Genomic DNA, 55,584 nt, shown 5'->3' with positions numbered 1-55,584 from the left:
TCCTGATATATTAAATACAATTCTATTGTTATTAATTATGCTACAGCTTGGAAACAATAATTTTATTTCGTTTGGAGTTGTAAAATTTTCTTTTTTAAAAATTTGATACCAAACTTTTAAAGGTTGTTCGGAATTAGCGTATCCCTGTTCCCAAAAATCTTTAAGTTTTTTAATTGAAATAATTCTCATGAAAAATAATCATATCATGATCCCAAAAGGGGAGCAAGTGAAATTTAATTTTAAACTACACATAAGGATTTTTAGTTTTCACATAAGTGAATCTAATAGGAACGCCCGGCATGTCAAAAGCCTCACGCATATTATTTACTAGATAGCGAGTATAGCTATCGGTAATTTTTTCCGGATTATTAGAGAATAATTTGAAAGTAGGCGGGCGAGTTTTGGTTTGAGTCATATATTTTACACGCACTCGTCTACCGCCTTTTTGTAGAGGCAAGGGATGTGCTTCCGTAGTAAAATTAAGCCATTCATTTAATTTGCTAGTAGTTATTTTCTTATTCCAAATTTTATAAATTTTTAGGCAAGCATCTAGCACTTGTTCAATATTTTGTTTATTTATCGCTGAAATGAATAGAACGGGGACACCTTTAACCTGAGGCAGATGAGTATTTATCTGATAATAAAATTCTTCCTGAAATGCTTCTTTTTCGGATTCTTTAACTAAATCCCATTTATTCACTACTATAACTATACTTCTTCCCTCATTTACCACATGGCTTGCAATATTTAAATCTTGCTGTTTTAAAGGGGCTAAAGCATCAATCATTAAGATTACGGTATTAGCAAATTTAATACTGTTAATAGCATCTGATGCCGATAATTTTTCTAAAGACTCTGTAATAGTAGATTTTTTACGGAGTCCTGCTGTATCGATTAATTTAATATGATTATTTTTATATTGCCAATCAATTTCAATTGATTCACGAGTAATACCTGCTTCAGGACCGGTTAATAATCTTTCATCATTAATAAGAGCGTTTATAAAAGTAGATTTTCCGGCATTAGGTCTGCCGCTAACTACTATCTGCAAACAATCTCCTTTAATTGGATCGGCTATATTTGTCTCGATTGATTCTTCTTCAGGTAACTTGGCAATAATCTCGTCATATAAATCAATTAAGCCTGTGCCATGCTCGGCAGAGATAGCCACCATACTATCAAACCCTAATTTATAGTACTCTTTATCAAAATCAAAAGCTTTCTCACATTTATTAACTACCAATATAGCAGGCTTATTATATTTTCTAACAAAGCTACCAAGTAGCTTATCATCAGGTAATATTCCGCTTCTACCGTCAACCATAAAGCAAATTAAATCTGCCTCTAAAATTGCTTTAGTAGTCTGTGCCATTAACCTCTCTCCCATACTATCAGGATTCTCTTCAAGTCCTGGGGTATCAATTAACAAAAATTCAAAAGAGCTGATTTTGCCATCTGTATATTTTCTATCCCTAGTGACACCTGGCAAATCGTGAACGATAGCTTTTTTACGTATGCTTAATCTATTGAAAAGCGTTGATTTACCTACATTCGGACGACCAACTAAAGTAATGATTTTCTTAGTCATTATTAATATATTATTATGGTTAAGAGAACTAATAATGCCCCGATAAAACCTACTATATTTGCTATTATAATAGGTGTATTTTTTATTAATATGCCGTATATAAGCCAACTACAAAGAGCAATAGCACTTATAGTAAAGGCGGGCATAGAAACGGAAGCCGAAGATTTGCAGGTGAACATCTTATGAGCCTGTACATAAAACATAAAGTTGCCGATTGTACCGACAATCGTCATATATTTTTCGTAAAATTTCATGAATTTTGGAGACATATATTTATTTTTGTTCTTAAAAAGCGGTTTAGGGCATTTTCGTAGGTATTGTTCGCATGGATCAAAAAACGCGTTCGGTGTCATACCGTGGCTTGATCACAGTATCCAGAAAAACAACTTAAAACACTAATAATTTTAGTATTTGTACTGGACCCCATGATCAAGTCACGGGGTGACAGAGGTTAGCAATTACCGGTATATGATCCGAAGGTTTTTCTCGAGTCCTTAAATTATAATCCATATAGCAATTTTCTAAATAGTCAATAGTATTATTACAACCAAGGATCATATCAATCCTCATACCTTTATTTTGTTCAAAACATCCGGCTCTATAATCCCACCATGAAAATTCTTGTTTACTCGGATGCATCAATCTGTATAAATCCTCAAATCCGGAATTTAAGATAGTTCGTAATTTTTTTTGTTCAACCTCAGTAAAACAAGTAGTCTCAGCTAATGCTTTAGGCGAATATACGTCGATATCAAACGGTGCAATATTGAAATCACCGCCGATAATAGTTTTTTCGTCAAAAGATTTTTTAGTTGATAGATAATTGATAAAGCTATCATAAAATGCTAGTTTTATAGCAAATTTATCGCTACCGACAAATGAACCGTTAGGAGCATAGAGCGAGATTATATTACAAAACCCGATAGGTAACGATAATTTTATTTCTAAGAATCTCGCTTGATCGCTACAGTAATTATTTGGAAAATCCTTAATTATTTCATCAACGGGAAATTTTGAAATTATAGCCACGCCGTTATATGATTTTTGTCCGTGGACATAAAAATTATAAGGTAGATCGGATAATTCATCAAAAGGAAATTTATCGGTTTCGCATTTTATTTCTTGCAATAATAAAATATCCGGATTTTCGTTAGATAAAAAATTACGCAATAAATTAAGTCTTGTTTTTATGGAATTAATGTTCCAAGTAGCTATCTTCATGTTTGTTTTTCTATGTTTGTGTTTTCATTACGGAATCGCCATTCAAGAAAACCAAAATGATAAACCAAGAGATTAGTGATGAATGCTCCGGAAATTACTATAATCATCGAATATTTTATTGTGTTATAATCCGGATTAGCACCGTACATATCTAATAATACGCTAAAGGCTACGCCCCATAATATAGTTATTTCTATACTAAGCCCTCTCGGTATTCTTTTAATTGAATTTTCTTTCACAATAAAATCTCTAACTATTGCTCCGCCGTTAGCCGTAATAAAAGCAAAAAACGGGCCCCAAAAACCTAGAGGTTCAATTTTATGAATAATAACCATTGCAACTCCTATGATTATAAAAGTTGCCTGTCCGAATGAATCACAAATTGCTACTATATTATTTAATGATTGTTCTAAATAATTATCTTCGGCACTCTGTTTATTATAATAGCTGAATAATTTAATAACGGTAAAACTAAGCAAAACTACTATAAATACGTAATAGAAATAAGAAGGAGTAAAATTAAAGTTTAAATGTCCGGTATCATGGTTTACTATTAAGTCGAGTATTATACAGCTACTGACGGACGGTAATATCGCAAATAAAAATGTACCGAATAAAGTACTGTTTTTTCTGCTACTCAAAATAATTCCCGAAAAAGCAAAAGCAAGGCAACCAAGTAAGCCTATAGTATGACACCAACGAGAATCTATAGATTTAGGTAATAGAATATGATATATATATGTCTTAATAATTTTTTTATATTCGTTACTTGCAAGAAAATCATCTATCGCAAAATTGAATTGTTCAACTATGTTTAAAGATACGGTTTTTTTGCTGAACATCAAATGTATAGAAGTTTTGATATTTAAAGGAACTTCTACTATTCTTCTGTCTATTGCTCTTCCGAGTATATTAACGGAACCGACTATTCTATTACTAATAAAACCGTCAATTTCTTTCTTGACTATTCCGTTTACTAATTCCATATCATTTTGATATATTTTAATTATATCCTCATTTTTCTCATTATATAAAAACGCCGTAAATTTAGGATCTCCGTATACGGTACCTTTCACTATCCCTAATTGAAGATTCAATAGACGTATTTGTGCCATTAGTTCGTTAACATTTTGAAAATTTAATTTCTTAGCAAGCGGTTCAATAATAAATAATGATAGTTCTTCTAGACGATACGGTTTTGAAAAGTGAGCATAGTTACTTCTCTCAGCGGTATAAGTAGCTCCTGCTGCCATATCGGCAGTACCGTTTTGAATATCTAATTGATCGTGATACCAACTATCTTGATTGTACTCAATATTGATACCTATTTTTTTAGCAATAGCATTAATGAATTCTATATCCATACCGGAAACGTTAGTATGATTATTTGAAGTAGTAACTAAATATTGATAAGGTTCATTTGTATACCATGCATTTGTTAAAGTCTTTTTATCAGCTACTCCTTCACATTCTAAAGTTGTTTGTTGCTTGTTTATATCTATGCTTAAAGCATAAAAATTTTTAAAAATGAGGAGTATAAAAATAAAAAGTTTTACAATTTTCATGGTCTGTATTTTTTTAGAATTAAAATGTCATTCCGTGGCAATATTTTATCGTCATTGCAAGAAGACGTTGTTACGTGGATACCACCCCGTCATTGCAAGCAGTCGTAGACTGCATGGCAATCTCATGAAATAATAATAAACTCCTGAGATTGCTTCGTCAATTGCTATGTAATTTCCTCGCAATGACGAAAAAACCGAACCACGCAACAAAGCCCCTAATCACGCACTACTTTAATTTCGCCGTCAGAAAATTTAATATTAAAAATTTTTTCATTTGCAGCAGCAATTTTAGAAGATAAAAAATTACCCGTTTCTCCTTTAACTATAGCAAAACCTCGTTTTAATACGTTATGATAATCAAGGCTTGCAAGTAACGTGCTATTTAATTCTAATTTATACTCAAAGTTTTTCAAAGTATTATTTGCCGATTTTGATAGATAAGCTGTTTGATGTGTTAATTCTAATGTTTTGTAATTGATTATTTTAGCAGGGTTAACTCTTTCTTTAGAAAAAGATTTAAGCTTTGTTTCTTGTAGTTCAATAAAGCACGGTAAAGCATCTAATAAATTAAAACCGGTTTCGTCCAGTAATTGCTGCCTATTATTTATATAGTGAGAGAGATATCTGTGTATTTTATCGTAATTTACTATATTTTGTTTGTGATACTTAATTAACCGGCTAGTATTATTCAATAATACTTTCTCATAAGATTGTAGAGTATTATTTAAAATAGATCGTACCGGTACGGCAAATTCTGCGGCAGCAGTAGGTGTTGGAGCCCTTTTATCGGCTGCTAAATCTATTAAAGTATAATCCACTTCATGACCTACTGCGGAAATAATAGGAATTTTTGAGTTATAAGCGGCATGTACTAATATCTCATCGTTAAATGACCAAAGATCTTCTATAGAACCGCCGCCTCTAGCAACAATTATGACATTTGGTTTATTTGCCTCTTCTAAATTATTAAATCCTTCAATTGCTTCAGCAATTTCATTGCCGGAATTTTCGCCTTGTACGCTAACCGGCCATATTATTATCCGAGTCGGAAAACGTTCGCGAATACGATGAATAATATCTTTAATAACAGCACCGGTTATTGAAGTGATAACGCCTATTTTATCAGGTAAAAAAGGTATAGGAATACGTATTTTATTAAATAAGCCTTCTTTTTCTAAACGAGCTTTACGCTCGTTTAGAATTTGCAGCATAGCTCCAAGCCCTGCGGGCTGTAAATTATCTACCGATAATTGATAACGTGAATTACCTGCATAACTTGAGAGTTTACCGCTAATTACTACTTCCATGCCTTCATTTAAAGGAAATTTGATTTTAGCAAGAATAGGACGCCAGCAAGTACAAGCTAAAATAGCAGTATTTTCTTTTAAGTTAAAATAAGCATGACCTGAGCTTGCTATTTTTAAACCTGAAATTTCTCCTTTTACCTTAATATAGCCAAAAGTATTTTCTAATAATTCTTTAATTTTATTAGAAATCTCACTAACTGAAAACTCTTTGATTGCTTGATTCACAATGAAATTGTCTAGCATTTTATTAGTACTTGGTTTTTTAAGCTGAGAGTAGCACATTATTTGTCATTGCGAGGAGAAACTATAAGTTTCGATGAAGCAATCTCAGGAGTTTATCCTACTTCATGAGATTGCCATGTCGATGCTATGCATCTCCTCGCAATGACGATTATCATCTCCATAGAATAACCTTGCACTGCAAAAGAGCAAGCAAAATTTTTTATTATTTGATATATTATTAATAGCTTGCTATTATTTTTTACTATTGAATTTTAGATAACATAATAAATGCGACTAATATACCTAATTATTATCGTAATATTTCCTCTAGCTAGTTTTACTCAACCGTTTAAACAAAATCAAAGCGTTAAAATAAATAATCTAATTGCTGATTTTGTAGAGTATAACGAAAGTCAGGATTTGATATATGCTAAAGGTAATATAAAAATTATCACGGATGAGTATTTATTAACGGCAGATAATTTACTTTATGATATAGAAAACGATATTTTATGGGCAGAAGGTAATATCCGAATTAAGGATAAACAAAACAGAATAATAGAGGGTGATAAAACAGTTTTAAAAGACGAATTTAAGAAAGGGATCATATCGGAATTCATTTTACTTTCCGGTGATAATAATCTTTTAATTGCTAAACTTGCCGAAAGAATAGATGAAAATAATCTTAAGCTGCACCATGCTGAATTTACCCCTTGCGATGTTACTTGTAATAGAAACCCTATTTGGCAAATTGCTGCTAAGGATACTTATATTCATTCCGAAGAGCATAGAGTAGTTTATAAAAACGTGTTTTTTGAAGTATATGGCATACCGATTTTTTACTTACCGTATTTTTTCCATCCGACTCCTACGGCTCCTGCAACTTCCGGATTATTAGTGCCGGACGTAAAAAACAAAGGGTTTGGTATACCTCTATATTTACGTGCAAAACCTAATATGGATTTTACTCTCACTCCAAGAATTTTTAGTAAATATCAAACTTATAAGCTAGAAGCACGTTATCGCCCGAATGATACCGATAATATGAATTTTCAAGGTAGTGACGGTAAATTACCGTATTTTCTAGAAAAAGACGGAAGTATAGTGAAAAATAAAAAAGTTTCTTCTTATCATTATATAGCAAGCGGTAATTTTATTAGTACCAATAAAGTTTATGATTACGGTTTCAGGGTGGAACGTACATCGGATAAAGCTTATTTAAAAAATTATTATAATAACTATGCTTCATATTTAACTTCTAAAATATTCTTAAATAAAATTCATGAGGCTGATTATTTTTCGGCGGAAGGATTAAGTTTTCAAGGCTTAGGTAGTAATGATAGTAAGTATACCGATCCGTTAGTATTACCGAAAATCAATACAAAAAATGTGATAAATTTGAATGATAACGACAACAGCCATATCGTTGTTGAAAATAATACGTTAATGTACAAAGAAAGAATAGGAAAACAACTTGCTAGAACCTCTTTGCAATTATCCTTTATGCATAATGTGCTGACTTCTTCAGGGCAAATTTTTGATTTTGTAGCAAAAGATAGAGGCGATTTTTATCTTGCTAGACGGGCTTATTTAGATAAGCCGAAAGAAAGTAAATCATTTCAAAGGAATATACCGGAATTGCAAACTTTATGGCGTTATCCGTTAGTAGGTAATATAACAAAAACGATAAATTTACTTATTGAGCCGGTAGTTTCTTTTACTATGGGACGTAAACTATCTAAGAAAGATAAAAAATTTGTTATAATTGATCCTGCTAAATATGAATTATCCGAAAAAAATATCTTTTTATCAAATCGTTATAGCGGTATTGATTGCCATGATTTCGGTAATAGATTAAGTTACGGCTTAAATACTAGTATTGCTAAAGAAGAAAATTATTTAAAATTATTTTTAGGACAGTCGCGTAATACAAGATATAGTACAGATTTGCCGGCTGATGATACGGAAAATGTAGGGCAGATCCTAGGTAATCTTTCTAATAATTTAGAAGTGTTTTATAGCTTTCGAAAAGATAGATATTTCAGACCTATTAGAGATGAAGTAGGAGGAAATTTTAACTATGATAAAATTAACTTTTTAGGTAGTTTTATTCAGCTTACCAATCTTAAAAAATATTATTCCGTAGAAAGTATAAAGGTTTCAAATAATAGAGTGCGACAATTTTATGGAGACATAAATTATCAGCTAGCGGAAAATTGGACTATAGGTTTTGGTGCACGCATTGATCTCTCTAGACGATCTCCAAATTTACTTACTCGAACTATTAGGGTGACATATGCTAAAGATTGTGTTAGAATTACTGCAAAGATTTATTCCGATTATCTAGCCGACGGAAGTAGAGGAATCAAAAAAACTGCTTCTTCACCGACTATTTCTATTGGTTTAAAAGTTTTAAACATGTGAGTATACTCGTTTAATTTGAAAAATTGGCTACGTCGTCTTATAAGATCTGCGGTGCTCACGTACTAAATGTACGCTTCGCTCCTCGCCTTATAGACCGATGACTCTTTTCCAAATTAAACTTCATCTACTTACTGTTCACTTATTCAGAGTATCATATGAGAAAATTATTATTAATCATTACCGTTTTTTTTACTTTTAATGTAGCACAAGCATCATTACCGAATATAGTAGCATCCGTAAATGATGAACCTATTACTCTTAATGAGTTTCGTGCTAGAAAAAAAATGATTATGGCACTAAATAATGTTGAAAGTCTAACGCCTGCTCAAGATAAGCAGCTAAGTGACTTAGCAATCAAGAGCTTAATTGACGAATCTTTGCTTTTTCAATATGCCGGAGATAGAGAAATTCCACAAGAAGAGATAGATAACGCCATTAAATCTATTGAAGATCGTAATAAAATGCCTCACGGTTCTCTTCTTCAGTATCTGAAAAGCAGATCAGTTAATCCTGATAGTTTTATTTCCCAAATTAAATCCGAGTTGATTAAAATGAATATTTTATCAAGTCTATCAAGATCGGTACAAGTAAGTAATAAAGAAATAGATGTCGCAATTTTATCTAGCGATCAAAAAGACGTAGAAATTTCAATGCAAGTATTTACATCTAAAGATAGTGGCAATAAAGCGTTTACGCAGATGAATAATTTGAAAAATCGATTAAAAAAATGCACCGACGTCAAAAAATCGCTTTATGGTAATTTTGCTACTATGCAAATTATTACCGATAAGCTTAGCAAGATAGAAGGTGTAAAACAAACTATTGTAAAGGACTTAACTCCTGATAAAGCAAGTAATGTATTTGAAGTAAATAACAAATTTGAAATAATATTAGTGTGCAGCAAAAAAATCTTAAATGTTAATGAAGATGAAAATAATTATATAGTAAACTTCCTAACTAATAAAAAGATTTCGCAAAAAGCACAAAAAATGTTTGAAAATATGCGTAAAAAGGCAGCTATAAAGATAATGTTGCCATCTTAATTGTAAGGTCTGTCATACCGTGGCTTGACCACGGTATCCAGCAAAAAATTAAAAAGGACTGGATCCTGTGATCAAGTTGCGGGATGACAATCGGCTTTTACCAATATCAAAGCTTAAAACCCCATATTCTCATGCTCCCTTCAATTGCAAAACATGCAGCATCTCATCAAATTAATCCTCTTAAAAAGCACGGACAAAATTTTATTTTTGACAGTAGTTTATGTGATAAAATTGTGCGTGCGAGTAATCTTGCAGAAAATAGCCGAGTATTAGAAATAGGACCCGGCACAGGAGGGTTAACTAGGTCAATATTGCAAAAAAAACCTGAATCCTTAACTGTTATAGAAACAGATGAGAGATGTATTCCATTACTTAATGATATTAAAGAATATTATCCTAATCTAAATATTATTAAACAAGATGCTCTTAAAATAAATTTAACCGATTTAAGCTATGATATAGTCACTTCAGTTGGATTTGCACACAAGAAACGAGGAGCGAAGAAGCCTAATAGGAGAGCGACGAGTAACGATATAGGCGAGTCCAAATCAATTGACTACAAAGTAACTATAATTTCTAATTTACCGTATCATATAGGTACTGAGTTAGTGATTAGATGGCTGAAAGAAGCACGACTAATTACTAATATGACGCTAATGTTACAAAAGGAAGTAGTAGAACGTATTTGTGCTATGCCGTCAACTAAAGCATATGGCAGGTTATCAGTAATATGTCAGTTAATAGCTAAAGTGGAAAAATGCTTTGACGTAGCACCGACTGCTTTCTATCCACCTCCTAAAGTATATTCTGCGATAGTTAAACTAATACCTTTAGAAAATCCGCCATCTATTACTCTGATAAATAAAGTTGAGCAAATAACAAAGCTTGCTTTTGCAGGACGACGGAAAATGATCACATCATCACTGAAAAACCTTGTACCTAATCTACATGAAGTATTGACTCAGTTGAAAATCAATGATAATTATCGTGCTGAAAATCTTACTCCTCAAGATTATTTGAGAATTGCTGAAATATTATAAGCTTGCATCATTCAGCTTTATCTAACTTTTTTGCTTCTGCTTCGTGCTGTAGTGTATATTCTATTGCTTTTTCTTCTATATAGTTAAAAAAGAAATAACAAAATGTCAAAAAGCTAGTTAAAATGATTGCAAACGTTATTAATATTAACTTAAGTTCTTTTTTAGAGTTTTCAGCTTTGAATCGCTTTTCCTCTTCTTCATCAATTATAAACTCAGGTAATATATTTGATGCTTCTTCTTTATTTTCCATGCGTTACCATATCTTAAATTTATTAAAAATTAATGATAGAATTTAAATATCATTTAAGTAAATTATGAAAAGATACTTAAAATAAGTCAACAATTTTTAATCATTAGTTGTGATTTAATATAAATGACTAGTGCTTTTTAAAATAATTTTCTAATAGACAGTTTTAAAATTCAAAATTTTTAACTAAGATATTATTTATAAATTCTGAAATTAGTTATTCTTCTTTCTTGAGTTTCTGATTTTGTTTTTGGGAAATCTACATTATCTTAGCCAAGTGTATGAAAGTGTTTAAGCTTTCTTCATCGTCTTTGGTCATTATATAAGGCACTTTAACATATATAAGCATTTGATGTGTTTTGTCCGATATTTTATTTTTCTCTAAAAACGCATATAATTTATGAGTATTGTTATGTTCATCTTGTATACTAAACGCTTTATTTACTGCAACTGATTTATCGGATTTTGACATAAAATCATCAATAAAATAGTTTAAAGAATCTCTAAATAATTCGCTTAATTGCTCATCATTTTCAAGTTCTTCATGTGATAACGATCTTGCGGTTTTCAACTTAAAATATGATTTAATCATTTCAAGAGCAGAATATCTATCGCAGTTATTATTAGGAATTTTATATAACATTTTTTTATCAAAATATGCAGGTATTATTTTTAAATCCTTATTAATAATTTGCTGTTTGTAATAAGATAACTGGCGGATAACAGTAGCTGTAAGGCCTGCAACTAAGATAGAGTATAAGTTTAGTGATTGAAAAAGCATATTTTTAATATATTTAATTATAACTACCAACGATAGTATAATATTTTTTGCTTTTTAATCTAAAAAATGAACCATTGTTGTATATTACTTATTTTTTTCTTTCAATTAGTTTATTTATCACATATTTATTGTGCCACTAATAGAACATGAGATTTATATAAATTAACTTTCAACTCAACTAATCGATTTTCATATCTATGACAAGAAAGTTATTAAAAAATAAATTTTTAAAATCTTATTAATTTTTGCTTAAAAATATATTAAAATATAAGAAAATAAAGAAGTTGAACATCCATTAATACAAATAAATAAGCAGCAAGAAAAGGGACCATTTGATATTATTGGTGATGTACATGGTTGTTTTGATGAGTTAAAAAACTTATTAGAAAAGCTCGGTTATAGAATTAAAAAAGGTAATAAATATATTATTACTCATCCTCAAGGAAGACAAATTATTTTCGTAGGGGATTTAGTAGATCGAGGTCCAAACTCACCGGAGGTATTACGCTTAGTAATGGATAGTGTTTCCTCATCTATTGCCTTTTGTGTTAACGGTAACCATGATGACAAACTAAAACGAAAACTTCAGGGATGAAATGTTGTTATTGCTCATGGACTTCAGGAAACACTTGAGCAATTAGAAAACGAGCCGGCAGAATTTAAAGCATCTGTTCTTGAATTTTTAGAAAGTTGAGGTAGCTATTACATATTAGACGATAAAAAATTAGCAGTAGCACATGCCGGCATTAAAGAAAAAGATCTAGGGCGTAGTTTTGAGCGAATAAGTAAATTTTGTATGTATGGTGCAACCACCGGTGAAATTGATGAGTTTAGTTTACCGCTTCGTTATCCGTGGGACCAAGAATATCAAGGAAATACGCTGATTGTTTATGGGCATACCCCTGTTTGTGAAGCACAGTGGCTTAATAACACTATAAATATTGATACAGGATGTGTATTTGGAGGTAAACTTACCGCACTTCGTTATCCGGAAAAAGAATTAGTCTCTGTAGATGCTGCAAAAATTTATTGTAAACCAATCAAACCATTTAAGAAATAATTAGATTATGGATTCACAAATAGTATATAAGCAGCTACAGAGAAATTAAAAGAAATCAATATAAAACCACCAAATCAAGTAAGCTATGCATGGAATGATCTACCAAATATTATAAAGATAATAAAGAAAAAATAAATATGTATAAGATAGTTCAAATAAAATTTGGCTATCATTATAATTGTAAATATTTTTCATAAGTCCGAGTACAACCGACTAAATCATAACTACCATTAACAGGTGAGGGTAATATATCACTCTTAACTAATTGCTGAATCCTGTGAGTAGTTAAGCCTTACGCCTGTTATTTTATGGCAGATATAGTTCACTTTGAATTAGATTTTTGCATATCTAATATTTCTTGCTTTTTTTCTTTTGCTTCTAAGTCATCAGGATTTAATTCTAATACCTTATTGTATGAACTCAATGCTAAATCGAATTTACCTAATTTTTCTAATATAGTAGCGTAATTAAAATATATATTAGGGTATGTAGGATTCAATTTTATAGCTTTCAAAAAAGCTTCTAAAGCTAAATTATATTCTCCTAATTCTAATAGAAGATTACCTTTTTATCATAAAAAGCTCCAAATAATTAGAGTTTGACTCTATTGCTTTATCGTATGCTTTCAGTGTTAACTCATATTTCCCAAGCTTTTTTAACATTGCTCCTTGATTAATATAACCTCCAAATTCATTTGGATTTAATTCAATTTCCTTATTAAATGCTTTAAGAGCAAGTTCGTATTCTTCTAAAGATATTAGTATAGTACCGTAATTATTATAAATTTCGGAATCGTCAATATCTCCGTCAAGTACTTTATTAAATAATTCAACCGCTAACGTATGGTAGCCTAGTACATAAAAAATAACTCCCTTATAAAAATACGCAGTAAAATAATCAGGGTTTAGTTTTATAGCTATATTATATGCTTCAAGTGCTGATTCATATTTGTTAAGTGCCTAAAATGACATCCCTTGATTAATATAAAATTCAAAATTTTTTGGATCTAATTCTATAGCTTTCTCGTAAGAAAGGAGTGATAACTCATATTTTCCTAACTGATATAATATTATACCTCGAGCAAAATATGCTAATGCATCGTTAGGGTTTAATTTTATTGCTTCATCATATTTTGCAAGCTCTTTTTCGTAATTATTGATATTACTCTCAAGAGTTTGAGGTTTATTATTAAAAAATGATATTTTAGGTAAATAATTACGAAAGCATATAACTAGAACAATAAGAATAAGCAAACTAATCAGTAGCTTATAATACATATTAACATTTACAATTTATTAAAATGTTAATTATACTATATAAACTAATTATTAAAAAGAAAGTATTATGGAACTACTAATACGAAATGTGAAACTATTATATTTCGCTTTTTATTGCTACTGGTTAACTTCAAATCCCTATAGCTAGGGATGGTGTGATAGCAAGAGGAGGGGTAGCCAAAATATCTAAAGAAGCCCATATAAACAGACAACATATATATAAAATGCTATCTAGTAAAGGTATCTGTACTAGTTAGGAGTTGATCTGACAGTATTGAGTAATCAGGCAGCTTGATAAGTTAAGGTCAAGTTGTCTGATATTGTCTCTATATTATCAATATTTTTATTAATTGCAATATAAAGAGAATCTTTAAAAGTTTGCATTGGCGTTTTACCGTAACAATGTTTACCTGAATGAGTTCTTTCATTATTATAACCTACAAGCCAGTTATCTATATCAGTTTGTAGCTCTTCTAATGTAGAATAAAACTTTTTGCGGAATAAAATGTGATAACATTCTTCTTGCATAGTTGTGTGGAATCGTTCACATATCCCATTAGTTTGAGGACTATAGGCTTTAGTTTTAGAATGATCTATATTTTCAATACCAAGATATAACTGATAAGCATGATGCTCAGGCTTGCCACAATACTCCGTTCCTCTATCTGTTAATATCCGAACCAGAGGAATATTATAGCTTTCAAAAAATGGTATAACCCTATCGTTAAGATGGTCTGCACTCGTTATAGCTGTTTTTTCTGTATAAAGTTTACAAATAGCAATAGAATAAGTATCAACGAAAGTTTGCTGATAAATACGTCCTATACCTTTTATATTCCCTACATAATAGGTATCTTGAGAACCAAGATAACCGGGATGTAAACTCTCAATCTCACCGCTTGCTTCACGTTTGTTTTTTACTTTTTCAAGAGCTGTTAACTGTATATCATTTAGAATAATACCGTCGCTTGCTACCTTATTTTCTAAAGCTTTTAAGCGTTTCTTAAAATTTTCTAAATCATGACGAAGCCAAACTGATCTTACGCCTCCTCCTGAAATAATTATTCCTTTCTTGCGTAGCTCATTAGCTGTACGTTCTTGACCATAAGCGGGATATTCAACTGTAATATTAACTATAGCATCTTCAACACTTGCTGGTACTCGGTTCTTTAAACAAGGCTTTCTTCTGCTCATCTCATATAGCGCTTCTTCTCCACCTTGTTCATGAAGCTCTTTATAGCGGTAAAATGTATCTCGGCTATAACCCATTACTTTACATGCTTGCGATACGTTACCTAGTTGTTCTGCTAGTTGTAATAAACCAATTCTTGGCTTTATTATTTTTTGTTGGTATATTGTCATCTGACAGTCTCCTTTTTTTAGAGGTTGTTAAATTTTTGCCGGGTACGAGTATATCTTTTTTTTCATACCCAACAACTTCTTACTGTCAGATCAACTCCTAACTAGTACAGGTAATCCAAGTTTCGACAATATCGGTTCTTTATTAAATACTCTAGGGCTGCAGTTGAAAGTCGAGACTTATGCGTTTTAATTTTAATGGTACTCCCTAGCAGATGATTTTAGACAAAATTATAAAATGCGTGTTATTATTATCTGCTTAGCAAATTATAATTTAAAACCTTGAAAGGTTAATGTACGATTTGCTAACCGCAACAAGCCATAGAACACAAATAAGCAATACTTTTATTATGCAATAAAATTTATCAGAATTAGCTAATTGTTTTGAATAGCATGGAATATAATACAGAGAACCTTAGACTCTGCTTTATCCTAATTTTTTAAGCTGTGTATTTTTCAAGGATTGTTGTTGTAAAATATCCTTTTTATTTGTTAATCTAGTACTTACCATTCCTACTGGAATTGTTTTTGCAATAGCTGAAGCTTTTTGTAATGTTTCTTTGAGTAGGTTGCTAAAGCCAGTATTTTCTTTTTGATTGTTTTTTGAAAGTTTTTGCTGTATCACTCAGGTATATGGCTAAATCCTGCCTCGTGTTTCTGCTGGTTTTCTAAAGCTTTCTCTAAGTTAACCTTGTGGCTAGAGCCAACGGTTGCAATTACATTATATCCTTTTACTGCGAACTTCATTAATCACGTCAGTCATATATTGTTTACGATTTTCATTATATAAAGCAGAATCTTTTGTATGCTCTAAATTCCTACCTTCTAAACTAATCACTTTAATTCCATTTTCTTTGGCGGCTTTATATAAAAGTGCATCTTGAAATGTCAGGGTATTTTCTAGCTTTTCAGGAAGTTTTAAAGGATTATCAGGATTTTTCTCGTTATGCTCTAATATATTTGCTATCTTAATTATATCTTTCATCCCCTGATTTTCACCATACTGCTTACACTCAATAGCTATTACTGTATTTTTGTCAATCTTTCCTGCTTGAATTTCTGTAATCAAAGTCTGATTATTGCTTCCATGTTCTGTTGAATGATCGTGCTCCGCTCTAACCTTTACAGTACCGATTTTTTCAGCTTCTACAGATTTTTTAGCATCGATTGCTTTGATATCTATATTTGCTGTAATCGCTGCTTCTCTATTTGCTGAGCAGCTCTTGGTTATCGTTTACAGCAGCAAGACGATCATTTAAATTGTATTTTCCCTTTTCGTTTAGCTCTTCTTGAGGCACAAAATGTGTGATGTTTTCTTTTTCGGTACGAGTGAGATGTTGATTACCAAGATCAGAAGATGGTTGTTCAGAAGCTTTTTAAAGATTAGTGGCTTCTTGCTGTTTTTTAATAAACTCAATCGCCGCTGCTTGCCGTTCTAGGCTAAATTTGGAGAATTAAGCTAGAAATTCATCAAAAGATGGTTCTTTTAGCTTTTGTGCCTCTGCAAGATCTTTCTTAAGTTGAACATTTTCTAATTGGAGTACCTCAATTTTTTGTGTAGCATCCTCTAACATTTTATTTTTTCTAGAGATTGAGTAAGCTTATCGCCGAGGTCGCTGTATTTAGCACCAAGATCGGTGTATTTATCGCCAAGCTTATTGTGTGTAGCGATAAGTTTGTGATGTTCACCGACGAGGCTGTTATATTTATTGATGAGCTCTTCGTGTTTAGTGTCGAGTGCATTGTATTTATCGACGAGTCCGTCGTATTTATCAGCAAACCCATTGTGTTTAGCACCAAGTTCGTTATGTTTAGCAAGAAGTCCCTTGTACCTATCCAAAAGTCCGTTGTATTTTTATTGTAGCTCTGTATTGCTTTGTTCTAGACTTGCAGCAGTTTTTCTTTCTTTTAAAAGGTCAATGCTTAACTGCTCTTTTTCCTGTCTTAGGTCTTTGTTCTCATTTTGCAGTAAATCTTTTGCATTACTTAGTTGTGTTTTTTCAGCTTGTAGTCCGTTTTCCTTTTTTAGTTTTCTGTTAGCACTATCGCTTTCCTCAAGCTGTTTTTATAGGTTAACATTCTTAGTTTTTTCTTTCTCAATTTCGGTTTTAAGACTTTCTTTCTCAGTTTGTTCATGAGTAACGTTGCTTTCAAGCTTACTAACCTGATTTTGAAGCTCTTTGCTTTTATCAACAACACCCTGCTTTTCCTTGGTTAGAGTATTAACTTGAGATTGTAAACCTTTGTTTTTTTGTTCTAGGGCTTCTATGTTATTGCTTAACATATGCCCGATTTTAATATTGCTTGCCAGAAGATCGCGTGGTAAAAATCCAGGCTGATTATTTTCAAATGTATGAGGTTCAAAAAAACTATCCTTCTCTTCTTGAGTTAAACTTGGAGAAGGGCTATATTTTTTTTAGGAAAGTTTTTAGGATAATCAGCAGTTCTATGTACAACCACCCTTTGTGCCGGCTCAGTTCTGCTAGCCAAGACCTCAAACTTTATAGTACAGCCGGTACAACACCCTACCTTCCTGGTACTATTACTCTTTGCTAAACCTATGTCAAATTCTTGCCTCCCCTTCTCTCTGGTACCCTAGTTACATAACTTACTCCTTTTGCTTCAACATGCCTAGCCTTATAATCATCTATATAAGCCACTTTCCTTAATGTTTTATCTTTAATGCTGGACTTTGCTAAAAGCTTTAGCTCATCTGTACTAAGGAAATCCTCGAAACGCCTAGTAACAAGATTATCCAGGAAAGCTTCTGCTTCGTTATCATCTTTAAATATACTATTAAGATAATCAATATTTTTGCGTTCACCAACATGCTGTGCTTCTTCAATCTCTACCATCTTGTTAAGGTACTTACGCTTTTGTACTTTGTCATCATGGTCTTCGGACGGGGTTTATGCCTTTGCCAATTCTTCAGCTATAATATTTTTTAAAATGTGATTCCCCTTTGCATAGGCATTTAGAAACAGTGTTTTCTTTGCAGCTTTAAGAACCACTTCATCGCGCGAGTCTCCACTACTTTTTGAAGATCAGTTTTTAACTCTCTACATTGATCTTCAGGTATAGAATTAAGTTTATCGTTCTTCTTATGCTCAGGGAAACTAACATATAAATTATTACTACCTATTGGTTGGACAATTGCTGTATATGGGTCTTTAGCAAATACTTTTGCGAAAACGTCTAATGGTTTTGTACGTGCAGTAATTTCTGCCTCATATGTTACTCTAAGACCTCGTTTTGTATCAGTATAATCATAACTTTTACTCATATGGTTTCCTCTCAATTTTTTAAAAAGCTATATTATGGAGTCGGAATTCTCTTCAGTATCGTTCACTCCTATTAAATCTGCCAAATCTTTCAACGATTCTTCTGTATATAAGGGAGCTAAAAACTTCTTATAACACTCGACCTGAGTCATACCACTAGGAGGAGTGTAAGTTGCTAAACATATATACTTAATAACTATCTCCTACTAAATTAACTTTTTCGTTAGTTTCAGGCATACTTTGTATATATTGTTCAACTAAGTCTAAAATTTGTTCATTTTTCTTAAGGAGAGCAGCAGAAATAGGACTAAAATTTTCTCGATTAACATTAACTAGTATATTACTTTCATGAAATAAGCTTAAAATATGTTTTATTAAATCAATATTTTCTAATAATATAGCATTGGTAAGTAACATATTGTAAAAACCATCTTCAGAGGTAACATTATCCTGCGTATGTGCTTTTATATAATTAGATACAAACTGTTCTTCTAACTCGCTTCCTTTAATATGCTCTTCTTTAAACTTATCTAAATCATTTGTAGTGAGTAGAGTATCAAATTTTTTTAGTTCCATTGTTCTATGTCCTTTTTTGTTTAATTGTATTTATAGTAATATCTTGATTTGGATTCTAAATTTTTGCTGTTAAAAAACACTAAAAGTTAATAAGTCTTATATTAATTTTTGTTTTCTAATTTAAAATTGTTAATGAATTACTACATTTTTAATAAATTTTCAAGTTATGTTTATTTTTACAGCATTATTATTGCTAATAATAACTAGTTTTAAATTTTTTTGCTTTTTTAAAATAGAAATGATTGAATAAAAATTTTTCATGTAAAAGTTCTAATAAAGCAAAATATATTTAACAAAATATGAACACCTAAATGCGTTGGTGGTCTGCTGTTTTGCTACTTAACTTTACTTACTTGGGAGCTTAAACCAAGATGAGTATATTTATAGGGATATTTTTTAATGATAACTTTTAGATTGGTAATATTCACTATTTTAGTAATTTTTTAACTTTTTTGTTTTTAGGTAATAAGTAGTTTTCGGTAGAAATGACTTTTTTACCGATTTCGCTTTCCAACGCCACTCTAGCTTTTTTAGCTATTCCTCCTCCTATTTTACCGGCAATTTTATTTTCTTCTATTCCTGTTGCATTATTAGTTTCTGCTACTTGACGAGTAGATAATTCAGCAAGAGCAGTGAATATCAATTCTGCTTCATTCATGTGATCACGTAAATTTTGATTTTTCAAACCTTTTATATTTTTATGCTCTTTAATGCTTAACCCCCCTGCCCACTCTTGATGAATAATATTAGTTAATATGGCAAAGTCATTCTCTTTTGTTACTTCATGATTTTTCCAATAGTCAGTTAGCTTATTTCGTGTTTCTTGTCCCATCATACGTTGTTGAATCCATTTCTCGCTACGACCGTGTCGTTTCCAGTTTTCTCATGCTCTATCAATGGATTTTTCCGGGTCAGAAACTTCCTTGATTCTCTCATAACCGACTTCAGCAAGCCATTGTTTAAACGGTTCTGCTTTCAGGGAAGGGACAGACTGAATAATACGAAGTAAGGATTCCGTATTTGCACAGTCTGTTTGATAACGCTTGCCATCGCTACTTAGAAGTTTCAGCTGTACGATTTTTTCGTACAACTCAATAAATCCTTCATTTTCTGATAATTATCTCTTTAAATCCGACCAATATCGACGTGGGGTAGTACTATCAGTTAACGCTCCTACTACATCAACTACTGAAAACCACCATTCGTTATTATGAAAAATTCTTCTGATATCTTTATCTTTAAAAGTTACTAGTTTATTTAGTTCGTGGCTATTATTCATTATAATTACGGTCTTATATTAATTTTTATGAATTATATATATTCTAAATAAATTTTACAACTAACATTAGAAATAAAAATATCTATAGTAAAAAGTAACTAATGATTTATGAAATGGCAAGATGTCATATTTCGTTTTCTACTCTTATTGATCAACTCAAAACTCCTATATTTATAAGCTTTTTATGCTTTCAATTCTCAAAACGAAGAGAAATGCATTAAAAATTCCTATCGCTAGGGGAGGTATGGGGTAGGCGTTACCCGCTGTTAAAAGGCTAGGCAAGTACCTTTTATGTTATTTAGCCGTGTCTAATGCATGGTTAAAACTCTCTGTAAATAGAATAAGGTCTTTTTGTGCCTCCTTCTTCTTGAATACTTGCAAAGTGAGCTTTGCTATAAACAGCAGAGCTATGTTTATATTTATCAGCAAACTCTACTTTAATGTTTGTTCTTTATCTTCTATCCTACCAATTTCTGCTATTATTAAAGATGTGTGGAATGGCTTTGTAAATTTGTGAACATCACCAAATATCTTATCACGGTGTAAGCTATTAACAAAATATTATTGGCAGTACTTGGTGCATTTGAAGCATCCGAGTTTATTAAAATTAGTACTTATTCGGTGATAAAAAACGGCATAGTACTAGGGCATTTAAATAATGAAGAGCATGATTTTATAGCTAAAGCTACGATTTTTGCTGAAAAATATGGATTTGATGAATAGAAAAGATTTGAATCAATATATGATAGAGCTGAACCAGGCAATTAATATCACTTAATATTGAAACCTGAAAAGCTTGACTTTATGCTGCGTCCGCCGTTTGATACACTCGTGAATTTGCCCAAAAATGGCGAATGGTACCCGCAGCCGGACTTGAACCGGCAAGAGCTTACGCCCCACGGATTTTAAGTCCGTTATGTCTACCATTCCATCACGCGGGCAAGATCAGTGTACAGTAATATTATATACTATTTAATTCGCGGTGACAGATTAATAAAAAAAATATAAAAAAGCAAGCACTTTTATCATTAATATATTAGTCTGATATGAAAAAGTTATTAAACCCCTTTAAAATAGTTAGTTTACTCATTAATTTATTAGATAATTAACTTAAATAGTGACAAAATAGTAATAATATGATAGATTAGTTTCAGAAAGTAATACTTTCTCTTGCATGTTATTGACATGTTTATTGACAAATGCCGCAAGGTAAGGTAGTTTTGCATAATGAATTTTTATCAGCTCTTATATTTAAGTGAGGCTTAAAGTAAAATTTAAGTTTTAGTTACTATAAGCGTGTGTTAAGTTCAAATAAGTAATTTCTATCTAATAAAGGTTTTTATGGCTACAAATATAGTAGGTAAAGTTAAGTGGTATAATTCTACGAAGAATTTTGGATTTATTGAACAGGAAAATGGCGGCAAAGATGTGTTTGTACATAAATCAGCCGTAGACGCTGCAGGGTTACATAGCCTTGAAGAAGGACAAGATGTAATTTTTGATCTTGAAGAAAAGCAAGGAAAAGCCTATGCTGTTAACCTCAGAATTAAATAAATATATTTATAATACCAAAGCAGCTATCCAAAATTGTTTATAATTTAGGGTAGCCTAGTCATCTTTATCAAAATAGTAAATACTTTGTTTTTGTCTTATAACAACCTATATAATTTTAAGTATAATAAATTATTTTTACTAAAGGGCATGAAAATGCCCTAAATCTAATAATATTATTCTGGCTTGAATAAGATTCTAAAATAGTTTCATTATTCATTATCGTCTTATATATTTAGTTGGCGTTTTGTAATCTAGTTAAGCATATTTTTTGATTCAGGATAATTATATAAGTCGTTATTTTAATTTACTATAACTTATTTTTTATACAATAGACCTCTTGCATAACTTGACCTTATAAAGGGAATAAGAACTTCTACTCTACGCAAGCGTACTATAGTTAAGTGTGTGGGGGGATGAGAGGATAGAGTCGATGTCTTAATTATCTTTAGAAATGGGTTATGTAAGAGGTCTAATCAATAATGTGCATATTTTGATTTAAAACTAATATTGGATTATATAATGAAAAATTTTAATTTATCTGAAGAATTAATTATTGCTCTTGAGACAATGAATATAACTGAGCCGACTGAAATACAAAAGCAATCGATTCCGGTTGCAATGGCGGGGTCGGACATACTCGCTTCTAGCCAAACGGGTTCAGGAAAAACTCTTGCTTATTTATTGCCGTTAATTGATTCATTTATTAAAAATAAAACTACTGCTTTAATTCTTGTTCCGACTAGAGAACTAGCAATGCAAATACACAGTACTTTAAATAAAGTAACTACATCCTATAAAATTAATAGTGCAGTTTTGATAGGCGGTGAACCGATGCCTAAACAATTTATGCAATTAAAAAAGAATCCGAAAGTGATTATCGGTACGCCGGGGCGTATTATCGATCACTTAAATAGGGAAAGTCTAAAAATTGATCGTATAGGCATAACCGTACTTGACGAAATGGATAGAATGCTTGATATGGGGATGAAAGAACAGTTAGACGAAATCAATAAATTTTTACCGGAAAAAAGACAAGTTTTAATGTTTTCCGCTACTATGCCAAAACATATTATTGCTCTTTCTCAAAAATATCTAAACAATCCGGTACGTATTACGGTAGGTGCTACTAATAAAGCAGCTGCAGAAATAAAACAGGAATCCCTACATATTTCTGATAAAGAAAAATTTAGTGAATTAACTAAACAACTTGGTAATAGGGAAGGATCGGTAATTATTTTTGTGAAGACTAAACGCTCTGCCGATCAATTAGCTAAAATGTTAAAATATGAAAATCATAAAGCAGAAGCTATACATGGTGATTTAAGTCAGCGTCAACGTGAAAGAGTAATTTTATCATTTCATAAGTCAAACCATAGAATAATGGTAGCAACTGATGTAGCGGCTCGTGGGCTTGATATTCCTCATACACAGCATGTTATTAATTATGATTTACCTATGTGTCCTGAAGATTATTTACATAGAATAGGTAGAACGGGTAGAGCAGGGGCTACCGGACATGCGTTGTCTTTTATTTCTCCTGATGATGTTATTAGATGGCGTGCAATTGATCGTCTAGTAAATAAAGGAGAATCTACGCCACGCAGTGAGTTTAGAAGTGATAAAAATAACCGTAAAAGATCATTCGGTAAAAGAGCCGGCGGTGACGGTAAAAAGTTTAATTCTTTTGATAATAATCACAAAAAAACTTTTGATGGTAACAGTTACAGTAATAAAAGAAAGAAAGTCTCGTAGTTTAGATTTACGTCATTGCCACGCGATCAAAGATCGCTCGCGATGACGATCAAGTTAGCTAGGATAACAAATATAAAAAAGGAGAATAAGCTCATAAGTTTAAATTTTTCACGATTTCAATATATATCTAATATTTTCTTTATATTAATAATTTCTTTTCCCGGAGGTTTAATTTATTTACTTACCGGTTCAACGCTTTCTTTTTGGCTTCGAGAATCTGGTTTTGATAAAATCACTATCGGGCTTTTTAGTTTAGTTAATTTTATTCATATATTTAAATTTTTATGGGGTCCTTTACTTGAAAAAGTAAGTTTTTCTCCTTTAAGTAAGCGAGGATATAAATATTGTTTAATCCTTGCTTTGGTTAGTTGTATTTTTTGTATATATGTTCTAACAAATTTTAACCCTAATACTCATTTTATACCATTTGCTTTATGCTTAGTAGCTGTGGCATTTTTTTCTTCCATTTATGATATGTTACTTCAATCATCACAGATGTTACTGATTACAAATAAAAATTGGGGCATAAGTGAGGCAGCTTGTACTACAGGTTTTAGAATTGGTATACTTATAGCAGGTTCAGGAGCATTATATTTATCAACTATCATATTTTGGCGAGATGTTTATCGTGCTATGGCAATTTTATGTATACCATCATTACTATTAATTATAATCTATCCGCTTAAATTTAAAGATAAGATAATTATTAATGATTTTGATAGATTTTGGCATGCTTTTTATGACTTTATCAAGAAACCTAAATGGCTAATAATTGTTAGTTTCATGCTTCTATATCGTCTTCAAGATAATTTTCTTTCAATTATGCCAAATATGTTTTATCTCGATATCGGGTATACGAAGAAAGATTTAGCTCTTGGATATAAAGCTTTCGGTATGTGTGCTGCAATCCTTGGAGGTTTTATAGGCGGGTTTTTGTGCCGAAAATATGAATATTCTTATTTGCTTAAAAAAGCATTAACATATCATGCTTTATCTAGCCTATCTTTTTTATTTCTCTATTTTTATAATCGAGATATTACAAGTCTGTATATAGCGGTCTTTTTTCAAGAATTTACCAAGGGCTTAACTATATCGCCGTTTTTTTCTTACCAATTAAGATGCTGTAGTTCTAAATATTGTATAACCCAAATTGCTTTAATTACTTCTATTGCTTATATTAGTACCATATTGTTTGGTAGTATTTCAGGCTATGCAGCTACTTATTTAGGTTGGACTTATTTTTTTATTGTGGCAGGGTTTTGTTTTATACCGGCTTATATATTAATTAGATATTTACCGCCTTATGTCATTCCTGCGAAAGCAGGAATCCATTGAGCAAAAGGCATAAATGTTATTAGCTTTTAGGCTGTTGCGTACGGAAAATTAAATTACTTCTCTTTTTTCTAGATTCCTGCGATCAGTGAAATGACATGGATCTATGCAATAACATCCAAGATAAATACAAATATATTGTAAAAATGGCTCTATCAATTTATAATAGTTAAAAAATTTATTAATGTGCTTTAATTATGTTTATTCAAACTGAAGATACTCCCAACCCTGATGCAATAAAATTTTTCCCAGGGCAGAAAATAAGTAGTGATCAGCCGGTATTTTTTAGTGAGCTTGCTGAAGTAAAAGGAAGAAGCAAACTTGCAGCATCACTATTTCATATTAATAATGTGAAATCAGTATTTTTCGGTAGTGATTTTATAACAGTAACTAAACAAGCTGAAGGTAATTGGCAAGTTATAAAGCCTGAAATTTTAATGGTTATTATGGATCATTTTGTTTCAGGATTTCCTGTATTTGAAGAAAACACCAAAGCAGATAATGTAAATCATAGTTTTGACGGGCTTTCGGAAATAGAGAAGCAAATCATAGAGATTATTGAAACTAGGGTGCGTCCATCTGTTGCACAAGACGGCGGTGATATAATATATAAAGGCTTTGAAAACGGTATAGTTAAATTAGCACTTCGTGGTGCATGCCTTGGATGTCCTAGTTCCATTATTACCTTAAAAAACGGCATTGAGTCCATGCTTAAACATTTTGTACCGGAAGTGCAAGAAGTTGAAGCTGTAGAGGAAGATTTTGAGTAATTTAGTATGCTAACTGCGAGCGACTAAGGACCTTGTTGTGTAGGTTAGTCTTCGTCATTGCGAGAAGAAACTGCAAGTTTCGACGAAGCAATCTAGTAAAAAATTCTGATTTACAGAATTTTTTTATTATTTTTTCTGGATTGCCACGCAGTCTACGACTGCTCGCAATGACGTTAAATGTCATATAAGATATTAAATTTTTTTGAAGAATAGTATGGTGCTATTCTTCCTTTGCAGAATTGATTATATCATTTTGATGCCAAATAAAACGTAATGCAGTTTAACATCCTTTGGAGCATATACTACGATAGGTAGTTTGCTATTATATCTTAAAAATGTTTCATCGCCTAAAAATACACTAACCGGTTGTATGGTTGCTTTTACGTTTGGGCATGCCATCATTGTACTAGCAGGGTGATCGCTAACTTGATCGATTACATAATAATTATATCCCTATCCTTCTAAAGTTTTTGTTTCCAGCTTACCGCCAAACCAAACATGATTACAATCTTTCATTGCATTTTTTGTTACTTGTAATTCTACTTTTAGTTTTTCTTCATTGGACTCTGTAGGTAAATGAATTACATAACGCTTTTGATTTTTAAGTAGCGTAGGGTGCAATATCTTTTAACGGCTTATCGGTATTAGCTAATAAATAAGTATTTAAAAAACATGATATAAGAAATATTATAATTTTATTTGGCATATGATTATTTTTTTAATTAAAATCCATTATCTCGCCTAAAGGAGTTTATAAGAAGAATTTATTTTGCCATCGGCTATACCAGCACTAAAACCTTCACTATAGTCAACATCACCATTGTCGTTTATTTTTTTACTTAAAAATAATATAGCATTTTCAAATTTATTTTCTTTTAATATAGGCTAAACTACAAACTTTCATGGCAAGCCTTTCATTATTAGGTAATCTAAAATATATTTCTGATCCGTTATTGGATTCAAAAAAATTACATATTATTATAAGCACCTAATAATAATAAATTATTTAATACATCTATGGTCACTTGTTCTTCAAGGTTTATAATTTTAGGAAATAATATGTAATTATTGTGATTATTTTGTATATTTGAAATAAGAATACTTTGAGAGTTATATTGCTGTTTTTCCAAATATATATTTGCAAAATTATTTTGATTTAATTCGGTAAAATCTAATTCGGCATAGTGTGTTGCTCCGTCAATGTCTAAACTATATACAGGCTTATCTTCCAATATCTCTTCAAATAAATCTTCCCGTAGCTCTTGTAACTCTTGTAAAAAATTTTGAGTATGTTCTTTAGTTTTACAAGTATCAATTTGATTTGCAAAGCTTTTTGCTATAAAAAACTTTAAATCTTTTTGATCCGATAAAGATAAATCATGAATGTGACATTTAAATGTTTTATCTATATAATCTATTAGTGATGCAATATCTGCAGGAAAATTTTCAGTTATTTCTAATAATTCTTTTTTATGCTGTTCTGACATTATATTTATATTCTAATCTAATCCCGTTTCTTTCTTAAAAAAGCCGGTATGTCATGAATATCAGACTCTTTATTATCTTGATCTAGAGTATTAATAACAACGTTTTTGCGTTCTAAAGTTTGATTATTTGAAGCACGCAGAGAACCCCATATTTTTCCTAAAAATGATGGTTTTGGTGAGTCATCTTCAGATTGGTTGAAAGTATTTACATGTAACCCCTTTTCATTTCCGATAAAATTTTGATTCATTGGAGAGTCGGTAATTTCAATATTTTCGGTACTGTAGCTGTTAAAATCAGGAATTTCTTCTATTTGTATAGGTTGTGCTATAGCTTCATTATAAGTTTCTGCAGGAACTGTATTGGTAGTTTCAGCTATTGCGGGTTTATATGTCGGTACTTTATCAGCATCAATACCGGTAGCAACAACCGATACTCTGATAATTCCTTTTAGTTCCGGATTAAATGTTGAACCGAAAATAATATTAGCATCAAGGTTATCTACTTCTTCTCTAATTCTATTAGCAGCGTTGTCAACTTCAAATAAGGTCATGTCGGAACCACCGGTAATATTAATTAATACCCCTCTTGCACCGCACATTGAGCTATGATCTAGCAGCGGATTTGAAATTGCAGATTCTGCCGCTTTAATGGCTCTATCTTCACCGCTAGCTTCACCCGTACCCATCATTGCTTTACCCATTTCGCTCATTACTGCTTTAATATCGGCAAAATCAAGATTAATAAGTCCTGGCATAATCATTAAATCCGTTACTCCTCTAACGCCTGCATGTAATACGTCATCTGCCATTTTGAAAGCATCGGCAAACGTCGTTTGTTCATTAGCAATACGGAATAGATTTTGGTTCGGTATTACAATTAAAGTATCAACGAATTGCTGTAATTCAATAAGTCCTTTATCGGCAGTTTTCATACGATGACCGCCTTCAAAATGGAAAGGTTTAGTTACTACTCCAACCGTAAGGATGCCTAATTCTTTAGCAATGCATGCAATAACCGGTGCAGAACCGGTACCTGTACCACCACCCATACCTGCCGTAATAAATACCATATTGCTATTTTCTAGGTAACTACGAATTTCGCTTTCTGATTCTTGAGCAGCAAGTGCTCCAACCTCAGGAGAAGCTCCTGCCCCAAGACCTCTAGTCGTAGAAACACCGAGTTGTATTTTGTTGGTGCATAAAGAATGTTCAAGCGATTGTGCATCAGTATTAGCTACTATAAAATTAGTACCTTGCAGATTAGCACTAATCATATTATTTACTGCATTACTACCTGCACCCCCGACGCCGAAAACCGTAATGGTCGGCTTTAATACTATATTTTCAGGAGCTTTTATATTTAAAACCATGATAATCTTTTATTTATATAATTTATGTCTAAGTATAATAAAAGATTTAGACTGTGTGAAGAAAAATTTAATTAATCTATCTGGTATTGCAGATTAGTTAATAATTTAACGTCATTGCGAGGAAAAATTGAAAATTTTGACAAAGCAATCCAGTAAAAAATTCTAATTTACAGAATTTTTTTTATTATTTTCTGGATTGCTATGCAGTCGAAGACTGCGTAGCTCATGACGATATCTATATTTAGTTAGCAACCCCCATGTTCATCATAAAAGAACTATGAGACAGTTATGGAGTAATCGGCTATAAACGGTTTAGAATTCACCATTTTCTACCTTCATCTCTAAGCTCTTTAATAGTATAAGGAGCTAATGTTTTACCTTTGCTGAATTCTCTTATTTGCTCTACTATATTATCCATTTTAGGCTTTTGAGTTATAGGTATAATTTTTGCAACCGGCGTATTATGCTTACAGATAGTAATTTATTCGCCGTCTTGTACACGCTGTATTAGATCGGAAAAATGAGTTTTTGCTTCGGGTAGGTTAATTTGATTAGATAAATTTTGTTTCACATAGGTAATATAATAAATAGACTAATTTAATATTATCCTATTTATAAGATTTTGTACAACAATATTAATAATTTAAACTAATATCTTTATATAAAATCTAGGATTGACTAACCATTTTTTCAGGTACTACTATTTTATCAAACTCTTCTTCTGATAAAAGATTGAGTTCTTTTGCGGCTTCTTTTAAAGTGATTCCGTGCTTATATGCTTCTTTAGCAATTTTTGCGGCATTATCATAGCCGATATGTGGATTAAGGGCTGTAACTAACATTAGAGATTTATCACGTAAATCATTAATGCGTGCTATATTAGGTTCTAATCCTTTAACACAGTGAGTAACAAAGCTATTTACGCTATCGGATAACAGCTCTATAGATTGTAGGATATTGTATATTATTACGGGTTTAAATACGTTAAGTTCAAGATGCCCGTTTGAGCCGGCAATAGTAACTGTAACATGATTTCCCATCACCTGACTGCACACCATTGTTAAAGCTTCGACTTGTGTAGGGTTTACTTTACCGGGCATAATCGAAGAACCAGGTTCATTCTCAGGTAAATACAGCTCACCAAGACCGCATCTTGGACCGGAGCCGAGCAGTCTTATATCATTTGCTATTTTCATTAAGCTAACTGCTATAGTATTAAGAGTTCCTGAAAATTCTACTAAGGCGTCGTGGGCAGCTAGGCTTTCAAATTTATTAGGAGCCGTCTTAAAAGGTTGTTTAGTAAACTCTGCCACTTTCTCGGCAAATTTTATATCAAAGCCTATTTTTGAGTTAATACCTGTACCGACTGCTGTTCCTCCTTGAGCAAGTAGATAAACTTTTTTTAGTGCATCTTCTATACGTTCTAAAGCATACTCTATTTGTGTAATATATCCAGAGAATTCCTGTTTAAGAGTTAAAGGAGTTGCATCCTGCAAGTGGGTACGTCCTATTTTTATGATTTTATCCCAATCTTTTGACTTGTCTTGCAAAGAGGTAAGTAAATTATTCAAAGCCGGTATCAGTTGCTGTTTAGTTGCAAGTACGGTTGCTATATGCATAGCGGTTGGAAAAGAGTCGTTGGATGATTGTCCTTTATTAACATGATCGTTAGGATGTACCGGAGATTTGCCGCCTTTTTTGCCTGTTAATCTTTCGTTGGCAATTGAGGCAATAACCTCGTTCATATTCATGTTTGTTTGTGTACCTGAACCTGTTTGCCAAACTACTAAAGGAAAATTATCCTCAAATTCGCCTTCTAATATTCTATCCGCGGCTTTATCTATACTTATAGCTATTTTAGCTTCTAAATCACCAAACTCATGATTAACCTGTGCTGCACATTTTTTTAAAATAGCAAGAGCACGAATTAAAATTTCAGGCATTTTTTGCTTGCCTATTTTAAAATTTTCTAAAGATCTTTGAGTTTGAGCCCCCCAATAAAATTTTTCTTCTATTTGAATTTCTCCAAAAGAGTCGCTTTCGGTTCTGTAATTTTTCATAAATTGTTAAATGTTATATAATTACCTATTTTTTTCATAAAATGATCACTTACTGCATTCAAATCTAATTGCTCGGCTAATTTAGCAAAGCTATAATATAATTTGTCTGTTAAAGAAGCTTTTTTTAGATTCTTAGCAATAAATACTAATGTGCTTTCTATCATAAGATTACGATTAAAACTATAAAATTTTTGCCAATGTTCTTTATATTTAGGTTCGGAAGATTCTATATAATCGGAATATATAGGTTTAGTAATTACTGCTTTACCTTGATATATATCAAATATAGTATTATTAATTAATCTTTCATTCTTGAGGTTATTGATCACTTTATCAAAAAAATTGTTTAATATAGCCGTTGTTATCTCTTCTGCTATAAGTTCATTTATTAAATATGTCTAATTGTTTTTCAAAATTCTCGATAATTTGTTCATTTGGTCCCCTTTTCATGACTTTTCTCTCAAATTAATTGATATAATAAAAGTTTATGACTTTAATTTTAGTAGACTAAATATTTATATCGAAGTAAATAAAAAACAATATTTGATTTATTAAAAATATTATTTATGTAATGAATGAAAAATTATAGAAGCGGCATTTGATACATTAAGACTTTCTACTCTCTTAGAAATAGGGATTTTGGCTAAATAATCACATGTTTCTTTGACTAATCTTCGCATGCCTTTATCTTCTGAACCAAATACTAATGCTATTTTGTTGGAAATTAATTTATCGGTAAAGTAGTCATTTGCAGAACCTGTTAGACCTATAATCCAAAAGCCATGTTTTTTAAGATAATTCATATATGAGCGTAAGTTAGTCACTTTAATGATAGGTATTAATTCTAAAGTACCGCAAGCCGCTTTAGCAATGCTACCGCTTTCATTCGGAGAATTATCTTGAGGTAATATTATAGCATTTATATCAAAAGCAGTGGCACTGCGAATAATTGCTCCAATATTTTGTGTGTCTGTTATTTGATCAAGAATCGCAATTTTACATTTTGGGTTTTTTATAGCTATGTCCTCTAGATTATAAGAAAAAATCGGTCTAACTTTTGCAGCTATTCCTTGATGTGTTTGGTTTTTCAGTAATTTAGATAAAATATCGTTATTAACAATTTCATAAGATCTAGTACCTATTAATTTTTTGTTTGTATCAAAAATGTCCCTAGTGCATAAAATATTTTCAATTTGACGTTTTGGATTATTTAGAGCAGAAAATACAGGATGTTTCCCATACATATAATAACAATTTTTAGAATCAAGTATTTTATTTTGCATCTTATTGAAAACCGTTAGTAATTTGTTCTTGACAGAAGCTACTATTTATTATAGAAAGTTACAACTAAATAAATGTGCAAGCTGCTATTTGTTTATTTGATGATTCGGCAAGAAGTTTTATTAAGTCCTAATACTAATTATATATTGTATTTTACAGTGAATTAGTCTATTTAATACAGTAAAGTTTTTAGGAGGGGTGGCCGAGTGGTCAATGGCAGCAGACTGTAAATCTGCCCGCGTAAGCGTTCGAAGGTTCGAATCCTTCTCCCTCCACCACTTAAATGGTTCAGGGAAGCATATCATTTTTTTAAAAGATTTCATGTATATATGTTTTATTTTATTTAAAAATAAAGCATAATTGTGTATATTTATAAATCTGAATAAAATTTGACATAGCACTGTTAACAAAATAGCTTTTAAATTATTTTATTAACAGTGCCACGATGCGGGTGTAGCTCAATGGTAGAGTTCCAGCCTTCCAAGCTGGCTGTGTGGGTTCGATTCCCATCACCCGCTCCAGAGATAGTGGTAACAAATAAATTTAGCAAAAAAATGCACTTATAAAAAATTAACTTGTATTAAACCTAAAAAATTGTAGAGAGTAATAATATGGCAAAAGCAAAATTTGAACGAACTAAACCGCACGTTAATATAGGTACGATCGGTCACGTAGATCACGGTAAAACTTCCTTAACGGCAGCAATAACTATAGTACTTGCTAAGACAGGTGGAGCAAAAGCTACAGCGTATGATCAAATTGATGCTGCTCCTGAAGAAAAAGAAAGAGGTATAACTATTTCTACTGCACACGTAGAATATGAGACTAAAAATAGACACTATGCACACGTAGATTGTCCGGGACACGCTGACTATGTAAAGAACATGATAACCGGTGCTGCTCAGATGGACGGTGCAATATTAGTAGTTTCTGCTGCTGATGGTCCTATGCCGCAAACTAGAGAGCATATATTACTAGCAAAACAGGTAGGTGTACCTGCTATGGTAGTATTCTTAAATAAAGTAGATATGGTGGATGATCCTGATCTATTAGAACTAGTAGAGATGGAAGTAAGGGAATTATTATCAAAATATGGTTTCCCAGGTGATGAAATACCTGTTATTAAAGGTTCTGCACTTCAAGCTTTAGAAGGAAAGCCTGAAGGTGAGAAAGCTATTAATGAGTTAATGGATGCAGTAGATAGCTATATACCGCAGCCTGTAAGAGCTACGGATAAACCTTTCTTAATGCCGATAGAAGATGTGTTCTCTATTTCAGGAAGAGGTACTGTTGTAACCGGTAGAGTAGAGTCAGGAATAATTAAGGTAGGTGAGGAAATTGAAATAGTCGGTCTAAAAGATACGCAAAAAACTACCTGTACCGGTGTAGAAATGTTCAGAAAATTACTTGATGAAGGGCAAGCCGGAGATAATGTCGGTATATTACTACGCGGTACAAAAAGAGAAGAAGTTGAAAGAGGACAAGTACTTGCAAAACCGGGTAGCATAAAACCGCATGACAAGTTTAAAGCTGAAGTATATGTGCTTAGTAAAGAAGAAGGTGGACGTCATACCCCATTTACTAATGACTATCGTCCGCAGTTCTATTTTAGAACAACAGACGTTACCGGTACAATAAAATTGCCTGCTGATAAGCAGATGGTTATGCCTGGAGATAATGCTACTTTTACAGTAGAATTAATTAAACCGATTGCTATGCAGGAAGGGTTAAAATTCTCTATACGTGAAGGTGGTAGAACAGTGGGTGCCGGCGTAGTAACTAAAATAAATAATTAATTGATTTTATAAATACCTATTATTAAAAAATAATAGGTATTTAATATTTTAAGATGTAGTAGATATCTTTCCGAACTAGCTATTTGAAGGAGACATGGAACGCAGAACCGCAGCGTACATACACATATGTGAGGGTTCGAGTACCAGATCGACGTACAAATTACCTCTAGAAGCGAAGTTTAGGAAGATGTCTAAAAAACATCTTGCTGTTTAAATATTAGGTTTACTGAATGAAAAATAAAATCAAAATTCGTTTAAAATCATTTGATCATCGTAGTCTTGATCAAGCTACAAAAGAGATAGTTAATGTTGTTAAAAGAACGTTTGCTAACATTAATGGTCCTATTCCTTTACCTAGAAAAATTGAAAGATTTACCGTAAATAGGTCTCCTCATGTACATAAGAAGTCAAGAGAGCAATTTGAAATTAGAAAGCATAAAAGATTATTAGTTATAGATGATCCGAATCCGGCGGTTGTTGATGCTTTAAGTAAAGTTGATTTAGCAGCAGGTGTTGATGTAGTGATTGAATTAGAGAGTGGGGAATAAATGAGAACCGGTATAATTGCTCAAAAAATTGGGATGACTAGTGTTTTTAATGATAAAGGAGAAAGAATTTCTTTAACATTAGTAAAAGTTGATGATTGTCAAGTAGTAGGGCATAAAACTCTAGAAAAGCATGGATATAATGCTTTGGTTATCGGTGTAAAAGATAAAAAAATATCTAGAGTAACCAAACCTATGAAACAAGTTTTTGCTAATGCTAAAATGTCTCCTAAAACTAAACTAAAAGAATTTAGAATTTCTGAAGAGAATTTTATTGATATAGCAGCAAGTCTAGAAGTAGATCATTTTACGGCAGGACAATTTGTGGATATAACGGCAACTACTATAGGTAAAGGATTTGCCGGTAGTATGAAAAGACATAATTTTAGAGGTCTTGAAGCTTCTCACGGTGTTTCTATATCCCATCGTTCACACGGTTCTACAGGACAAAGACAAGATCCAGGAAAGGTTTTCAAAGGCAAAAAAATGGCCGGTCATATGGGATGTAACCAAGTTACTATTCAAAATTTGAAAATATTTGCCGTTGATAAAGAGCGTAAGCTTATTATGATTCAGGGTAGTATACCTGGTCATAAAAATTCGTATCTTTCAGTAAAAGATGCAATAAAAAAGATTTCAATAACTGTATAATAGATATTTAGACATACTTGTTGAGGTTAAAGATTATCAAATTAACAAAAATGCCATGCAATATTATTTATATAAAAGTTTTATATAAGACTGTATAAGGTTAAATAAAGATGAAAACTAAAATATTAAGTCTTGCTAATGAAGAAGTTGGTGAGATTAGCTTAAGTGAAGATATATTTGCTGTTGAATTTATTAGAGATGATATAATAAAGCGGGTTATTGATTGGCAGAGAGCTAAAGCAATGTCCGGTAACCATAAAACTAAAACAGTATCAGAAGTATCAGGAACCACAAAAAAACCTTTTAAGCAAAAAGGTACAGGTAATGCAAGACAAGGCTCCCTTAGATCGGTACAGATGCGTGGTGGTGGTGTAGCTCACGGACCTAGAGTACGTAGTCATGCAACAAAATTACCTAAAAAAGTACGAAAACTTGGTTTAATTCATGCTTTATCCGAGAAATTTGCTGAAGGAAAATTATTAGTAATAGATTCTTTAAAGCTAGATAAGCCTAAAACTTCTGCTCTTATAAATATATTAAACAAATTTCAAGGAAAAAGTTTCTTTGTAATAGACGGAAATGAAGTAGATATTAATTTTTCTTTAGCTGCAAAAAATATTTATAATACTGTGATTGTTCCACAAATAGGAGCAAATGTTTATGATATAATACGACATGAATATGTCCTGTTATCACAAGAAGCAGTGAGTGTTTTAGAAGAGAGGTTAAGATGAGTTCTTATAAATACTACGATTTAATTAGAAAACCTATTATTACAGAAAAAACTACAACCCTTTCAGAACAAAATAAATGCGCTTTTTATGTAGATAAATTTGCTGAAAAACTTACCGTTAAAAAGGCTATAGAAGAAATATTTAAAGTAAAAGTAAAAAAAGTGAATATTTTAAACGTTAAAGGTAAGAAGAAAAGATTTAAAGGAATTATAGGGACTCAAATCAATAGAAAGAAAGCTATTGTTACATTAGAAAAAGACCATAATATCGATTTTGCCGGAGGAATTAAATAAATGGCTTTAAAAAACTTTAATCCAATTACTCCTTCTCTTAGAGAGTTAGTTCAAGTTGATAAAACTAGTTTATGGAAAGGCAGACCTTTAAAATCTTTGACCAAAGGTATATCTAAAACCGGTGGACGAAATAATCAAGGTAGAATTACTTCTTGGCACAGAGGTGGAGGACATAAAAAATTATATCGTGTTATTGATTTTAAAAGAAATAAAATAGATATTGCTGCTATTGTCGAAAGAATAGAGTATGACCCTAATAGAACTGCTTTTATTGCTTTAATAAAATATGAAGACGGGGAATATTCTTATATTTTAGCACCGCAAAAATTATCTGTAGGTGATAGAGTAATATCAAGTCAAGATGCTGATATAAAAATAGGAAATTGTTTACCTTTAAAATTTATTCCTATCGGTACTACTTTACATAATGTTGAAATGAAAGTCGGTAAGGGCGGCCAAATTGCAAGATCTGCAGGTACTTCAGTAGATCTAGTAGGTAAAGATTCAGGATATGCTCAGATTAAATTAAGATCAGGTGAATTTAGGTTAGTACCTTTAGATTGTAAAGCTACTATAGGTAGTATATCTAACCCGGATCAAAAAAATATTAATTTAGGCAAAGCAGGTAGAAATAGATGGCTCGGTTGGAGACCGCATGTTAGAGGTGTAGCAATGAATCCTGTAGATCACCCTCATGGCGGTGGTGAAGGTAAAACTTCAGGAGGGCGCCATCCTGTTACTCCTTGGGGATTCCCAACCAAGGGTAAGAAGACACGTAAAAATAAACGTACTTCAAAATTTATCGTAAAGAAAAGAAAATAGATTTTAAATTAATTAGGTATTAGTATGGCACGTTCAATATGGAAAGGGCCTTTTGTAGACGGTTATTTAATAAAGAAAGTTCAAAAATTAATGGAATCAGGTAAATCTGAAATGATTAAAACTTGGTCTAGAAGATCAACGATTTTACCTATTTTTGTAGGGTTTACCTTTTCTGTTCATAATGGAAAGAAATTTATTCCGGTTTCTGTAAATGAAGAAATGGTTGGAAGAAAATTAGGTGAATTTGCTCCTACTAGAACATTTCACGGTCATGGAGCAGATAAAAAAGTTAAAAGAAAGTAAAGATTTATATGGTACAGGAAAATAAAAATTTTGCTACGGCAAAAGCTAAATCTATTAGAGTAAGTCCAAGGAAGCTAAATTTAGTTGCAGCCTTTATTAGAAATATGAAAGTATCTGAAGCATTGGTACAATTAACTTTTTCTCCTAAAAGAATTGCAAAAGTTGTAAAAAATTGTTTACAATCTGCTGTTGCAAATGCTGAAAATAATTTAGGTCTAGATATAGATAGATTGGTTATTACTAAAGCAACTGTAGGTAAGGCTTTAGTAATGAAAAGAGTTATGCCAAGAGCAAAAGGAAGAGCAACTAGAATAAATAAGTTTTTTAGTAATCTTTATATAACTGTTACAGAAAAAGAGGATAATTAAAATGGGGCAGAAAGTTTGTGCACATGGTTTTAGAGTTGGACCGACTTTAATTAAAGGTTGGGATTCCGTATTATATGCAGAAAAACATTATAAAACTCTTTTTATACAAGATTTAAAAATTAGGGATTTAATAAATAAGGGTTTTAATCAAGCTCAAATTAGCAGAGTTTTAATCGAACGTCCTTCTAATAAAAGTATTATAGTTAATATTAATGCCAAAAAACCAAATATCATTATCGGTAGAAACGGTAGTGAAATTGATAAGCTAAAAAAAGCTGTCGAGAAAATGACTTCTTTAAAAGAAGTTTATATAAATATTCATGAAGTTAGAAAATTTAATATAGATGCTGCTATAGTAGCTCAAACTATAGCACTGCAGCTTGAAAAAAGAGTTTCTTTTAGAAAAGCCATGAAAACAGCAATTCAGGCTTCATTTAAACAAGGTGGACAAGGTATAAGGGTTAGTTGTTCAGGAAGACTTGGAGGTGCTGAAATTGCTAGAACCGAGTGGTATATAGAAGGAAGGATGCCGTTACATACTTTAAGAGCTGATATTGATTATTCAACAGCTGAGGCTATAACTACTTATGGAGTTATAGGGGTTAAAGTGTGGGTTTATAAAGGTGAATATACAGAAAATAAAAGATATAATTAATTTTAAGTATTAAAATGTTAGCTCCGAAAAAACAAAAATTTAGAAAAGCTCATAAGGGTAGAGTTGCTTCAAAAGCAAAAGCAGGTACGATGCTTGTTTTTGGATCGTTTGGTCTAAAATCTATAGACGGTTGGCGTGTTACTGCAAGACAAATAGAAGCAGGAAGGAAAGCTGCTACTAGATGTATGAAAAGGCAAGGAAGATTATGGATTCGCATTTTTCCGGATGTTCCCATTTCTAAAAAGCCTGCCGAAGTAAGAATGGGTAAAGGTAAAGGCTCTCCTGAATTTTTTGCAGTTAGAGTTTCGCCTGGAAGAATTATGTTTGAAATTGAAGGGGTAGAAGAAAATATTGCACTTAGAGCTTTGGAGCTTGCAAGTGCAAAATTACCTGTTAGAACAAGGATAGTGAGACGTTATGAATGATTTAAAATTATTAAGAAGTAAGTTATCTACTGAAACAATAGAAGAGCTTTATAAAAACCTTAATCTTTTAAAGAAAGAATTGTTTAATTTAAGATTTCAACAAGCTTTAGGTGAGTTAAAAAATACTAGTAGGTTTTCATTAGTCAAAAAGTCTATAGCACGTATTAAAACTGAATTAACAAAAAGATCTAATAGTGAGGAATATTAAAATGCCGAAAAGAGTATTACAAGGCGTGGTTATAAGTTCAAAAGCTGATAAGACGGTTACAGTAAAAGTAGAAAGAAAGTTTAAGCATCCTGTTTATAAAAAATTCGTGAAAGTTTCTAAAAAATATGCTGCTCATGATTCAGAAAATAAATATCAAGAAGGAGATAAAGTTAGTATAATTGAAAGTCGTCCTATCTCAAAAACCAAAACATGGATAGTGGTCAATGGGGAATAAAGTTTTTTAATCTTTGACTTTATAAGGTAGATTATTTATTTTATCTCTCGTGTATAAAAAATTGGAAGTAGTTTATGATTCAAATGCAGAGCATCTTGGAAGTTGCAGATAATTCCGGTGCTAAAAAAGTTATGTGTATTAAAGTTTTAGGTGGCTCTCACCATATGGTGGCAAAGTTGGGTGATGTTATAGTTGTATCTGTTAAAGAAGCTATACCCGGCGGTAAGGTTAAAAAGGGTGATGTTTATAAAGGCGTGATTGTTCGCACAAAGACCGGAGTAGTAAGACCTGACGGTAGTACAATAAAATTTGATAAAAACGCATTAGTGCTTTTGAATAAACAAGATGAACCTATCGGTACTAGAGTTTTCGGTCCTGTTACAAGAGAACTTAGAGCGAAAAAATATGTTAGAATAATGTCGCTTGCAGAGGAAGTGTTATAAATGATTAAATTAAAAGTAAAAAAAGGTGATGAAGTTGTTGTTATTACTGGAAAGCACAAAGGAACAAAAGGTAAAATATTAAAAGTTTTTCCTGAGGACAGTAAAGTAATTGTTTCTGGAGTAAATTTAGTAAAAAAGCATACTAAACCTAATCAAATGAGTGAAGGCGGGATAATAACTAAAGAATTACCTATACATATCTCAAATATTGCACACATCGATCCAAAAACCGGTAACCCTACCAAAGTAGCTTTTAAATTCTTAGAAGACGGTTCTAAGGTTAGAATAGCAAAGAAATCAGGGGAAATTATCGGTAAGGAAGGTAAATAATGTTAAGATTTAAAGAATTATATCAGCAAAAAATTATTGAAAACTTACAAAAAGAATTTTCTTATAAAAATAAACACGAAATACCACAAATTAAGAAAATTATTATAAATATGGGAGTAGGGGAAGCAATAGCTGATTCCAAGGTGATTAATAATGCAGTAAATGATCTCACATTGATTTCCGGTCAGAAGCCGGTTGTAACGTTAGCAAGAAAATCGATTGCAACCTTTAAGTTACGCGAAAATATGAAAATAGGCTGTAAGGTTACATTACGTAAAGATAGAATATATGATTTTTTAGAGAGGTTAGTAATTGTTGCATTACCTCGTGTTAAGGAATTTCGCGGTTTTTCTTATAAAAGTTTTGACGGTAAAGGAAATTTTACTTTTGGATTAAAAGAGCAGATAGTCTTTCCTGAAATTAATTACGATAAAATCGATACAATAAGGGGTATGGATATTACAATCGTTACATCTGCTAAAACGGATAAAGAAAGTAAGTATTTGTTATCAGGGTTTAATTTACCTTTTTATAATTAATTTTTAGGGTGTATAATGGCAAAAGTAAGTTCGATAAAAAAGAACGAAAGTAGGAAAAAAAAATCACAAAGTTTACATAATAAACGTTTAGCACTAAAAAGTAAAATTTATGATAAAAATATTTCATTAGAAGAGCGTTTTTCTTTGGTAATGTCGCTTGCACAATTACCTAGAAATTCATCGTCTACTAGAATAAGAAATAGATGTGAACTTACAGGTAGACCAAGAGGTGTTACAAGAAAATTCGGTATATCGAGGAATAAGCTTAGGGAATTAATAGGTAGAGGCTTAGTGCCCGGTATAGTTAAGTCAAGTTGGTAAAAGTCGATAGGTAAATAATATGTCAATGACGGATAATGTAGCAGATATGTTAACTAGAATTAGAAACGCTTATAAAAGTAAATTGATAAATGTTTCTTTTCCTAGTTCTAAAATTAAAACTTCAATTTTAGATGTTTTGCAAAAAGAAGGTTATATAAAAGATTATATAACTACTCAAAAAAATAATATTAGTTATACTGAGGTAGCTTTAAAATATTCTGTTAACGGTGATGCTTCTATATGCGAAATTCATAGAGTATCAAAGCCTGGAAAAAGAGTATATTCTGCTATTAAAGATTTGAAAGGATATTATAATAATATGGGTATATATATTCTTTCTACTCCTTACGGTGTTATATCTGATAGAGAAGCTCATATTAAAAATGTCGGCGGCGAAGTAATTTGTAAAGTATTTTAAGGTAAAAAAATGTCACGTGTTGGAAAATTGTCGATTATTATACCTGAAGGTGTAAAAGTTGGTTTAAATGATTTAGAGGTAAAAATATCCGGACCTAAAGGCGAATTATCAAAAACTTTTAAAGGTAATATCGCAATTTCATTGGCAGAAAATAAGCTTTTAGTAAAACCTTTAGCCGCAAATAAAAATGCACGTGCTATGTGGGGTACTGCAAGAAGCATAATATCAAATATGGTTACCGGCGTTAAAGAAGGGTTTAAGCTTAAACTTGAAATTAACGGAGTCGGTTACAGGGCAATGGTAAAAGGTAAATATTTAAATTTAATGCTTGCTAAAAGCCATAATACAAAAATTGAAATACCTTCAGATATTAAAATAGAAGTACCTAAGCAAAATATTATTATTCTTGAGGGAACAGATAAAGAAAAGTTAGGACAATTTGCTTCAATTATTATAAAACAGAGACCACCTGAGCCTTATAAAGGAAAAGGAATTAAATTTGAAAATCAATTTATACCACGTAAAGAAGGTAAGAAAAGTTAAATTTAAGAGTTAAATATGCGTAGTGCTAAGCTAAAATTTGAAAATAGAAGAAATAGAATAAGACATAAAATATCTAAAACATCTAATAGAGTTAGATTATCGATATTTAAGTCAGGTAGACATATATATGCACAAATTATCGATGATTCTAAGTCTATAACGATTGCTTCTGCTTCAACTTTAGATGAGAAAATAAAAAAATTAAAAAAATCTCATTGTAATATTGAAAATGCTATTAAAGTAGGTGAAGAAATAGCAAAAAAAGCTGATTCTGCAGGGATAAAAGAAGTAGTATTTGATAGAGGCGGATATAAGTATCATGGTATTGTAAAAGCTCTAGCTGATGCAGCTAGAGAGAAAATAAAATTTTAGGTTATAAGGTTGTAGTAATGTCTAAAGTTAAAAAAAATGAAGAGACTTTAAGCGAAGTTTTAGTTGATGTAAATAGAGTTACAAAAGTAGTAAAAGGCGGTAGAAGATTTACTTTTTCTGCTTGTGTAGTTGTCGGTGATAAAGCCGGCAGAGTCGGAGCGGGACACGGAAAAGCTAAAGAAGTAAACGAAGCTCGAGGCAAGGCGAAACAAGCCGCTAAAAAGAGAATAATGCAAGTACCTTTATATCAAAATAGGACTATTCACCATGATGTTGTCGGTAAAAGTGGAGCTGCTAAAGTGATTTTAAGAAGAGCTAAAGCAGGTACGGGCGTTATAGCCGGAGGGTCTATGAGAGCAATTTTTGATTCTTTAGGCATTCATGATATTGTTGCTAAATCAATAGGTTCAACGAATGTTTACGCAATGATTTCTGCAACATTTGATGCATTAAATAAACTTGCATCACCAAAATCTATTGCTATGAGAAGAGATAAAAAAGTAAATGAAATATCTGTAAAATCTTCTGATATTCAAGTTAATAAATAATGTTGCGTAAGTAAGGTGAAGTTATGAATAATAAGATCAATAATATAAAAATTACTCAAGTTAAAAGTGCTATAGGTCGTAAGTATGATCAAAGATTGACATTAGTTGGGCTTGGTTTAAACAAAATTAATAAGACTGTTATTCTTGAAAATACTAATTCAATCAAAGGAATGATTGAAAAAGTAAAGCATTTGTTAAAAATAGAAAATATGTAATTAGAGTTTTTAAATGAAATTAAATGAATTATATAATAATATAGGTGCTAAAAAAAATAAAAAAAGAATAGCACGCGGTATTGGTAGCGGTAAAGGAAAAACCGGCGGTAGAGGAATTAAAGGTCAAAAATCTAGATCTGGCGTTGCAGTAAAAGGTTTTGAAGGTGGTCAAACACCTATGATCAAAAGACTACCTAAAAGAGGGTTTAATTGTATTTCAACTAAAAAATACAATATAATAAATATTTATAATATTGAAGAAGCATTAGCCGATGGGCGTTTAAGTGTTGATAATACTATTACCAAAGAAAAACTGGTAGAAGTTGGATTAATTAATAACAAAAATAATAAAAATCTAGTGAAGTTATTATCTATTTGTAGTGATGATTTCGCTTCTCCTCTATCATTAAAATTAGATGCTTATTCTTCTAAAGCTAAGGATTTAATCGAGAAAGCAGGTGGAAAATTATTATAGTATATGGGGCAGAATTTTTCTAAAAAATCTGGTAATGATTTAGTTAGTCGCATTGTTTTTACTATTCTCATTCTTATAGTATGTAGATTTGGGTCTTTTATACCTATACCCGGTATAGATTCAATTGCTTTAAGTAGTGTGGCTGAAAAAAATCAATCCGGAATACTCGGAATGTTCAATATGCTATCCGGAGGATCGCTAGGTAGAATGTCTATTTTTGCTTTAGCAATTATGCCGTATATTACCGCCTCAATTATTATCCAATTAATGTCAGTTGCATATAAACCTTTGGAAAATTTAAAAAAAGAAGGGGAAGTCGGCAAAAGGAAAGTAAATCAGCTATCGAGATATTTAACGGTTCTGCTTGCTTCTTTTCAGGCTTATGGAGTTGCTATAAGTTTAGAGTCAATTGTAACAAATACCGGTCCTGTAGTAATTTTAGCGGGTTTTTTCTTTAGAGTTACAACCGTCATTACTTTAGTTGTAGGTACTATGCTATTAATGTGGTTAGGAGAACAAATTACACAACGCGGAATAGGTAACGGTACGTCTTTAATTATATTTATAGGTATAATTTCGGGAGTACCTAGTGCTATTATTAGTATGTTTGAATTATCAAGAAAAGGGGCATTATCGCCTTTAATAGCGATAGTTGTTTGTATTGGAGTGGTGGTATTAATAGCTATAATTATATTTTTTGAAAAAGCCCAAAGAAAATTATTGGTGCAGTATCCTAAAAGACAAGTAGGAAATAAAATTTATGGAGGAGAAGCAACGCATATGCCTCTTAAATTAAATACTTCTGGTGTAATACCTCCAATATTTGCTAGTTCAATTTTACTATTCCCTGCTACGCTTGCTAATTTTTCTAATAGTAATTCAGAAACTATGGGCATGCTTACTTATTATTTAGGGCATGGAAAACCCGTATATATTTTATTATATGTAGCATTAATTATGTTTTTTAGTTTTTTTTATACTGCAATAGTATTTAATTCTGAAGAAACTGCTAATAATTTAAGAAAATATGGTGCTTATATTCCGGGTAAAAGACCAGGAAAAAATACGTCTGATTATTTTGATTATATACTTACAAGGCTTACGGTTATAGGTGGGATATATTTAAGTATAATATGTGTAATTCCGGAGCTATTAATGAATAAGTATGTAATCTCTCTTTCTTTAGGAGGTACGAGTTTTTTAATTGTAGTGAATGTGGTACTTGATACTATGACGCAGATTCAAACTTACTTATTTAGTAGTAAGTATGAAGGTTTAATGAAGAAAGTAAAATTAAAAAATTAAAAATGAGCTTAAATAGTGATAGTAATTTTTTTAGGTCCTCCAGGAGCCGGAAAGGGAACACAAGGGAAAAAGATAGCTAAAAAAATTGATTTACCACATATAGCAATCGGTGATATATTTAGAACAATTATTAAAACATCAACTAGTGAAGCAGAATTAATTAATAATTATGTTAAGCAAGGGGAGCTTATCCCTAATGAAATAGTTAATCAAGTAATCAAAAATTTTTTATTATCCTCTGAATATAAAAACGGCTATATATTAGATGGATATCCACGTAATTTAGAGCAAGCGAAATTCTTTAAATCATTTATTAAAGAAAAAATTAAAATAATATATTTTGATGTTTCAGATGAATTATTAATTAAAAGAGTTTTAGGAAGATATAGTTGTAAAAATTGCGGTAAAATATATAATAGTTACTTCTTGCAGCCTAAAACTGATAATGTATGTGATGTTTGCGGTTCAAGTACATTTGATTATAGAAAAGACGATAATGAAGAAGTAATAAAAAAAAGAATTGAAGTATATAAAACAGAAACATATCCGTTAATAGATTATTATAAAAATAGTGGTAATTTTTATATAGTTAATGGAAGTAAAAATGAACAAGAAATAGAAATTGATATACAGAAAATACTAAAAATAAATTGACTTTATTAAAGATTTTTATATTATTTTCTAGTTACCAGTAAAATTTTGGAGATTATTTGTGGCAAGAATTGCAAGTGTTAATGTTCCCGATAATAAACGTTTAGTTGTGAGTTTAACTTACATTTACGGTCTTGGGCCTACTATGGCAGCAGAGATCTGTAATAAAGCAAAAATATCGAAAGATAAAAAAGTTAAAGAACTTACGGATCAAGAGTTAATAAGCTTACGTAATATTATTGAAAGCGAGTATAAAGTTGAGGGTGATTTAAGACGAGAAGTTACGCTTAATATTAAGAAGAAGAAAGATATAAGATGTTATCAAGGGCTTAGACATATACGTAAGTTGCCGGTGAGAGGACAGAACACGCATTCTAATGCTCGAACTAGAAAAGGTAAAGCTATTGCGATAGCCGGAAAGAAAAAAGCTGTAAAATAATAGTTTAAGTATAGAGTATAAATTAATGAATCAGACGGTTAAAGTTAAGAAAAAGAAAAAAACTATCACTCTTGGTGTTGTGCATATCCGAGCATCATTTAATAATACTATAGTAACATTTACTGATATCCAAGGTAATACTATGTCTTCTGCATCGGCAGGAGGTAATGGGTTTAAAGGGGCAAGAAAAGCAACACCTTATGCAGCTCAAGTAACAATTGATAGAGCCTCGGAAAAAGCAAAAGAATATGGTCTAAAAACTATTTCTATTAGGATTGGAGGACCGGGAGCTCAGCGTGAATCAGCAATGAGAGCTTTATTCAGACAAAATTTTGTGGTTACATCAATTTTAGATGTATCGTCAATTGCTCATAATGGAGTAAGACCGCCAAAAAGAAGAAGAGTATAAGAGAATCATAGGTATTAAATGTTATCGTTAAGTAAAAATTGGAATACTTTAATAAAGCCGAATAAAGTTGCTTATGAAAATTTTCCGGAAACCAATAATAAAGCTAAAATTGTAGTTGAACCTTTAGAAAGAGGTTTTGGTTTAACACTCGGTAATGCTATGAGAAGAGTATTACTTTCTTCTTTACAAGGAGCGGCTATCACTTCTATAAAGATCCCTGCTATAGAACATGAATTTTCTTCTATACCCGGTGTAAAAGAAGATGTATCGGAAGTAATTTTAAACATTAAAGGTATTGAAGTAAAAATGCATGTTGCGGAAAAACGTATCGTGAAATTAAAAGCAACAGGACCTTGTGTTGTAACGGCCGGTATGATTGAAACAGGTCATGATGTAGAAATACTGAATCCGGATCATGTAATTTGTGATCTAGTTAAGAACAAGCAGCTTGAAATGGAATTAACTTGTAAGGTTGGTAAAGGATATGTACTTAGCACAAATAGTTATGAGGATAATTTACCTATTGGTGAAATAGCTATAGATGCTTTATTTAACCCGGTAAAAAGTGTTACTTATAAGGTAGAAAATACTAGGGTAGGTCAGGTTACCGACTATGATAAATTAATTATGTTTGTAGAAACTAACGGTGATTTATTACCTGAAATGGCTGTAGGTTTAGCTGCACGTATTTTACAAGAGCAATTACAATTATTTATTTCTTTTGAAGAACAGGAAGAAGATAAGCAGGTTAAAACTGATGCTTTACCGTTTTCGCCTTATTTACTTAAGAGAGTTGATGAATTGGAGTTATCAGTTAGATCAGCAAATTGTTTGAAAAATGATAATATAATATATATAGGGGATCTAGTAAAAAGAACAGAATCCGATATGCTGAGAACTCCAAATTTTGGTAGAAAATCTTTAAATGAGATTAAAGAAATATTGGCAAAATTTAATTTAAGATTCAGTATGGATGTACCGGATTGGCCACCGGAAAATATTCAGGAATTATCTAAACGTTATGAAGATTCTTATAATTAAGGACTAATAAAAATGCGACATAAAATTAAAGGTAGAAAGTTAAATGTAACAAGTAGTCATAGGCAAGCAATGCTCGCTAATATGGCGGTAGCACTTGTAACTCATGAACAAATTAAAACTACTTTACCAAAAGCTAAGGAATTAAGACCTTATATTGAAACTCTAATTACTAAAGCTAAAAAAGCTGATTTAACGGTAAGAAGAAGCGTTTTATCAAAAATAAAAGATAAAAAAGCAGTAGAAAAGCTTATAAATATTTTAGGTACTAGATATAAAGATAGACCTGGCGGTTATACTAGAATAATAAAAGCCGGATTCCGTTATGGTGATTTAGCACCGATAGCATATATTGAATTTGTAGATAGAGATATTAATGCTAAAGGAAATATACAGCAAGATGTTAATGAAGATATTAAAAGTTAAATATAAAGGATTCGGTAATGGCTAATCATTCTTCAGCAAAAAAAGCTGCTAGACAAACAGTAAAAAGAACTCTAATCAATAAAAAAAGATCTAGTGCAATAAAAACTTTTATAAAGAAAGTGGTACATGAAATCAGTCTTGGTAATAAAGAAAATGCTAACTTAGCTTTATCTATTGCTCAGTCTAAGATAATGCAAGGTGTGAAAAAAAATATAATTAAATTAAATACCGCCTCAAGAAAAATCAGCAGATTATCAAGACAAATAAAAAGTTTGAACGAAAACAAATAACACTTTATAGGTAATTTAAAAGCAAAAACTAATAAAATTTTGCCAAATTATTTATATGTACTTCTTATTAATTATAAATAATGTTATTTTACTAATTAATAAAAAATATGGGCGATTAGCTCAGCTGGTAGAGTATCTCGTTTACACCGAGAGTGTCGGCGGTTCGAGTCCGTCATCGCCCACCAATCGAAAGTTTTTAGTATTTCAACGAAAACATCAAACAATGAATGAAGCTTAAACTCAAGCTTTTTAGTCTTAAATGTTATAATAGTTAAACCTATCAAGAAAAACAGTACTTTTGTGAAATGGCATTTCTAACTAAGTATATATTAGTTAATAATTTAATGCCATTGCAAGAAAATTACGAAGTAATTGACAAGACAATCCAGTAAAAAATACTAAATTTTAGCATTTTTGATTACTTTTTCTAAATTCCCACGTTCTTTACAGTTATAGTTTTTTGTTGTGTAGATCAGGAAACACGTTCAGTGTCATACAATATACCTCTTCGGAAACTCTACTTCTAGAGGTAATTTGTACGTCGATCCTTACCCCTCATCCTCACGTACTAGTATGTACGCTCCGGTTCGAGGTGAAGTGTCTCTTTCAAATTCCTCTCTAAATCCTCATTTCCGAAAAGGTCTAATAAAGTTTACGTAATTCGTTGACAAGAAGAAAACGAGAGGAGATTGTCCATTGAGAGATTGATAGTTACGTATTTCATTATAATATTACATTACTTGGCTATTTTTTCTGGAACCTGCGGTCAAGCGAGCTAGGATGACATGGGTGGAATCGATCCACGTAATAATGCTATACCGTGATCAACAAGCCACGGTATGACACTGAATGAGTTTCTCCTGGTCCATACGAGTTTTTAAGAATCTTTCATATACATCATAATTCATAAAGCTTGATACAAGCGAATTTTGTACTCTCGCCTTTGCTTACATATTAATATACGCCTAGCTCGCTCGCCTTTAAATTTATCTTGTCGGAACCTTTCTGAACTATGATGTAACTCATTTTTGCATTATTTATTACTTTTGCCATTATTTTTACTAGCTTTTCAACTATGTAGAGGAAAAAAATAGCAAAGTATAAATTACGAGAGGAAGTAGAAGTTAAAGCAGCTAATAAAGCAAAATGATAGTTGCTAAAATATAAAATAATCAAAAGTCATTAATATATTTAAAGTTAAAAAATTATTTGTTATTGCAATTTTTTAATTTTAATTGTAATCAACTATTATTAATAAAAATAAAAAATAACTTTTATGGAAGATATAAGCTCTTGGAAAAAAAAGTTTGAAGTATGCGTTTACGCTAAAAAATTACTTGATAAACTCGAATATTTAAACGCTAAAGTAAAAAATCCTATTGATATAGAAGAGGTTAAAAAAGGCATTTACTACGCTCGTAAATATCACAGTTCTCAAATGCGTCAATCAGGTGATCCTTATTATTCTCATCCTATATGAGGTGACGATTATGCTTGCGGAGTTTGTAGCTGAAGCAGTTCCTAAGCTTTTTACGGCCATAATGCTACAAGCTGCTTTACTTCATGATACTATTGAGGATATAGAATTAACTGAAGAAATGATTAACGGCATTTTTGGAGCAGAGGTAGCGAAACATGTAGAAGGCCTAACTAGAATTAAACCTTACGGGAAAATCACTGCTGAAGAAAGCTTAAATCTATTAATTAAACAGAAAAGATATAATACGGCACTTATAAAACTTTTTGATAGAGTCCATAATATACAGACTTTAGGAGCTAAATCACCTGAGAAAGCTAAAAAAATTATTAAAGAGACTTTAATAAATTTTGTAACTATAGCTGCGTACTTTAAAATTCCAGTAATAAAAGAAAGGTTCTTATTTTTATGCTATCAGTATCTATATCCTAAAGACTATCAGCTGAAAAACAGTCACTAACGAAGTTTGAGGATAACTTTCAACCACTTTATCAAGCTTTTCAAAATATAATATCCCCCACGTAAAACCTATACTTACTGGAATTAATATAAACAATACTCCCCAATTATCAAAATATTTAACTAAAAACACTAGTCCAAAAGAGGTAATAATATGCATTAAAGCTCGTGATAAAGCAAATAACCAACTTGGATAAGTAAAACGTTTAAAAACTGGAAAACGTTTTATACATATAGATACTGCAGGAAAAGCATCAGGTCTAAATATAATAAAAAATGATTGTACAAACAGGACTTCGAAAGGACTACTTACATTTGACAATAAATAAGGATATATAAAAGCAAATAACCAAAATACTAACAATCTAAACTTTATAAGGATTATCGGATATATTTTATAGCATAAATAAGTTAATATTATATTTGATCCTAAATGTATCACTGAGACAAAAAAATTATTATGTATGATTTGTTCACTAGTATAGCCAAGGTATTTTTTAATATATTACTACAATGCGAGTAAGTAAAATAAAACGTGACAGGCCACATACATTCAATTAAAAAATAAGCTAAACAAGTTTTTTATTAACTTTTTCTTTAAAAAGAAAGTGGTTTTTTAAGTTTTTTAACATTTATATCTCCTTTCTCAATAGCACTTGATAAGCTTTCTTGAAGTTGACGTTTTGCATCTGTAAATACAGGAGTTTCACGTAAAGTAGTTCATGCAGTTAGTCCAATTACTGCAATGACGGCTCCCATCCAAAAAGCTATACGCCAATTAAAACTATAATTAGTAACTATGGTTGCCATACCGAGTGCTGCAACACCTCCTACAGTAGAAGCAGTGATAATTACAGCTATAGCTGAATATTGACTAGGAGGTTTTGTAATCTCAGTTAAGTAAATTTGAGCCCCCAATAATCTCGTCCATTGATGAGATCCCTTGAGCAACTCTACATAATGTTATAACTATAGTAGCAGCTATACCTATTTCTGAGTAAGGGGAAAGAGAGTCGCTGTAAAACAATACAGGTGATTGCCATAATAGCTGTGGTAATAATAACAGTTGCTTTTTTGCCTATATTGTCACCAATCCAACCAAATATTATAGCTCCTACCGGTCTAAAAACGAAAGTAGAACAAAACGCAAAAGCATTAAGAAGTGAATTAACAAAAGGATCATACTTAGGAAAAAATAAATGATTTAATAACACAGCCATATGCACGTATAGCATAAGGTCAAAATACTCAAGAAACGTACCGATAGATAAAATAAAGTCCTATTGCTTCTTTTTGCTTACGTGTTAAACTTCTTTGTTCTTTCTCATAGCCGAGTATAATATCTTTACAAAAGTTAAATTGTAAAGATATTATACTGTTTTATATAAAAGTCAATAGGAAATTTCGCTTTATACGATAAATAAGGAAGTGAAGTACAACTTACCATTAGCTTATTTTTACCTATTCACTAATGATGTTAATAGTATGATAATAAACTAATTGAGAAAAAAAATACTTGTACGTCAATCCGGTACTCATATCCTCACATACTTTTTGTATACTGCAGTGTGAGGTGAGTGTTTCCTCTTTATAAGATAGGTTATGCAAGAGGTCTATTGATAATTTCCTATTTACCTTATTAACCCTAAATCTTTTTTTGCAATACTTTTTATATAATTATTTGGCGTACCTGTATTTTTATTAGAAATAGTATTGTTATTAATTAATTGTTTCCCGATTCTATTTGCTATATTTTCTGTGCCGCTTAGTTCTAATTTCTTTTTTAACTGTATTGTTTTGTATTCCTTATGATCATTAGTATTTGCATTTTCAACTGCTTTTGTTAACACACTTTTATGAGTAGTTATTTGCTCCGGTTGTTTATAAAAAGGACTATGTGCTCTACCTATATCTTTCAGTATATCTACTATTATATTTTGTGATGTTATTTTTTTTGTATCAGCATATTCTGATGCTGTCCTTAATGTTATTTCTTTACTAAGCTGATTAAATCTCTGTTGTTTTTCTTGATCGGTAAATCTAAAGTAATTCTTATCTTGTAGTAAAGCGGTTAATGCTTCGGTTTGAATAGTTTGTTTATACCCTATCTCTGCTAATGCTTGTATATTTTTATAATTACCTATATCTGCTTTTTGTTTTTCTATATTAATATTATGGTTTAGCTCCTTAATTAATTTTATTCTATCCTGGCTCTGATTTACCGAATCTTTAGAACCTTTTAATGATTGTAATCCTATATTTATTGATGAAATTATTTGTGCTACATTATTACCGACTATAGCTGCAGATATCCCCGCCACGTTTACTATATTACTTATTCCATTTGTTATAACCGATGCTATAAATAATGATTTGGTACCTTTATTACTTTTGTCTTTCGTTTGATGCTGATCATTATGTATATATAAATCATCTTTTAAAATATCTTTTAACTTTGGATCAATTTTTAAAAGGGCTTGTTGTTTACTCAAATCATCACGATGTTTTTCTAATAATTTATTTTCTTGTGTAAGAAGACGTATCTTTCGAGTATGTACTACATCTATTATTGCTTTACCTACTATAGATGTTGCCATGGCAGTAGCTGATACAAACATAAATGGAGTTGTTGCAGGTGCTATAGTTACCAGCATAATACTACTTGCTATTAATCCGAGTACACTAGCTGTGGTTTTATTAAAAAGAATCTTTCCTGTTACGTTGCTTATTTTCTTTATATTATTCCATGTCTTTGAGGTCTTAATACTATTTATGATATTGGATGTTTTTGAGTTAGTTTGTGCTTTATGCTCACTTTTATAAATAGTATTTGGGTGTTGTTTATGGTTTTTTAAGGCGTTTGTGCCTCTACTCATTAATTTTTGTATCCGTTCTTGCTCTATTATATATAAATCATCTTTACTTTTTACTATTTCTTGAGAAATTATACGCTCTAAGTTACGCCTTTGTATAGCTTCTATATCATCCATACTTCTAAATATCGGAGGCTGCTTTTTAGGTACTGTGTCTGTATTATTAGATGATACATTTTTTCTCTGCTCCTTAGGAATTACAATATCTAAATCTTTTTCTAGTGATTGTGCATATTTATTTTCTTCTTCTATAGGTCTTGCCATTCTATTCGCTCTATTTGTATGCCTTTAATCTGTTTTAGGGTACATTATAGATAATTATTAAAATTTGTTAGTAGCTATCTATAATTAAATTACTTAAAATGCAAATTTAGGGTAAATCTTTGTCGTGAATTAGTGTGAATAGAGCAAAGAGAGATAAATAATAACATAAACTAACTAAAAATTATTGTATTATTAAAAAATTCATATATTAATTAAAATACAAAGTTATTTATTAATCATTATGTCAAATACATCTAAGTTAGAAAATCACTATAATAAATTGTTACAAGATATCATGCTTAAAACATTGGAGCAAAATAAAACTGTAGAAACCTATTTAATACAAGAAGATTTTAGTAGTGCTTTAAATGAACTACAAAAAATAAACGAAAAGCTTGAAGAATATTGTAAGGTTTTTTCTCTGTTTGAAATAATTAAAACCGAACTAGCTGAAGAAGATAAAGTATATAACTAATTTAATTTATATAAAAGGTGAGAGCCACATTTCGCCTTTTATATTCAATAATAATTTCCTACTTCAACTTCTAGCTTTTTAAAATGTGATATACCGAGGCTATACCCTATAATAATAGGAATTACTATCATCAACAATCCTAAATTATTAAGACGTTCTGTTAAATAAACAAGCCCAAAAGAACTAATTACATACATAGCGGCTCTTGAAGAAGCATATATAAAGCTAGCATAGGTAAATCGTTTAAAAACCGGAAAACTTTTATAAAATATTGGAATTGCCGGAAATTCACTTGGAGAAAAAGTAACTACAATTAGTTGAATTAAGAGAATTTGCCAGCCTTGCGTTATATTATCTAATATTAATGGACTAAATAGAAGAAAAGTTAAAAATATTACTAATTGCGTTTTTAAAATTTTTAGTGGATGAAATTTATAGCATAAACACGTAAGTACTAGTGCTACAAAAAATTCTACTATAGAAATAATGAAAGTTTGATGTATTACTGCTTCAGTGGTATAGTGCAACGAATCTTTAAGTATATTACTACAATGAATATAAGCAAAATAAAACCACACCGGTTGTGCTAGTTGTATTAAAAAATAATAGATTGCAGTCTTCTTATTAACTTTTTCCTGCCATACAGGATTATTTTTTATCTTTGCTACATCAATTATATTACTATCTTTTATAGTTTCTTGTATTCTACGCTTATAGCATCAACAAAATTCGGTGTTTCACGTAAAGTAGTCCTAGCAGCACTACCTATTAATGCAATTCCTGCACCTACCCAAAATGCGATACGCCAATTAAAGCCATAGGGATGTAACTAAGGTTGCTACGCCAAGGGCCAAAGTTAATCCTAAGCTAGCACACACCCCTACAAATGTTACGGCAGGAAAGCGTTTAGGAACTCCGACAGATTCCGTTAAATATAATTCTGCTCCTACTTTCCCCCATGGATGATATACCTTGCACTATACAGCATATTGTTACTATCCAAGCGGCACTAGCACCTACTTGAGCATATAAGTAGGAAGATTAACCATAACGATGCAAGAAAATGACATTAAAATAGTGATAATAATGACTGTGGATTTCCGACCTATATTATCTTCTATCCAGCCAAATAATAAAGCTCCTAAGGGGTCTAAAAATAAAAGTAGAACAAAAAGAAAAAGCGGCAAGAAGTCGATTAACGTGAGTATCATATTACGGAAAGAAAAGCTCATTAAGTAGTACTGCCATATGAACATATAGCATAAGATCAAAATACTCTAAAAAAGTACCTATAGATAGTAAGCCTATAGCCCGTTTTTGTTCTCTGTTTAAACTTTTTTGTTTTTTTCGTATCCCAACACAATTTTTTCTAAAAAGTTCATTTATAGAAAGGTTATATTGAGAAGATTTAAAGTCAAGGAAAAAGTTACAATATTTTATGATTATACTTATTTAAAACTTCTTTGACTAATGAAGTTGTTATTTTTCTTTTGGACATTAAGGCAACATGGTTAATATTTTCTAATATTTTTATGATTTTAGAATATTCCCTAGGCAAATTTACTAAAAGAAAATCTATTATTTGTCCGGATATTGTTACCGAAGAAATAGAAAAATGCTTAAATATTAGAATTTTGATTAATTCGTCGTCAGGTGAGTTTAATACAATACTAAGTACTGATTTAATACGTGAAGATAAATCGGGTAAAGTAAAATTTCTGCTTTTATCAGATGAGGTAAGTAAAAGATATTTTTGTTTTTCGTTAATAATATTAAATATATGAAGTAATGCTGGCTCTTGCCAGTTTTCAATATCTTCAATGATAAAAGCATTATATTGTTCTAAAATTTCTTCATTAAAAAAAATATCTTTAATAATATAGGCATTGCTTAAATTTTGCCATATTTTGGTTAAATAAGTTTTGCCTGACGAAGAAGGTCCTTTAATTAATAAAGTAAATTTATAAGGATTAACGCCAAAGCCGCACTGCCAATTTTTTATAATATTATAAGCTTGATCGTTAGAACTAGAAACAATAAATTCATCAGGATGATATTTATTAGAAGTAGTAAAACGAAATATATATTGCTGCACTGTTATAAGAATTTTTTAGCCGTCTGTTCTATAGAATTTGCTAGATTTATAAAATTTAATTAGATTCAAGAGTAAAATTTTTGTAATCCCTGCAATCGGTATAGCAAAAAATATTCCAATAATTCCAAATAAACTGCTGCAAGCAAAAATCGAGAATATAATCCAAAGAGGATGCAACCCTATTTTATCACCGATAATTTTAGGGGTTAAAATATAAGACTCACAAATATTCCCAACTAAATAAATCATCATTATATATAATAATTTT

The 55,584-nt window shown here is 31.2% G+C and carries 70 protein-coding genes, 4 tRNA genes and 8 pseudogenes (2 of these 82 running past the window's edge); 45 read left to right on the top strand and 37 right to left on the bottom strand.

The genetic code is table 11. The features are described 5' to 3' along the window. From AB1146_RS00750 to xseA, 6 genes are all read right to left on the bottom strand, one after another. Window positions 1-189, bottom strand: partial view of a type II toxin-antitoxin system HigB family toxin gene (locus AB1146_RS00750; protein WP_010421575.1) — the 5' portion only. The gene continues 108 nt to the left of window position 1, outside the view; 189 of the gene's 297 nt are visible here — the first part of the coding sequence; its start codon is at window positions 187-189; its stop codon lies beyond the left edge, outside the window. A gap of 55 nt (window positions 190-244) precedes the next feature. Beyond that, entirely contained in the window at window positions 245-1,588 is a 1,344-nt protein-coding gene (gene der / locus AB1146_RS00745; RefSeq protein WP_010421577.1) for a ribosome biogenesis GTPase Der, read from the bottom strand. Window positions 1,589-1,590: 2 nt separating this feature from the next. Next, on the bottom strand, window positions 1,591-1,857 hold the full coding sequence (locus AB1146_RS00740; protein WP_010421579.1) for a SemiSWEET family sugar transporter: 267 nt from the start codon (window positions 1,855-1,857) through the stop codon (window positions 1,591-1,593). Window positions 1,858-2,017: 160 nt separating this feature from the next. Beyond that, the gene (gene xth / locus AB1146_RS00735) at window positions 2,018-2,809 is read right to left on the bottom strand and encodes an exodeoxyribonuclease III (RefSeq protein WP_010421580.1); all 792 of its coding nucleotides are present in this window, start codon (window positions 2,807-2,809) and stop codon (window positions 2,018-2,020) included. Then, a complete protein-coding gene (locus AB1146_RS00730) occupies window positions 2,806-4,374 on the bottom strand; it encodes a transporter substrate-binding domain-containing protein (RefSeq protein WP_010421581.1) in 1,569 nt (522 codons plus the stop codon). The genes xth and AB1146_RS00730 overlap by 4 nt, the downstream gene beginning before the upstream one ends. 215 nt (window positions 4,375-4,589) lie before the next feature. Next, a complete protein-coding gene (gene xseA, locus AB1146_RS00725; protein WP_010421583.1) occupies window positions 4,590-5,924 on the bottom strand; it encodes an exodeoxyribonuclease VII large subunit in 1,335 nt (444 codons plus the stop codon). Between the two features lie 267 nt (window positions 5,925-6,191). On the opposite strand from xseA, the gene AB1146_RS00715 reads away from it, so the two are divergent. From AB1146_RS00715 to rsmA, 3 genes are all read left to right on the top strand, one after another. Next, complete coding sequence (locus tag AB1146_RS00715) at window positions 6,192-8,327, top strand: LPS-assembly protein LptD (RefSeq protein ID WP_010421585.1); 2,136 nt, start codon at window positions 6,192-6,194, stop codon at window positions 8,325-8,327. Between the two features lie 155 nt (window positions 8,328-8,482). Then, window positions 8,483-9,370 carry a SurA N-terminal domain-containing protein gene (locus AB1146_RS00710; RefSeq protein WP_010421586.1) on the top strand — a complete coding sequence of 296 codons (888 nt, stop codon included), beginning with the start codon at window positions 8,483-8,485 and terminating at the stop codon, window positions 9,368-9,370. Between the two features lie 131 nt (window positions 9,371-9,501). Then, window positions 9,502-10,410: a 16S rRNA (adenine(1518)-N(6)/adenine(1519)-N(6))-dimethyltransferase RsmA gene (rsmA, locus tag AB1146_RS00700; protein ID WP_010421588.1), complete on the top strand. Its 909-nt coding sequence runs from the start codon at window positions 9,502-9,504 to the stop codon at window positions 10,408-10,410. 7 nt (window positions 10,411-10,417) lie between these two features. On the opposite strand, the gene AB1146_RS00695 is transcribed toward rsmA, so the two are convergent. Continuing rightward, complete coding sequence (locus AB1146_RS00695; RefSeq protein WP_010421590.1) at window positions 10,418-10,660, bottom strand: hypothetical protein; 243 nt, start codon at window positions 10,658-10,660, stop codon at window positions 10,418-10,420. A gap of 256 nt (window positions 10,661-10,916) precedes the next feature. Next, window positions 10,917-11,468, bottom strand: coding sequence for a hypothetical protein (locus tag AB1146_RS00690; protein WP_010421592.1), 552 nt, complete (start codon window positions 11,466-11,468; stop codon window positions 10,917-10,919). 268 nt (window positions 11,469-11,736) lie between these two features. Here AB1146_RS00690 and AB1146_RS00685 point away from each other — a divergent pair, with 268 nt between their 5' ends. After that, on the top strand, window positions 11,737-12,033 hold the full coding sequence (locus tag AB1146_RS00685; RefSeq protein ID WP_198005280.1) for a metallophosphoesterase: 297 nt from the start codon (window positions 11,737-11,739) through the stop codon (window positions 12,031-12,033). Between the two features lie 201 nt (window positions 12,034-12,234). Further along, window positions 12,235-12,498: a hypothetical protein gene (locus tag AB1146_RS00680; protein ID WP_010421594.1), complete on the top strand. Its 264-nt coding sequence runs from the start codon at window positions 12,235-12,237 to the stop codon at window positions 12,496-12,498. A gap of 322 nt (window positions 12,499-12,820) precedes the next feature. Here AB1146_RS00680 and AB1146_RS00675 read toward each other — a convergent pair. The 14 genes and pseudogenes from AB1146_RS00675 to AB1146_RS00610 all read right to left on the bottom strand — a co-directional run. Continuing rightward, a pseudogene (locus AB1146_RS00675) lies at window positions 12,821-13,054 on the bottom strand (tetratricopeptide repeat protein); the annotation flags it as partial. Window positions 13,055-13,058: 4 nt separating this feature from the next. Continuing rightward, complete coding sequence (locus AB1146_RS00670) at window positions 13,059-13,283, bottom strand: GlcNAc transferase (RefSeq protein ID WP_332094821.1); 225 nt, start codon at window positions 13,281-13,283, stop codon at window positions 13,059-13,061. A gap of 21 nt (window positions 13,284-13,304) precedes the next feature. After that, window positions 13,305-13,442, bottom strand: a pseudogene (locus AB1146_RS00665) (tetratricopeptide repeat protein); the annotation flags it as partial. Window positions 13,443-13,457: 15 nt separating this feature from the next. Continuing rightward, window positions 13,458-13,775, bottom strand: coding sequence for a tetratricopeptide repeat protein (locus AB1146_RS00660; RefSeq protein WP_010421600.1), 318 nt, complete (start codon window positions 13,773-13,775; stop codon window positions 13,458-13,460). Between the two features lie 282 nt (window positions 13,776-14,057). Next, window positions 14,058-15,137: an IS481 family transposase gene (locus AB1146_RS00655; RefSeq protein WP_010420735.1), complete on the bottom strand. Its 1,080-nt coding sequence runs from the start codon at window positions 15,135-15,137 to the stop codon at window positions 14,058-14,060. 424 nt (window positions 15,138-15,561) lie between these two features. Further along, a complete protein-coding gene (locus AB1146_RS00650; RefSeq protein WP_029374762.1) occupies window positions 15,562-15,759 on the bottom strand; it encodes a hypothetical protein in 198 nt (65 codons plus the stop codon). 96 nt (window positions 15,760-15,855) lie between these two features. Then, window positions 15,856-16,203 carry a hypothetical protein gene (locus tag AB1146_RS00645; protein ID WP_029374763.1) on the bottom strand — a complete coding sequence of 116 codons (348 nt, stop codon included), beginning with the start codon at window positions 16,201-16,203 and terminating at the stop codon, window positions 15,856-15,858. Between the two features lie 498 nt (window positions 16,204-16,701). Then, window positions 16,702-16,974, bottom strand: a complete 273-nt coding sequence (locus AB1146_RS00640) for a hypothetical protein (protein WP_010421605.1) — start codon at window positions 16,972-16,974, stop codon at window positions 16,702-16,704. A gap of 225 nt (window positions 16,975-17,199) precedes the next feature. Then, entirely contained in the window at window positions 17,200-17,418 is a 219-nt protein-coding gene (locus tag AB1146_RS00635) for a hypothetical protein (RefSeq protein ID WP_010421607.1), read from the bottom strand. A gap of 274 nt (window positions 17,419-17,692) precedes the next feature. After that, window positions 17,693-17,989: a hypothetical protein gene (locus AB1146_RS00630; RefSeq protein ID WP_010421609.1), complete on the bottom strand. Its 297-nt coding sequence runs from the start codon at window positions 17,987-17,989 to the stop codon at window positions 17,693-17,695. Window positions 17,990-18,108: 119 nt separating this feature from the next. Further along, a complete protein-coding gene (locus tag AB1146_RS00625) occupies window positions 18,109-18,417 on the bottom strand; it encodes a hypothetical protein (protein ID WP_010421611.1) in 309 nt (102 codons plus the stop codon). 187 nt (window positions 18,418-18,604) lie between these two features. Next, window positions 18,605-18,991: a hypothetical protein gene (locus tag AB1146_RS00620; RefSeq protein ID WP_010421614.1), complete on the bottom strand. Its 387-nt coding sequence runs from the start codon at window positions 18,989-18,991 to the stop codon at window positions 18,605-18,607. Between the two features lie 427 nt (window positions 18,992-19,418). Continuing rightward, the gene (locus AB1146_RS00615; RefSeq protein WP_156790172.1) at window positions 19,419-19,826 is read right to left on the bottom strand and encodes a hypothetical protein; all 408 of its coding nucleotides are present in this window, start codon (window positions 19,824-19,826) and stop codon (window positions 19,419-19,421) included. A gap of 282 nt (window positions 19,827-20,108) precedes the next feature. Continuing rightward, on the bottom strand, window positions 20,109-20,270 hold the full coding sequence (locus AB1146_RS00610; protein WP_010421617.1) for a hypothetical protein: 162 nt from the start codon (window positions 20,268-20,270) through the stop codon (window positions 20,109-20,111). Window positions 20,271-20,834: 564 nt separating this feature from the next. Here AB1146_RS00610 and AB1146_RS00605 point away from each other — a divergent pair. Further along, window positions 20,835-20,993: a hypothetical protein gene (locus AB1146_RS00605; RefSeq protein ID WP_010421619.1), complete on the top strand. Its 159-nt coding sequence runs from the start codon at window positions 20,835-20,837 to the stop codon at window positions 20,991-20,993. A 132-nt stretch (window positions 20,994-21,125) separates the two neighbouring features. Here the strand turns inward: AB1146_RS00605 and AB1146_RS00600 are convergent. After that, window positions 21,126-21,211, bottom strand: a tRNA-Leu gene (locus AB1146_RS00600). A gap of 400 nt (window positions 21,212-21,611) precedes the next feature. Between AB1146_RS00600 and AB1146_RS00595 the strand changes: the two genes are divergently transcribed. From AB1146_RS00595 to AB1146_RS00580, 4 genes are all read left to right on the top strand, one after another. Beyond that, window positions 21,612-21,824, top strand: coding sequence for a cold-shock protein (locus AB1146_RS00595; protein ID WP_008579233.1), 213 nt, complete (start codon window positions 21,612-21,614; stop codon window positions 21,822-21,824). Window positions 21,825-22,343: 519 nt separating this feature from the next. After that, window positions 22,344-23,576, top strand: a complete 1,233-nt coding sequence (locus AB1146_RS00590; protein WP_010421624.1) for a DEAD/DEAH box helicase — start codon at window positions 22,344-22,346, stop codon at window positions 23,574-23,576. A gap of 42 nt (window positions 23,577-23,618) precedes the next feature. Then, on the top strand, window positions 23,619-24,911 hold the full coding sequence (locus tag AB1146_RS00585) for an MFS transporter (protein ID WP_010421626.1): 1,293 nt from the start codon (window positions 23,619-23,621) through the stop codon (window positions 24,909-24,911). 194 nt (window positions 24,912-25,105) lie between these two features. After that, the gene (locus AB1146_RS00580) at window positions 25,106-25,678 is read left to right on the top strand and encodes a NifU family protein (protein WP_010421628.1); all 573 of its coding nucleotides are present in this window, start codon (window positions 25,106-25,108) and stop codon (window positions 25,676-25,678) included. A gap of 243 nt (window positions 25,679-25,921) precedes the next feature. On the opposite strand, the pseudogene AB1146_RS00575 reads toward AB1146_RS00580, so the two are convergent. The 7 genes and pseudogenes from AB1146_RS00575 to rlmB all read right to left on the bottom strand — a co-directional run bounded on the left by AB1146_RS00575 (window position 25,922) and on the right by rlmB (window position 31,878). Beyond that, window positions 25,922-26,299: pseudogene (locus AB1146_RS00575) on the bottom strand (ecotin family protein). A 97-nt stretch (window positions 26,300-26,396) separates the two neighbouring features. Then, a pseudogene (locus tag AB1146_RS00570) lies at window positions 26,397-26,910 on the bottom strand (hypothetical protein). A gap of 272 nt (window positions 26,911-27,182) precedes the next feature. After that, window positions 27,183-28,535, bottom strand: a complete 1,353-nt coding sequence (ftsZ, locus tag AB1146_RS00565) for a cell division protein FtsZ (RefSeq protein WP_010421633.1) — start codon at window positions 28,533-28,535, stop codon at window positions 27,183-27,185. A 319-nt stretch (window positions 28,536-28,854) separates the two neighbouring features. Beyond that, window positions 28,855-29,106: pseudogene (locus AB1146_RS00560) on the bottom strand (type II toxin-antitoxin system Phd/YefM family antitoxin). Window positions 29,107-29,203: 97 nt separating this feature from the next. Next, on the bottom strand, window positions 29,204-30,595 hold the full coding sequence (gene fumC / locus AB1146_RS00555; RefSeq protein ID WP_010421639.1) for a class II fumarate hydratase: 1,392 nt from the start codon (window positions 30,593-30,595) through the stop codon (window positions 29,204-29,206). Further along, a pseudogene (locus tag AB1146_RS00550) lies at window positions 30,592-31,045 on the bottom strand (hypothetical protein). The gene fumC and the pseudogene AB1146_RS00550 overlap by 4 nt, the downstream one beginning before the upstream one ends. Window positions 31,046-31,155: 110 nt before the next feature. Continuing rightward, the gene (rlmB, locus tag AB1146_RS00545; RefSeq protein ID WP_010421646.1) at window positions 31,156-31,878 is read right to left on the bottom strand and encodes a 23S rRNA (guanosine(2251)-2'-O)-methyltransferase RlmB; all 723 of its coding nucleotides are present in this window, start codon (window positions 31,876-31,878) and stop codon (window positions 31,156-31,158) included. Between the two features lie 190 nt (window positions 31,879-32,068). On the opposite strand from rlmB, the gene AB1146_RS00540 reads away from it, so the two are divergent. From AB1146_RS00540 to AB1146_RS00380, 33 genes are all read left to right on the top strand, one after another. Then, window positions 32,069-32,154: transfer RNA gene (locus AB1146_RS00540), tRNA-Tyr, on the top strand. Between the two features lie 169 nt (window positions 32,155-32,323). Further along, window positions 32,324-32,397 (top strand) — tRNA-Gly (locus tag AB1146_RS00535). 90 nt (window positions 32,398-32,487) lie between these two features. Then, window positions 32,488-33,672, top strand: coding sequence for an elongation factor Tu (gene tuf, locus AB1146_RS00530; protein WP_010421650.1), 1,185 nt, complete (start codon window positions 32,488-32,490; stop codon window positions 33,670-33,672). Between the two features lie 94 nt (window positions 33,673-33,766). Continuing rightward, the gene (locus tag AB1146_RS00525; protein ID WP_083831779.1) at window positions 33,767-33,886 is read left to right on the top strand and encodes a palindromic element RPE1 domain-containing protein; all 120 of its coding nucleotides are present in this window, start codon (window positions 33,767-33,769) and stop codon (window positions 33,884-33,886) included. Between the two features lie 16 nt (window positions 33,887-33,902). Beyond that, on the top strand, window positions 33,903-34,220 hold the full coding sequence (gene rpsJ / locus AB1146_RS00520; protein WP_010421654.1) for a 30S ribosomal protein S10: 318 nt from the start codon (window positions 33,903-33,905) through the stop codon (window positions 34,218-34,220). Continuing rightward, window positions 34,221-34,868: a 50S ribosomal protein L3 gene (gene rplC, locus AB1146_RS00515; RefSeq protein ID WP_010421656.1), complete on the top strand. Its 648-nt coding sequence runs from the start codon at window positions 34,221-34,223 to the stop codon at window positions 34,866-34,868. It abuts the gene before it with no gap. A 110-nt stretch (window positions 34,869-34,978) separates the two neighbouring features. Further along, entirely contained in the window at window positions 34,979-35,602 is a 624-nt protein-coding gene (gene rplD / locus AB1146_RS00510; protein WP_010421659.1) for a 50S ribosomal protein L4, read from the top strand. Continuing rightward, window positions 35,599-35,895, top strand: a complete 297-nt coding sequence (rplW, locus tag AB1146_RS00505; RefSeq protein WP_010421662.1) for a 50S ribosomal protein L23 — start codon at window positions 35,599-35,601, stop codon at window positions 35,893-35,895. The genes rplD and rplW overlap by 4 nt, the downstream gene beginning before the upstream one ends. Beyond that, the gene (gene rplB / locus AB1146_RS00500; protein WP_010421665.1) at window positions 35,896-36,717 is read left to right on the top strand and encodes a 50S ribosomal protein L2; all 822 of its coding nucleotides are present in this window, start codon (window positions 35,896-35,898) and stop codon (window positions 36,715-36,717) included. It begins immediately after the preceding gene. Window positions 36,718-36,741: 24 nt separating this feature from the next. Then, the gene (rpsS, locus tag AB1146_RS00495) at window positions 36,742-37,020 is read left to right on the top strand and encodes a 30S ribosomal protein S19 (RefSeq protein WP_010421667.1); all 279 of its coding nucleotides are present in this window, start codon (window positions 36,742-36,744) and stop codon (window positions 37,018-37,020) included. Window positions 37,021-37,028: 8 nt separating this feature from the next. Beyond that, a complete protein-coding gene (gene rplV / locus AB1146_RS00490) occupies window positions 37,029-37,388 on the top strand; it encodes a 50S ribosomal protein L22 (RefSeq protein ID WP_010421669.1) in 360 nt (119 codons plus the stop codon). Window position 37,389: 1 nt separating this feature from the next. Next, window positions 37,390-38,043: a 30S ribosomal protein S3 gene (rpsC, locus tag AB1146_RS00485; RefSeq protein WP_010421672.1), complete on the top strand. Its 654-nt coding sequence runs from the start codon at window positions 37,390-37,392 to the stop codon at window positions 38,041-38,043. A gap of 14 nt (window positions 38,044-38,057) precedes the next feature. After that, the gene (rplP, locus tag AB1146_RS00480; protein WP_010421675.1) at window positions 38,058-38,468 is read left to right on the top strand and encodes a 50S ribosomal protein L16; all 411 of its coding nucleotides are present in this window, start codon (window positions 38,058-38,060) and stop codon (window positions 38,466-38,468) included. After that, entirely contained in the window at window positions 38,461-38,676 is a 216-nt protein-coding gene (gene rpmC, locus AB1146_RS00475) for a 50S ribosomal protein L29 (protein ID WP_004596213.1), read from the top strand. Before rplP ends, rpmC begins: the two co-directional genes overlap by 8 nt. A gap of 1 nt (window position 38,677) precedes the next feature. Continuing rightward, window positions 38,678-38,911: a 30S ribosomal protein S17 gene (gene rpsQ / locus AB1146_RS00470; protein ID WP_010421733.1), complete on the top strand. Its 234-nt coding sequence runs from the start codon at window positions 38,678-38,680 to the stop codon at window positions 38,909-38,911. Between the two features lie 74 nt (window positions 38,912-38,985). Next, window positions 38,986-39,354, top strand: a complete 369-nt coding sequence (rplN, locus tag AB1146_RS00465) for a 50S ribosomal protein L14 (RefSeq protein ID WP_008580952.1) — start codon at window positions 38,986-38,988, stop codon at window positions 39,352-39,354. Further along, window positions 39,355-39,684, top strand: coding sequence for a 50S ribosomal protein L24 (rplX, locus tag AB1146_RS00460; RefSeq protein ID WP_010421747.1), 330 nt, complete (start codon window positions 39,355-39,357; stop codon window positions 39,682-39,684). It abuts the gene before it with no gap. Beyond that, window positions 39,684-40,223 (top strand): 50S ribosomal protein L5, encoded by a 540-nt coding sequence (rplE, locus tag AB1146_RS00455; RefSeq protein ID WP_010421751.1) that lies wholly within the window; start codon window positions 39,684-39,686, stop codon window positions 40,221-40,223. The genes rplX and rplE overlap by 1 nt, the downstream gene beginning before the upstream one ends. Window positions 40,224-40,238: 15 nt before the next feature. After that, window positions 40,239-40,544 carry a 30S ribosomal protein S14 gene (gene rpsN / locus AB1146_RS00450; protein ID WP_010421754.1) on the top strand — a complete coding sequence of 102 codons (306 nt, stop codon included), beginning with the start codon at window positions 40,239-40,241 and terminating at the stop codon, window positions 40,542-40,544. A gap of 19 nt (window positions 40,545-40,563) precedes the next feature. Then, on the top strand, window positions 40,564-40,962 hold the full coding sequence (rpsH, locus tag AB1146_RS00445) for a 30S ribosomal protein S8 (protein WP_010421757.1): 399 nt from the start codon (window positions 40,564-40,566) through the stop codon (window positions 40,960-40,962). A 9-nt stretch (window positions 40,963-40,971) separates the two neighbouring features. Beyond that, complete coding sequence (gene rplF / locus AB1146_RS00440) at window positions 40,972-41,505, top strand: 50S ribosomal protein L6 (protein WP_010421760.1); 534 nt, start codon at window positions 40,972-40,974, stop codon at window positions 41,503-41,505. 15 nt (window positions 41,506-41,520) lie between these two features. Then, on the top strand, window positions 41,521-41,877 hold the full coding sequence (gene rplR / locus AB1146_RS00435) for a 50S ribosomal protein L18 (RefSeq protein WP_010421763.1): 357 nt from the start codon (window positions 41,521-41,523) through the stop codon (window positions 41,875-41,877). Window positions 41,878-41,894: 17 nt separating this feature from the next. After that, on the top strand, window positions 41,895-42,425 hold the full coding sequence (gene rpsE, locus AB1146_RS00430) for a 30S ribosomal protein S5 (protein ID WP_010421767.1): 531 nt from the start codon (window positions 41,895-41,897) through the stop codon (window positions 42,423-42,425). Window positions 42,426-42,448: 23 nt separating this feature from the next. After that, a complete protein-coding gene (gene rpmD, locus AB1146_RS00425; RefSeq protein WP_010421771.1) occupies window positions 42,449-42,640 on the top strand; it encodes a 50S ribosomal protein L30 in 192 nt (63 codons plus the stop codon). Window positions 42,641-42,653: 13 nt separating this feature from the next. Then, the gene (rplO, locus tag AB1146_RS00420) at window positions 42,654-43,115 is read left to right on the top strand and encodes a 50S ribosomal protein L15 (protein ID WP_010421774.1); all 462 of its coding nucleotides are present in this window, start codon (window positions 42,654-42,656) and stop codon (window positions 43,113-43,115) included. A gap of 3 nt (window positions 43,116-43,118) precedes the next feature. After that, window positions 43,119-44,420, top strand: coding sequence for a preprotein translocase subunit SecY (secY, locus tag AB1146_RS00415; protein WP_355404022.1), 1,302 nt, complete (start codon window positions 43,119-43,121; stop codon window positions 44,418-44,420). A gap of 15 nt (window positions 44,421-44,435) precedes the next feature. Continuing rightward, window positions 44,436-45,074 (top strand): adenylate kinase, encoded by a 639-nt coding sequence (locus AB1146_RS00410; protein ID WP_010421777.1) that lies wholly within the window; start codon window positions 44,436-44,438, stop codon window positions 45,072-45,074. Between the two features lie 58 nt (window positions 45,075-45,132). Continuing rightward, window positions 45,133-45,510 (top strand): 30S ribosomal protein S13, encoded by a 378-nt coding sequence (rpsM, locus tag AB1146_RS00405; RefSeq protein WP_010421779.1) that lies wholly within the window; start codon window positions 45,133-45,135, stop codon window positions 45,508-45,510. A 25-nt stretch (window positions 45,511-45,535) separates the two neighbouring features. Next, complete coding sequence (rpsK, locus tag AB1146_RS00400) at window positions 45,536-45,919, top strand: 30S ribosomal protein S11 (RefSeq protein WP_010421782.1); 384 nt, start codon at window positions 45,536-45,538, stop codon at window positions 45,917-45,919. Window positions 45,920-45,937: 18 nt separating this feature from the next. Next, window positions 45,938-46,960, top strand: a complete 1,023-nt coding sequence (locus AB1146_RS00395) for a DNA-directed RNA polymerase subunit alpha (RefSeq protein ID WP_010421785.1) — start codon at window positions 45,938-45,940, stop codon at window positions 46,958-46,960. A gap of 12 nt (window positions 46,961-46,972) precedes the next feature. Continuing rightward, on the top strand, window positions 46,973-47,383 hold the full coding sequence (gene rplQ, locus AB1146_RS00390) for a 50S ribosomal protein L17 (protein ID WP_010421787.1): 411 nt from the start codon (window positions 46,973-46,975) through the stop codon (window positions 47,381-47,383). Window positions 47,384-47,400: 17 nt separating this feature from the next. Further along, complete coding sequence (rpsT, locus tag AB1146_RS00385) at window positions 47,401-47,673, top strand: 30S ribosomal protein S20 (protein WP_010421789.1); 273 nt, start codon at window positions 47,401-47,403, stop codon at window positions 47,671-47,673. Between the two features lie 109 nt (window positions 47,674-47,782). Further along, window positions 47,783-47,858 (top strand) — tRNA-Val (locus tag AB1146_RS00380). 366 nt (window positions 47,859-48,224) lie between these two features. On the opposite strand, the pseudogene AB1146_RS08465 reads toward AB1146_RS00380, so the two are convergent. After that, window positions 48,225-48,293: pseudogene (locus AB1146_RS08465) on the bottom strand (ribose-phosphate pyrophosphokinase); the annotation flags it as partial. A gap of 656 nt (window positions 48,294-48,949) precedes the next feature. Here AB1146_RS08465 and AB1146_RS00370 point away from each other — a divergent pair. Further along, window positions 48,950-49,610, top strand: a pseudogene (locus AB1146_RS00370) (HD domain-containing protein). A gap of 719 nt (window positions 49,611-50,329) precedes the next feature. On the opposite strand, the gene AB1146_RS00365 reads toward AB1146_RS00370, so the two are convergent. The 3 genes from AB1146_RS00365 to AB1146_RS00355 form a co-directional block, all read right to left on the bottom strand. Then, window positions 50,330-50,527, bottom strand: a complete 198-nt coding sequence (locus AB1146_RS00365) for a hypothetical protein (RefSeq protein ID WP_010421801.1) — start codon at window positions 50,525-50,527, stop codon at window positions 50,330-50,332. Window positions 50,528-50,562: 35 nt separating this feature from the next. Next, a complete protein-coding gene (locus AB1146_RS00360) occupies window positions 50,563-50,829 on the bottom strand; it encodes an MFS transporter (RefSeq protein ID WP_355404015.1) in 267 nt (88 codons plus the stop codon). A 411-nt stretch (window positions 50,830-51,240) separates the two neighbouring features. After that, a complete protein-coding gene (locus tag AB1146_RS00355) occupies window positions 51,241-52,746 on the bottom strand; it encodes a hypothetical protein (RefSeq protein ID WP_010421807.1) in 1,506 nt (501 codons plus the stop codon). A gap of 241 nt (window positions 52,747-52,987) precedes the next feature. On the opposite strand from AB1146_RS00355, the gene AB1146_RS00350 reads away from it, so the two are divergent. Beyond that, the gene (locus AB1146_RS00350; RefSeq protein ID WP_010421810.1) at window positions 52,988-53,221 is read left to right on the top strand and encodes a hypothetical protein; all 234 of its coding nucleotides are present in this window, start codon (window positions 52,988-52,990) and stop codon (window positions 53,219-53,221) included. Window positions 53,222-53,265: 44 nt separating this feature from the next. On the opposite strand, the gene AB1146_RS00345 is transcribed toward AB1146_RS00350, so the two are convergent. From AB1146_RS00345 to AB1146_RS00335, 3 genes are all read right to left on the bottom strand, one after another. Next, window positions 53,266-53,799 (bottom strand): hypothetical protein, encoded by a 534-nt coding sequence (locus tag AB1146_RS00345; RefSeq protein ID WP_010421813.1) that lies wholly within the window; start codon window positions 53,797-53,799, stop codon window positions 53,266-53,268. Between the two features lie 848 nt (window positions 53,800-54,647). Further along, window positions 54,648-55,316, bottom strand: a complete 669-nt coding sequence (locus AB1146_RS00340; protein WP_010421819.1) for an HdaA/DnaA family protein — start codon at window positions 55,314-55,316, stop codon at window positions 54,648-54,650. Between the two features lie 15 nt (window positions 55,317-55,331). After that, window positions 55,332-55,584, bottom strand: partial view of an AI-2E family transporter gene (locus AB1146_RS00335; protein ID WP_010421821.1) — the end only. 803 nt of this gene lie beyond the right edge of the window; 253 of the gene's 1,056 nt are visible here — the last part of the coding sequence; its start codon lies off the right edge, out of view; its stop codon occupies window positions 55,332-55,334.

Source organism: Rickettsia helvetica (genome assembly GCF_963970025.1).
Classification (GTDB): domain Bacteria; phylum Pseudomonadota; class Alphaproteobacteria; order Rickettsiales; family Rickettsiaceae; genus Rickettsia; species Rickettsia helvetica.
The sequence above is the reverse complement of the archived record's forward strand: the minus strand, read 5'-3'. Positions and strand labels throughout refer to the sequence as shown.

Coding starts and splice junctions, on each gene's coding strand:
- der (WP_010421577.1), bottom strand. CDS start 1,588: ATGACTAAGAAAATCATTACTTTAGTTGGTCGTCCGAATGTAGGTAAA.
- AB1146_RS00740 (WP_010421579.1), bottom strand. CDS start 1,857: ATGTCTCCAAAATTCATGAAATTTTACGAAAAATATATGACGATTGTC.
- xth (WP_010421580.1), bottom strand. CDS start 2,809: ATGAAGATAGCTACTTGGAACATTAATTCCATAAAAACAAGACTTAAT.
- AB1146_RS00730 (WP_010421581.1), bottom strand. CDS start 4,374: ATGAAAATTGTAAAACTTTTTATTTTTATACTCCTCATTTTTAAAAAT.
- xseA (WP_010421583.1), bottom strand. CDS start 5,924: ATGCTAGACAATTTCATTGTGAATCAAGCAATCAAAGAGTTTTCAGTT.
- AB1146_RS00715 (WP_010421585.1), top strand. CDS start 6,192: ATGCGACTAATATACCTAATTATTATCGTAATATTTCCTCTAGCTAGT.
- AB1146_RS00710 (WP_010421586.1), top strand. CDS start 8,483: ATGAGAAAATTATTATTAATCATTACCGTTTTTTTTACTTTTAATGTA.
- rsmA (WP_010421588.1), top strand. CDS start 9,502: ATGCTCCCTTCAATTGCAAAACATGCAGCATCTCATCAAATTAATCCT.
- AB1146_RS00695 (WP_010421590.1), bottom strand. CDS start 10,660: ATGGAAAATAAAGAAGAAGCATCAAATATATTACCTGAGTTTATAATT.
- AB1146_RS00680 (WP_010421594.1), top strand. CDS start 12,235: ATGTATGGTGCAACCACCGGTGAAATTGATGAGTTTAGTTTACCGCTT.
- AB1146_RS00660 (WP_010421600.1), bottom strand. CDS start 13,775: ATGTATTATAAGCTACTGATTAGTTTGCTTATTCTTATTGTTCTAGTT.
- AB1146_RS00655 (WP_010420735.1), bottom strand. CDS start 15,137: ATGACAATATACCAACAAAAAATAATAAAGCCAAGAATTGGTTTATTA.
- AB1146_RS00635 (WP_010421607.1), bottom strand. CDS start 17,418: ATGTTAAGCAATAACATAGAAGCCCTAGAACAAAAAAACAAAGGTTTA.
- AB1146_RS00630 (WP_010421609.1), bottom strand. CDS start 17,989: ATGGTAGAGATTGAAGAAGCACAGCATGTTGGTGAACGCAAAAATATT.
- AB1146_RS00625 (WP_010421611.1), bottom strand. CDS start 18,417: ATGAGTAAAAGTTATGATTATACTGATACAAAACGAGGTCTTAGAGTA.
- AB1146_RS00620 (WP_010421614.1), bottom strand. CDS start 18,991: ATGGAACTAAAAAAATTTGATACTCTACTCACTACAAATGATTTAGAT.
- AB1146_RS00615 (WP_156790172.1), bottom strand. CDS start 19,826: ATGATGGGACAAGAAACACGAAATAAGCTAACTGACTATTGGAAAAAT.
- AB1146_RS00610 (WP_010421617.1), bottom strand. CDS start 20,270: ATGAATAATAGCCACGAACTAAATAAACTAGTAACTTTTAAAGATAAA.
- AB1146_RS00595 (WP_008579233.1), top strand. CDS start 21,612: ATGGCTACAAATATAGTAGGTAAAGTTAAGTGGTATAATTCTACGAAG.
- AB1146_RS00590 (WP_010421624.1), top strand. CDS start 22,344: ATGAAAAATTTTAATTTATCTGAAGAATTAATTATTGCTCTTGAGACA.
- AB1146_RS00585 (WP_010421626.1), top strand. CDS start 23,619: ATGACGATCAAGTTAGCTAGGATAACAAATATAAAAAAGGAGAATAAG.
- AB1146_RS00580 (WP_010421628.1), top strand. CDS start 25,106: ATGTTTATTCAAACTGAAGATACTCCCAACCCTGATGCAATAAAATTT.
- ftsZ (WP_010421633.1), bottom strand. CDS start 28,535: ATGGTTTTAAATATAAAAGCTCCTGAAAATATAGTATTAAAGCCGACC.
- fumC (WP_010421639.1), bottom strand. CDS start 30,595: ATGAAAAATTACAGAACCGAAAGCGACTCTTTTGGAGAAATTCAAATA.
- rlmB (WP_010421646.1), bottom strand. CDS start 31,878: ATGCAAAATAAAATACTTGATTCTAAAAATTGTTATTATATGTATGGG.
- tuf (WP_010421650.1), top strand. CDS start 32,488: ATGGCAAAAGCAAAATTTGAACGAACTAAACCGCACGTTAATATAGGT.
- AB1146_RS00525 (WP_083831779.1), top strand. CDS start 33,767: ATGGAACGCAGAACCGCAGCGTACATACACATATGTGAGGGTTCGAGT.
- rpsJ (WP_010421654.1), top strand. CDS start 33,903: ATGAAAAATAAAATCAAAATTCGTTTAAAATCATTTGATCATCGTAGT.
- rplC (WP_010421656.1), top strand. CDS start 34,221: ATGAGAACCGGTATAATTGCTCAAAAAATTGGGATGACTAGTGTTTTT.
- rplD (WP_010421659.1), top strand. CDS start 34,979: ATGAAAACTAAAATATTAAGTCTTGCTAATGAAGAAGTTGGTGAGATT.
- rplW (WP_010421662.1), top strand. CDS start 35,599: ATGAGTTCTTATAAATACTACGATTTAATTAGAAAACCTATTATTACA.
- rplB (WP_010421665.1), top strand. CDS start 35,896: ATGGCTTTAAAAAACTTTAATCCAATTACTCCTTCTCTTAGAGAGTTA.
- rpsS (WP_010421667.1), top strand. CDS start 36,742: ATGGCACGTTCAATATGGAAAGGGCCTTTTGTAGACGGTTATTTAATA.
- rplV (WP_010421669.1), top strand. CDS start 37,029: ATGGTACAGGAAAATAAAAATTTTGCTACGGCAAAAGCTAAATCTATT.
- rpsC (WP_010421672.1), top strand. CDS start 37,390: ATGGGGCAGAAAGTTTGTGCACATGGTTTTAGAGTTGGACCGACTTTA.
- rplP (WP_010421675.1), top strand. CDS start 38,058: ATGTTAGCTCCGAAAAAACAAAAATTTAGAAAAGCTCATAAGGGTAGA.
- rpmC (WP_004596213.1), top strand. CDS start 38,461: ATGAATGATTTAAAATTATTAAGAAGTAAGTTATCTACTGAAACAATA.
- rpsQ (WP_010421733.1), top strand. CDS start 38,678: ATGCCGAAAAGAGTATTACAAGGCGTGGTTATAAGTTCAAAAGCTGAT.
- rplN (WP_008580952.1), top strand. CDS start 38,986: ATGATTCAAATGCAGAGCATCTTGGAAGTTGCAGATAATTCCGGTGCT.
- rplX (WP_010421747.1), top strand. CDS start 39,355: ATGATTAAATTAAAAGTAAAAAAAGGTGATGAAGTTGTTGTTATTACT.
- rplE (WP_010421751.1), top strand. CDS start 39,684: ATGTTAAGATTTAAAGAATTATATCAGCAAAAAATTATTGAAAACTTA.
- rpsN (WP_010421754.1), top strand. CDS start 40,239: ATGGCAAAAGTAAGTTCGATAAAAAAGAACGAAAGTAGGAAAAAAAAA.
- rpsH (WP_010421757.1), top strand. CDS start 40,564: ATGTCAATGACGGATAATGTAGCAGATATGTTAACTAGAATTAGAAAC.
- rplF (WP_010421760.1), top strand. CDS start 40,972: ATGTCACGTGTTGGAAAATTGTCGATTATTATACCTGAAGGTGTAAAA.
- rplR (WP_010421763.1), top strand. CDS start 41,521: ATGCGTAGTGCTAAGCTAAAATTTGAAAATAGAAGAAATAGAATAAGA.
- rpsE (WP_010421767.1), top strand. CDS start 41,895: ATGTCTAAAGTTAAAAAAAATGAAGAGACTTTAAGCGAAGTTTTAGTT.
- rpmD (WP_010421771.1), top strand. CDS start 42,449: ATGAATAATAAGATCAATAATATAAAAATTACTCAAGTTAAAAGTGCT.
- rplO (WP_010421774.1), top strand. CDS start 42,654: ATGAAATTAAATGAATTATATAATAATATAGGTGCTAAAAAAAATAAA.
- secY (WP_355404022.1), top strand. CDS start 43,119: ATGGGGCAGAATTTTTCTAAAAAATCTGGTAATGATTTAGTTAGTCGC.
- rpsK (WP_010421782.1), top strand. CDS start 45,536: ATGAATCAGACGGTTAAAGTTAAGAAAAAGAAAAAAACTATCACTCTT.
- AB1146_RS00395 (WP_010421785.1), top strand. CDS start 45,938: ATGTTATCGTTAAGTAAAAATTGGAATACTTTAATAAAGCCGAATAAA.
- rplQ (WP_010421787.1), top strand. CDS start 46,973: ATGCGACATAAAATTAAAGGTAGAAAGTTAAATGTAACAAGTAGTCAT.
- rpsT (WP_010421789.1), top strand. CDS start 47,401: ATGGCTAATCATTCTTCAGCAAAAAAAGCTGCTAGACAAACAGTAAAA.
- AB1146_RS00360 (WP_355404015.1), bottom strand. CDS start 50,829: ATGGCTGTGTTATTAAATCATTTATTTTTTCCTAAGTATGATCCTTTT.
- AB1146_RS00355 (WP_010421807.1), bottom strand. CDS start 52,746: ATGGCAAGACCTATAGAAGAAGAAAATAAATATGCACAATCACTAGAA.
- AB1146_RS00350 (WP_010421810.1), top strand. CDS start 52,988: ATGTCAAATACATCTAAGTTAGAAAATCACTATAATAAATTGTTACAA.